Source organism: Pseudoxanthomonas sacheonensis (assembly GCF_010093305.1).
GTDB lineage: Bacteria > Pseudomonadota > Gammaproteobacteria > Xanthomonadales > Xanthomonadaceae > Pseudoxanthomonas_A > Pseudoxanthomonas_A sacheonensis.
This window is the reverse complement of sequence record NZ_PDWS01000001.1, coordinates 288,358-341,969: the sequence shown is the minus strand read 5'-3', so window position 1 is coordinate 341,969 and position 53,612 is coordinate 288,358. Positions and strand designations below refer to the sequence as shown.

At 65.5% G+C, this 53,612-nt stretch carries 63 protein-coding genes and 1 pseudogene; 44 read left to right on the top strand and 20 right to left on the bottom strand.

The features are described from left to right. Window positions 1-77: 77 nt before the first annotated feature. Both CSC73_RS01485 and CSC73_RS01480 read left to right on the top strand, forming a co-directional pair. Window positions 78-1,568 (top strand): M20 family metallopeptidase, encoded by a 1,491-nt coding sequence (locus CSC73_RS01485; RefSeq protein WP_163838686.1) that lies wholly within the window; start codon window positions 78-80, stop codon window positions 1,566-1,568. 62 nt (window positions 1,569-1,630) lie between these two features. Beyond that, window positions 1,631-1,921 carry a GlsB/YeaQ/YmgE family stress response membrane protein gene (locus CSC73_RS01480; RefSeq protein WP_093282101.1) on the top strand — a complete coding sequence of 97 codons (291 nt, stop codon included), beginning with the start codon at window positions 1,631-1,633 and terminating at the stop codon, window positions 1,919-1,921. Between the two features lie 76 nt (window positions 1,922-1,997). On the opposite strand, the gene CSC73_RS01475 is transcribed toward CSC73_RS01480, so the two are convergent. Continuing rightward, window positions 1,998-3,404 (bottom strand): mannose-1-phosphate guanylyltransferase/mannose-6-phosphate isomerase, encoded by a 1,407-nt coding sequence (locus CSC73_RS01475; RefSeq protein ID WP_163838685.1) that lies wholly within the window; start codon window positions 3,402-3,404, stop codon window positions 1,998-2,000. Between the two features lie 75 nt (window positions 3,405-3,479). Between CSC73_RS01475 and CSC73_RS01470 the strand changes: the two genes are divergently transcribed. From CSC73_RS01470 to CSC73_RS01450, 5 genes are all read left to right on the top strand, one after another. Further along, complete coding sequence (locus CSC73_RS01470) at window positions 3,480-4,493, top strand: aminoglycoside phosphotransferase family protein (RefSeq protein ID WP_163838684.1); 1,014 nt, start codon at window positions 3,480-3,482, stop codon at window positions 4,491-4,493. Then, complete coding sequence (murU, locus tag CSC73_RS01465) at window positions 4,490-5,206, top strand: N-acetylmuramate alpha-1-phosphate uridylyltransferase MurU (RefSeq protein WP_163838683.1); 717 nt, start codon at window positions 4,490-4,492, stop codon at window positions 5,204-5,206. Before CSC73_RS01470 ends, murU begins: the two co-directional genes overlap by 4 nt. Window positions 5,207-5,268: 62 nt before the next feature. Then, window positions 5,269-5,811 carry an RNA polymerase sigma factor gene (locus tag CSC73_RS01460; protein ID WP_163838682.1) on the top strand — a complete coding sequence of 181 codons (543 nt, stop codon included), beginning with the start codon at window positions 5,269-5,271 and terminating at the stop codon, window positions 5,809-5,811. After that, window positions 5,804-6,205: a hypothetical protein gene (locus CSC73_RS01455; protein WP_163838681.1), complete on the top strand. Its 402-nt coding sequence runs from the start codon at window positions 5,804-5,806 to the stop codon at window positions 6,203-6,205. The genes CSC73_RS01460 and CSC73_RS01455 overlap by 8 nt, the downstream gene beginning before the upstream one ends. Window positions 6,206-6,222: 17 nt before the next feature. Continuing rightward, entirely contained in the window at window positions 6,223-7,032 is an 810-nt protein-coding gene (locus CSC73_RS01450; protein WP_163838680.1) for a PDZ domain-containing protein, read from the top strand. A 23-nt stretch (window positions 7,033-7,055) separates the two neighbouring features. On the opposite strand, the gene hda is transcribed toward CSC73_RS01450, so the two are convergent. The 3 genes from hda to CSC73_RS01435 are packed head-to-tail and all read right to left on the bottom strand — an operon-like array spanning window position 7,056 to window position 10,037. After that, complete coding sequence (hda, locus tag CSC73_RS01445) at window positions 7,056-7,751, bottom strand: DnaA regulatory inactivator Hda (protein ID WP_163838679.1); 696 nt, start codon at window positions 7,749-7,751, stop codon at window positions 7,056-7,058. Then, a complete protein-coding gene (locus tag CSC73_RS01440; protein WP_163838678.1) occupies window positions 7,748-8,956 on the bottom strand; it encodes an AI-2E family transporter in 1,209 nt (402 codons plus the stop codon). Before CSC73_RS01440 ends, hda begins: the two co-directional genes overlap by 4 nt. Window positions 8,957-8,963: 7 nt before the next feature. Continuing rightward, on the bottom strand, window positions 8,964-10,037 hold the full coding sequence (locus CSC73_RS01435) for a DUF2066 domain-containing protein (RefSeq protein ID WP_163838677.1): 1,074 nt from the start codon (window positions 10,035-10,037) through the stop codon (window positions 8,964-8,966). A 189-nt stretch (window positions 10,038-10,226) separates the two neighbouring features. Between CSC73_RS01435 and purM the strand changes: the two genes are divergently transcribed. From purM to CSC73_RS01410, 5 genes are read left to right on the top strand one after another with little or no spacing between them, the layout of a single operon-like run. After that, the gene (purM, locus tag CSC73_RS01430) at window positions 10,227-11,261 is read left to right on the top strand and encodes a phosphoribosylformylglycinamidine cyclo-ligase (RefSeq protein WP_163838792.1); all 1,035 of its coding nucleotides are present in this window, start codon (window positions 10,227-10,229) and stop codon (window positions 11,259-11,261) included. Between the two features lie 8 nt (window positions 11,262-11,269). Next, a complete protein-coding gene (locus CSC73_RS01425) occupies window positions 11,270-11,899 on the top strand; it encodes a DUF2238 domain-containing protein (protein ID WP_163838676.1) in 630 nt (209 codons plus the stop codon). Next, a complete protein-coding gene (gene purN / locus CSC73_RS01420) occupies window positions 11,896-12,570 on the top strand; it encodes a phosphoribosylglycinamide formyltransferase (protein ID WP_163838675.1) in 675 nt (224 codons plus the stop codon). The genes CSC73_RS01425 and purN overlap by 4 nt, the downstream gene beginning before the upstream one ends. A gap of 20 nt (window positions 12,571-12,590) precedes the next feature. Then, window positions 12,591-13,298 carry a DUF3108 domain-containing protein gene (locus CSC73_RS01415; RefSeq protein ID WP_246197272.1) on the top strand — a complete coding sequence of 236 codons (708 nt, stop codon included), beginning with the start codon at window positions 12,591-12,593 and terminating at the stop codon, window positions 13,296-13,298. Between the two features lie 3 nt (window positions 13,299-13,301). Then, a complete protein-coding gene (locus CSC73_RS01410; RefSeq protein ID WP_163838673.1) occupies window positions 13,302-13,991 on the top strand; it encodes a DUF3108 domain-containing protein in 690 nt (229 codons plus the stop codon). Window positions 13,992-14,096: 105 nt separating this feature from the next. On the opposite strand, the gene CSC73_RS01405 is transcribed toward CSC73_RS01410, so the two are convergent. From CSC73_RS01405 to CSC73_RS01395, 3 genes are all read right to left on the bottom strand, one after another. Next, window positions 14,097-14,423 (bottom strand): EF-hand domain-containing protein, encoded by a 327-nt coding sequence (locus CSC73_RS01405; protein WP_163838672.1) that lies wholly within the window; start codon window positions 14,421-14,423, stop codon window positions 14,097-14,099. A gap of 25 nt (window positions 14,424-14,448) precedes the next feature. Further along, window positions 14,449-15,720, bottom strand: coding sequence for a UDP-N-acetylglucosamine 1-carboxyvinyltransferase (murA, locus tag CSC73_RS01400; RefSeq protein ID WP_163838671.1), 1,272 nt, complete (start codon window positions 15,718-15,720; stop codon window positions 14,449-14,451). 71 nt (window positions 15,721-15,791) lie between these two features. Beyond that, window positions 15,792-16,031 carry a BolA family protein gene (locus CSC73_RS01395; RefSeq protein WP_093282171.1) on the bottom strand — a complete coding sequence of 80 codons (240 nt, stop codon included), beginning with the start codon at window positions 16,029-16,031 and terminating at the stop codon, window positions 15,792-15,794. Window positions 16,032-16,084: 53 nt separating this feature from the next. Here CSC73_RS01395 and CSC73_RS01390 point away from each other — a divergent pair, with 53 nt between their 5' ends. The 18 genes from CSC73_RS01390 (at window position 16,085) to CSC73_RS01305 (ending at window position 30,116) form a co-directional block, all read left to right on the top strand. Next, window positions 16,085-17,089: a KpsF/GutQ family sugar-phosphate isomerase gene (locus tag CSC73_RS01390; protein ID WP_163838670.1), complete on the top strand. Its 1,005-nt coding sequence runs from the start codon at window positions 16,085-16,087 to the stop codon at window positions 17,087-17,089. Window positions 17,090-17,192: 103 nt separating this feature from the next. Further along, a complete protein-coding gene (locus tag CSC73_RS01385) occupies window positions 17,193-17,741 on the top strand; it encodes a KdsC family phosphatase (RefSeq protein WP_163838669.1) in 549 nt (182 codons plus the stop codon). Next, on the top strand, window positions 17,738-18,301 hold the full coding sequence (gene lptC, locus CSC73_RS01380) for an LPS export ABC transporter periplasmic protein LptC (RefSeq protein WP_163838668.1): 564 nt from the start codon (window positions 17,738-17,740) through the stop codon (window positions 18,299-18,301). Before CSC73_RS01385 ends, lptC begins: the two co-directional genes overlap by 4 nt. Next, complete coding sequence (gene lptA / locus CSC73_RS01375) at window positions 18,279-18,800, top strand: lipopolysaccharide transport periplasmic protein LptA (protein WP_163838667.1); 522 nt, start codon at window positions 18,279-18,281, stop codon at window positions 18,798-18,800. Before lptC ends, lptA begins: the two co-directional genes overlap by 23 nt. Next, a complete protein-coding gene (lptB, locus tag CSC73_RS01370) occupies window positions 18,800-19,519 on the top strand; it encodes an LPS export ABC transporter ATP-binding protein (RefSeq protein WP_163838666.1) in 720 nt (239 codons plus the stop codon). The genes lptA and lptB overlap by 1 nt, the downstream gene beginning before the upstream one ends. A gap of 51 nt (window positions 19,520-19,570) precedes the next feature. Further along, window positions 19,571-21,010, top strand: a complete 1,440-nt coding sequence (locus tag CSC73_RS01365) for an RNA polymerase factor sigma-54 (RefSeq protein ID WP_163838665.1) — start codon at window positions 19,571-19,573, stop codon at window positions 21,008-21,010. 168 nt (window positions 21,011-21,178) lie between these two features. Then, window positions 21,179-21,496: a ribosome hibernation-promoting factor, HPF/YfiA family gene (gene hpf, locus CSC73_RS01360; RefSeq protein WP_163838664.1), complete on the top strand. Its 318-nt coding sequence runs from the start codon at window positions 21,179-21,181 to the stop codon at window positions 21,494-21,496. Window positions 21,497-21,650: 154 nt separating this feature from the next. Further along, complete coding sequence (locus tag CSC73_RS01355; RefSeq protein WP_163838663.1) at window positions 21,651-22,115, top strand: PTS sugar transporter subunit IIA; 465 nt, start codon at window positions 21,651-21,653, stop codon at window positions 22,113-22,115. Then, window positions 22,112-23,062, top strand: coding sequence for an HPr(Ser) kinase/phosphatase (hprK, locus tag CSC73_RS01350; protein WP_163838662.1), 951 nt, complete (start codon window positions 22,112-22,114; stop codon window positions 23,060-23,062). Before CSC73_RS01355 ends, hprK begins: the two co-directional genes overlap by 4 nt. Further along, complete coding sequence (gene rapZ, locus CSC73_RS01345; protein ID WP_163838661.1) at window positions 23,059-23,997, top strand: RNase adapter RapZ; 939 nt, start codon at window positions 23,059-23,061, stop codon at window positions 23,995-23,997. The genes hprK and rapZ overlap by 4 nt, the downstream gene beginning before the upstream one ends. 35 nt (window positions 23,998-24,032) lie before the next feature. Continuing rightward, window positions 24,033-24,509: an RDD family protein gene (locus CSC73_RS01340; protein WP_163838660.1), complete on the top strand. Its 477-nt coding sequence runs from the start codon at window positions 24,033-24,035 to the stop codon at window positions 24,507-24,509. A gap of 71 nt (window positions 24,510-24,580) precedes the next feature. Beyond that, on the top strand, window positions 24,581-24,973 hold the full coding sequence (locus tag CSC73_RS01335) for a PTS sugar transporter subunit IIA (protein WP_163838659.1): 393 nt from the start codon (window positions 24,581-24,583) through the stop codon (window positions 24,971-24,973). Next, window positions 24,966-25,235, top strand: coding sequence for an HPr family phosphocarrier protein (locus tag CSC73_RS01330; RefSeq protein WP_163838658.1), 270 nt, complete (start codon window positions 24,966-24,968; stop codon window positions 25,233-25,235). Before CSC73_RS01335 ends, CSC73_RS01330 begins: the two co-directional genes overlap by 8 nt. 3 nt (window positions 25,236-25,238) lie before the next feature. Next, the gene (gene ptsP / locus CSC73_RS01325) at window positions 25,239-26,957 is read left to right on the top strand and encodes a phosphoenolpyruvate--protein phosphotransferase (protein WP_163838657.1); all 1,719 of its coding nucleotides are present in this window, start codon (window positions 25,239-25,241) and stop codon (window positions 26,955-26,957) included. A 192-nt stretch (window positions 26,958-27,149) separates the two neighbouring features. After that, window positions 27,150-28,511, top strand: coding sequence for a magnesium transporter (mgtE, locus tag CSC73_RS01320; RefSeq protein WP_163838656.1), 1,362 nt, complete (start codon window positions 27,150-27,152; stop codon window positions 28,509-28,511). A 116-nt stretch (window positions 28,512-28,627) separates the two neighbouring features. After that, window positions 28,628-28,864 carry a hypothetical protein gene (locus CSC73_RS01315; protein ID WP_163838655.1) on the top strand — a complete coding sequence of 79 codons (237 nt, stop codon included), beginning with the start codon at window positions 28,628-28,630 and terminating at the stop codon, window positions 28,862-28,864. 197 nt (window positions 28,865-29,061) lie between these two features. Next, window positions 29,062-29,823, top strand: a complete 762-nt coding sequence (locus CSC73_RS01310; protein WP_246197258.1) for a carboxylesterase family protein — start codon at window positions 29,062-29,064, stop codon at window positions 29,821-29,823. A 14-nt stretch (window positions 29,824-29,837) separates the two neighbouring features. After that, entirely contained in the window at window positions 29,838-30,116 is a 279-nt protein-coding gene (locus CSC73_RS01305; protein ID WP_163838653.1) for a hypothetical protein, read from the top strand. Between the two features lie 95 nt (window positions 30,117-30,211). Here CSC73_RS01305 and CSC73_RS01300 read toward each other — a convergent pair whose 3' ends face one another. Genes CSC73_RS01300 through CSC73_RS01290 form a run of 3 tightly spaced genes read right to left on the bottom strand, consistent with a single transcriptional unit; the run spans window position 30,212 to window position 32,237 of the window. Next, on the bottom strand, window positions 30,212-31,156 hold the full coding sequence (locus CSC73_RS01300; RefSeq protein ID WP_163838652.1) for an aspartate carbamoyltransferase catalytic subunit: 945 nt from the start codon (window positions 31,154-31,156) through the stop codon (window positions 30,212-30,214). A gap of 57 nt (window positions 31,157-31,213) precedes the next feature. Further along, window positions 31,214-31,660 carry a Holliday junction resolvase RuvX gene (gene ruvX / locus CSC73_RS01295; RefSeq protein ID WP_163838651.1) on the bottom strand — a complete coding sequence of 149 codons (447 nt, stop codon included), beginning with the start codon at window positions 31,658-31,660 and terminating at the stop codon, window positions 31,214-31,216. Between the two features lie 10 nt (window positions 31,661-31,670). Beyond that, window positions 31,671-32,237: a YqgE/AlgH family protein gene (locus CSC73_RS01290; protein WP_163838650.1), complete on the bottom strand. Its 567-nt coding sequence runs from the start codon at window positions 32,235-32,237 to the stop codon at window positions 31,671-31,673. Between the two features lie 46 nt (window positions 32,238-32,283). On the opposite strand from CSC73_RS01290, the gene CSC73_RS01285 reads away from it, so the two are divergent. Next, complete coding sequence (locus CSC73_RS01285) at window positions 32,284-32,823, top strand: DNA-3-methyladenine glycosylase I (protein WP_163838649.1); 540 nt, start codon at window positions 32,284-32,286, stop codon at window positions 32,821-32,823. A gap of 163 nt (window positions 32,824-32,986) precedes the next feature. On the opposite strand, the gene CSC73_RS01280 is transcribed toward CSC73_RS01285, so the two are convergent. From CSC73_RS01280 to CSC73_RS01270, 3 genes are all read right to left on the bottom strand, one after another. Further along, window positions 32,987-33,835 carry an NAD-dependent protein deacetylase gene (locus CSC73_RS01280; RefSeq protein WP_163838648.1) on the bottom strand — a complete coding sequence of 283 codons (849 nt, stop codon included), beginning with the start codon at window positions 33,833-33,835 and terminating at the stop codon, window positions 32,987-32,989. 64 nt (window positions 33,836-33,899) lie between these two features. Next, entirely contained in the window at window positions 33,900-35,030 is a 1,131-nt protein-coding gene (locus CSC73_RS01275; protein ID WP_093282270.1) for a PilT/PilU family type 4a pilus ATPase, read from the bottom strand. A 133-nt stretch (window positions 35,031-35,163) separates the two neighbouring features. Then, window positions 35,164-36,201, bottom strand: a complete 1,038-nt coding sequence (locus CSC73_RS01270) for a type IV pilus twitching motility protein PilT (RefSeq protein WP_093282275.1) — start codon at window positions 36,199-36,201, stop codon at window positions 35,164-35,166. Window positions 36,202-36,297: 96 nt separating this feature from the next. On the opposite strand from CSC73_RS01270, the gene CSC73_RS01265 reads away from it, so the two are divergent. The 3 genes from CSC73_RS01265 (at window position 36,298) to CSC73_RS01255 (ending at window position 38,411) form a co-directional block, all read left to right on the top strand. Then, window positions 36,298-36,975, top strand: coding sequence for a YggS family pyridoxal phosphate-dependent enzyme (locus CSC73_RS01265; protein ID WP_163838647.1), 678 nt, complete (start codon window positions 36,298-36,300; stop codon window positions 36,973-36,975). Between the two features lie 95 nt (window positions 36,976-37,070). Beyond that, the gene (proC, locus tag CSC73_RS01260) at window positions 37,071-37,928 is read left to right on the top strand and encodes a pyrroline-5-carboxylate reductase (protein ID WP_163838646.1); all 858 of its coding nucleotides are present in this window, start codon (window positions 37,071-37,073) and stop codon (window positions 37,926-37,928) included. A 30-nt stretch (window positions 37,929-37,958) separates the two neighbouring features. Then, the gene (locus CSC73_RS01255; protein ID WP_163838645.1) at window positions 37,959-38,411 is read left to right on the top strand and encodes a DUF4426 domain-containing protein; all 453 of its coding nucleotides are present in this window, start codon (window positions 37,959-37,961) and stop codon (window positions 38,409-38,411) included. Window positions 38,412-38,487: 76 nt separating this feature from the next. On the opposite strand, the gene CSC73_RS01250 is transcribed toward CSC73_RS01255, so the two are convergent. Further along, window positions 38,488-39,291 carry an ABC transporter substrate-binding protein gene (locus CSC73_RS01250; RefSeq protein WP_163838644.1) on the bottom strand — a complete coding sequence of 268 codons (804 nt, stop codon included), beginning with the start codon at window positions 39,289-39,291 and terminating at the stop codon, window positions 38,488-38,490. Between the two features lie 124 nt (window positions 39,292-39,415). Then, entirely contained in the window at window positions 39,416-40,018 is a 603-nt protein-coding gene (pdxH, locus tag CSC73_RS01245; protein WP_163838643.1) for a pyridoxamine 5'-phosphate oxidase, read from the bottom strand. Between the two features lie 39 nt (window positions 40,019-40,057). Between pdxH and CSC73_RS01240 the strand changes: the two genes are divergently transcribed. After that, entirely contained in the window at window positions 40,058-40,873 is an 816-nt protein-coding gene (locus CSC73_RS01240) for a kinase (protein WP_211840782.1), read from the top strand. Window positions 40,874-40,920: 47 nt separating this feature from the next. Here CSC73_RS01240 and CSC73_RS01235 read toward each other — a convergent pair whose 3' ends face one another. Then, window positions 40,921-41,124 (bottom strand): dodecin family protein, encoded by a 204-nt coding sequence (locus tag CSC73_RS01235; protein WP_093284507.1) that lies wholly within the window; start codon window positions 41,122-41,124, stop codon window positions 40,921-40,923. 129 nt (window positions 41,125-41,253) lie between these two features. On the opposite strand from CSC73_RS01235, the gene CSC73_RS01230 reads away from it, so the two are divergent. From CSC73_RS01230 to CSC73_RS01210, 5 genes are read left to right on the top strand one after another with little or no spacing between them, the layout of a single operon-like run. Beyond that, window positions 41,254-41,796 (top strand): shikimate kinase, encoded by a 543-nt coding sequence (locus CSC73_RS01230; RefSeq protein ID WP_163838642.1) that lies wholly within the window; start codon window positions 41,254-41,256, stop codon window positions 41,794-41,796. Continuing rightward, a complete protein-coding gene (gene aroB, locus CSC73_RS01225) occupies window positions 41,793-42,899 on the top strand; it encodes a 3-dehydroquinate synthase (RefSeq protein ID WP_163838641.1) in 1,107 nt (368 codons plus the stop codon). The genes CSC73_RS01230 and aroB overlap by 4 nt, the downstream gene beginning before the upstream one ends. Window positions 42,900-42,907: 8 nt before the next feature. Then, entirely contained in the window at window positions 42,908-43,162 is a 255-nt protein-coding gene (locus tag CSC73_RS01220; RefSeq protein WP_163838640.1) for a WGR domain-containing protein, read from the top strand. Between the two features lie 45 nt (window positions 43,163-43,207). Further along, window positions 43,208-44,299 carry a uroporphyrinogen decarboxylase gene (hemE, locus tag CSC73_RS01215; protein ID WP_163838639.1) on the top strand — a complete coding sequence of 364 codons (1,092 nt, stop codon included), beginning with the start codon at window positions 43,208-43,210 and terminating at the stop codon, window positions 44,297-44,299. A gap of 29 nt (window positions 44,300-44,328) precedes the next feature. Further along, the gene (locus tag CSC73_RS01210) at window positions 44,329-44,955 is read left to right on the top strand and encodes a hypothetical protein (protein ID WP_163838638.1); all 627 of its coding nucleotides are present in this window, start codon (window positions 44,329-44,331) and stop codon (window positions 44,953-44,955) included. A 59-nt stretch (window positions 44,956-45,014) separates the two neighbouring features. Here CSC73_RS01210 and CSC73_RS01205 read toward each other — a convergent pair whose 3' ends face one another. The 3 genes from CSC73_RS01205 to CSC73_RS01195 are packed head-to-tail and all read right to left on the bottom strand — an operon-like array spanning window position 45,015 to window position 50,161. Further along, window positions 45,015-45,617 carry an HAD family hydrolase gene (locus CSC73_RS01205; RefSeq protein WP_163838637.1) on the bottom strand — a complete coding sequence of 201 codons (603 nt, stop codon included), beginning with the start codon at window positions 45,615-45,617 and terminating at the stop codon, window positions 45,015-45,017. A gap of 13 nt (window positions 45,618-45,630) precedes the next feature. Then, on the bottom strand, window positions 45,631-46,590 hold the full coding sequence (locus CSC73_RS01200) for a hypothetical protein (RefSeq protein WP_163838636.1): 960 nt from the start codon (window positions 46,588-46,590) through the stop codon (window positions 45,631-45,633). Window positions 46,591-46,630: 40 nt separating this feature from the next. Next, window positions 46,631-50,161, bottom strand: coding sequence for a hybrid sensor histidine kinase/response regulator (locus CSC73_RS01195; protein WP_163838635.1), 3,531 nt, complete (start codon window positions 50,159-50,161; stop codon window positions 46,631-46,633). 144 nt (window positions 50,162-50,305) lie between these two features. Between CSC73_RS01195 and CSC73_RS01190 the strand changes: the two genes are divergently transcribed. From CSC73_RS01190 to CSC73_RS01175, 4 genes and pseudogenes are all read left to right on the top strand, one after another. Continuing rightward, entirely contained in the window at window positions 50,306-50,950 is a 645-nt protein-coding gene (locus CSC73_RS01190; protein ID WP_425502256.1) for a YceI family protein, read from the top strand. Continuing rightward, window positions 50,947-51,489, top strand: a pseudogene (locus CSC73_RS01185) (cytochrome b); the annotation flags it as partial. The gene CSC73_RS01190 and the pseudogene CSC73_RS01185, both read left to right, overlap by 4 nt. 76 nt (window positions 51,490-51,565) lie before the next feature. Then, window positions 51,566-52,141, top strand: coding sequence for a YceI family protein (locus tag CSC73_RS01180; protein WP_163838632.1), 576 nt, complete (start codon window positions 51,566-51,568; stop codon window positions 52,139-52,141). Between the two features lie 6 nt (window positions 52,142-52,147). Then, window positions 52,148-53,092: an alpha/beta hydrolase gene (locus CSC73_RS01175; protein ID WP_163838631.1), complete on the top strand. Its 945-nt coding sequence runs from the start codon at window positions 52,148-52,150 to the stop codon at window positions 53,090-53,092. Here the strand turns inward: CSC73_RS01175 and CSC73_RS01170 are convergent. Continuing rightward, a complete protein-coding gene (locus CSC73_RS01170; protein WP_163838630.1) occupies window positions 53,046-53,603 on the bottom strand; it encodes a hypothetical protein in 558 nt (185 codons plus the stop codon). The genes CSC73_RS01175 and CSC73_RS01170 overlap by 47 nt on opposite strands. Window positions 53,604-53,612 lie beyond the last annotated feature (9 nt).

Genomic DNA, 53,612 nt, shown 5'->3' with positions numbered 1-53,612 from the left:
CCCTGGGTTCCGTTTCAACGGCCGTCCACGCGCGCGGGCGTAGAATTGGCGCTACTTACAAGGGCTCTGGAGAATCCATGGATACCGCCAAGATCGACCGTTTCGTTTCCGGGCTGTGGGACGACGAAATCGTTCCGCAGCTGGTCGAATACATCCGCATCCCCAACAAGTCGCCGATGTTCGACAAGGACTGGGTGGCCCATGGCTACATGGACGATGCGGTCAAGCTGATGGAGTCCTGGGCGCGCAAGCAGCCCATCCCCGGCATGGTCTTGGAAGTGGTGCGGCTGGAAGGCCGTACTCCGCTGATTTTCATCGAGATTCCGGCAAGCGGTCCGGAAACCGGTGCCGATACCGTGCTTCTGTACGGGCACTTGGACAAACAGCCCGAGATGACCGGCTGGGACAGCGGGCTGGGGCCGTGGATTCCGGTGCTCAAGGACGACAAGCTGTTCGGCCGCGGCGGCGCCGACGACGGTTATGCGATCTTCGGGTCGCTGGCCGCGATCCAGGCGCTGCAGGAACAGGGCGTGCCCCATGCGCGCTGCGTGATCCTGATCGAGGCCTGCGAGGAATCCGGCAGCTACGATCTGCCCGCCTACGTGGATCACCTGGCCGGACGCATCGGCAAGCCTTCCCTGGTGGTGTGCCTGGATTCGGGCTGCGGCAACTACGATCAGCTGTGGTGCACCACTTCGCTGCGCGGCATGGCCGGCGGCAATTTCTCGGTCAAAGTGCTGTCCGAGGGCGTGCATTCCGGCGATGCCTCGGGCATCGTGCCGTCCAGCTTCCGCATCCTGCGCGAACTGATCTCGCGCCTTGAGGACGAAGCCACCGGGAAGATAAAACCCGAAGGCCTGTTCGTCGATATTCCCAAAGAGCGCCTGGAGCAAGCCGCCAAGGTCGCCGGCGTGCTGGGCGAGGAGGTCTACAACAAGTTCCCGTTCCTGCCCGGCATGCGGCCGATGTCCGAAGACCTGACCGAACTGGTGCTCAACCGCACCTGGCGTCCCGCCCTGTCCGTCACCGGCGCCGACGGCTTGCCGCCGCTGGATTCGGCCGGCAACGTGCTGCGTCCGCAGACCGCGGTCAAGCTGTCGCTGCGCCTGCCGCCGACATTGGAAGGCAAGCGCGGCGGCGAGATCCTGAAGGAACTGCTGCTGCGCGATCCGCCGTATGGCGCTCAAGTCGAACTGGCGCTCGAAAAAGCATCCAGCGGCTGGAACGCGCCGGCGCTTTCGCCGTGGTTGTCCAACGCCATCGATGCCGCCTCGCAGGCCGCGTTCGGCAAGCCGGCGATGTACATGGGCGAAGGCGGCACCATTCCGTTCATGGGCATGCTGGGCGAAAAATTCCCCGGTGCCCAGTTCATGATCACCGGCGTGCTGGGACCGCACTCCAATGCGCACGGCCCCAACGAGTTCCTGCACATTCCCATGGGCAAGCGGGTCACCGCCTGCGTGGCCAGAGTCATCGCCGACCATCACGGCGCCAGCGTGCGCGGCGAAACCGCTGGCGTGGCCGCGGTGGCCGGCGGCGACCAGCATGGCGAGCACGGCTGCTGCTGAATCTGACAGCGGTGTGGCGGGCTGCTAATCTCCGCCACACCTAACCCAAAGGGGAGTGCGTAATGGAAGGTCTGCTCGGTAGCGGTAGCTGGCTCTACATCATCTTCATCGGCTTGATCGTCGGTCTGCTCGCGCGTTTCCTCAAGCCCGGCAACGACGGCATGGGCATCATCCTGACCATCCTGCTGGGCATCGCCGGTGCGGTGCTCTCCAGCTTCATCGGCCAGCAGATGGGCTGGTATGCGCCCGGACAGGCGGCGGGATTCATCGGCGCGCTGATCGGCGCCATCGTGATCCTGCTTGTCGTCGGCCTGTTCCGCGGCAAGAAGCGCGGCGGCCTGCCTCCGCGCTGACCGTTGCCTCTTCGCAAAAAACAGAACGCCCGCGCAAGCGGGCGTTCTGTTTTGGCGGCCATCTTGTTCTGATCTATCAGTTGCTGCGGCCGTAGATATCGGAATAGCGGACGATATCGTCTTCCCCCAGGTAGGCGCCGGACTGCACTTCGACCAGCTCCAGCCATTCGGTGCCCGGATTCTCCAGCCGATGCTTCGCGCCGATCGGAATGTACGTGGATTGGTTTTCGAAAAGTTCGAACACGTCGTTATCGCGGGTCACTCTTGCGATGCCCTTGACGATGATCCAATGCTCGGCGCGGTGCTTGTGCGACTGCAGCGACAGCTGCGCGCCCGGCTTGACCTTGATCCGCTTGACCTGATGGCGCGTGCCCATGTCCACCGAATCGTAGCTGCCCCAGGGACGGTGCACTTCGCGGTGGAGCACGGCCTGACTGCGCTGCTGTTCTTTCAGCCGGGCGACCACCTGCTTCACCTCCTGCACCTTGTCCTTGCGCGCCACCAGCACCGCATCGTCGGTTTCCACCACAACGATATCGTCCACGCCCACCAGCGCCACCAGGCGCTGCGCGTACGCGTAACTGTTGCGGGTATCGACCGCGATCACATCGCCGTGGTGGGAATTCCCATCGGCATCGTGCTCGGCCACGTCCCACAAGGCCGACCAGCTGCCGACATCGTTCCAGCCGATATCCACCGGCAGCACCATGGCATCGGCGGTCTTCTCCATCACCGCGTAGTCGATGGAATCGGCAGGGCTGGCGGTGAAGGCTTCTTTGTCCAGGCGGATGAAGTCGCCGTCGCGCTGCGCCGAATCGAACGCGCGGGTGACCGCATCCACGATGTCCGGCCGGTACTTGCGCAGTTCCTCCAGATAACGGCTGGCGCGGAACAGGAACATACCGCTGTTCCAGTAGTAGTTGCCCGCAGCCAGATACGACTGCGCCGTGGCCTGGTCCGGCTTCTCGACGAAACGCAGCACTTTCTGCGGACCGGTTCCCTGCTCGGACTGGATGTAGCCGAACCCGGTCTCCGGCGCATCCGGCAGGATGCCGAACGTCACCAGCGCGCCGGCCTCGGCGACCGCGGCGACTTCCGCCACCGCATTGCGGAACGCATCGGGATCGCGCACCACATGATCGGACGGCAGCACCAGCAACAACGGGTCCTGGCCTCCGGCCAGCGCTTGCAAAGCCGCGGCCGCGATCGCCGGCGCGGTGTTGCGCCCCACCGGTTCGAGAATGATGGCGGGCACGGGCGCACCAATCTGGCGCAATTGTTCGGCCACCAGGAACCGGTGCTCCTCATTGGCCACTATGATCGGTGCGGCACTGGCCAAGGGGGCCACCCGGCGCCAGGTGGCCTGCACCATGGTGTCGTCGCCGACCAGCGGCAAGAACTGCTTCGGGTAAGCCTCGCGCGATAATGGCCACAAACGCGTGCCTGAACCGCCAGACAACAAAACCGGCTGCAGAAGAGTCATGCATTTTTCTCGCTAGTCACGTGCGACGCAGTTTACCCTGTGGACCTTAACAGCCTTTTGACTTGGAAAAATCGAATGACGTTCGACTTCCAACATGACGATGAGCGCGAATCGGCACGCCTGGATTGGGCACGACGGGCGCTTGGCGATGCAGGGGCGGAATTGCAACGCGCCTCGATAGACGCGGGATATCGAAGTTATTGGCGCAGCACGGGCGCGGGCCCGGGCCGCATCGTGATGGATTCCCCACCCGGGTTGGAGGATGTGCGGCCGTGGCTGCGCATGCACGATCTTCTGGAGAACGGCGGCGTGCGGGTGCCGCAGATACTGGCGCGCGACGAGCAAGCCGGCTTTCTTTTGCTGGAAGACCTGGGTGGACCTACGCTGGCCCAGGTGTTGGACGCGGCCAATGCGGAAGAGTATTTCGGCGCCGCCATCGGCCAGCTGCTGCGGCTGCAATCGATCGCCCCGCCTGCGGGAATGGGCGAATTCGGCGAGGCGTTGCTGCAACGGGATGCGGGTCTGTTCGAGGAATGGTTCCTGGGCCGTCACCTGGGCCTGGCTTTGGACTGCGAGGACGCGGAAAAACTGCAGCTGGTCCAGCGCCGGCTGATGGACAATGCGCTGGCGCAAGCGCAGGTGTTGACCCACCGCGACTTCATGCCGCGCAATCTGATGCCCACCAAACCGGAGCTCGCGGTGCTGGATTTCCAGGATTGCGTGCGCGGCCCGGTCGCCTACGATCCGGTCAGCCTGTTCAAGGATGCCTTCCTCAGCTGGCCATTGGCGCGCGTGGACGATTGGTTGGCGCAGTACCACCGGCGCGCGCAAGCCGCGGGACTGCCGGTGCCGCCGTGGGCGCAGTTCCAGCGCGATGCCGACTGGCTGGGAGTGCAACGGCACCTCAAGATCCTGGGCATCTTCGCTCGCCTGCACTATCGCGACGGCAAAACGAAGTACCTGCCGGACGTGCCGCGGTTCATCGCTTATCTTGAGGAGATGTTGCCACGGTACCGGGAGCTGCAGCCGCTAGCGGATCTGCTGGAAACGACAATCAAACCGGCCTTGCGCTCGAAGGCTGCCGCATGAAGGCCCTGATCTTCGCCGCAGGCCTGGGCGAACGCATGCGTCCGCTTACCGACAGTACGCCCAAGCCTCTGCTGCAGGCGGGCGGCAAACCGCTGATCGTCTGGCATCTGGAAAAGCTGGCTGCGATGGGCGTGCGGGAAGTGGTGGTCAATACCAGCTGGCTGGCGGAGCAGTTCCCGCAGACGCTGGGCGATGGAGAACGCTGGGGTCTGCGTATCGTCTATTCCTATGAAGGCGAAACGCCTCTGGAAACCGGAGGCGGTCTGCTCCATGCCCTGCCCCTGCTGGGCGATGCGCCGTTCCTGCTGGTCAACGGCGATATCTGGACCGACTGCGACTTCGCGCAGCTGCCGCGCGAACCGGAAGGGCTGGCGCATCTGGTGATGGTGGACCGGCCGGTGCAAGCCGCCCATGGCGACTTCGCCCTCGACCGCGATGGTCACGTCCGCGCCGATGGTCCGCAGCTGCTCACCTATGCGGGGCTTGGCGTCTACCGGCCGCAGCTGCTGCAGGGCTGGCGCGACATCGTCACCGACGCCGGCGCGCAGGACCAGCCGCCGCGCTTCCGGCTGGCGCCGGTGCTGCGCGCGCATATGCCCTCCGGCACGATCAGCGGCCAATACCACCGCGGCCGCTGGACCGACGTGGGCACTCCGCAGCGGCTTGCGGAACTGGAGCGGGAACTGACCGCCGGACCGATCGGCTACGCCTGATCGACCCCGCCCGATCGATCCGGTCTGCAACGCAGACCGCTTCCCGCCCGTATCCTCTTCCGATGCATTCCGCCCCAGAAGCCAACCCTGAAGAAGCCGCGCTGGTACGCAAGGCGCGCTGGGGCGACCACGATGCGTTCGCGCAGCTCTACCGGAACCATGCGAAGGCCATTCACGCATTGGCCTATCGCCTGACCGGCAATGCCGCGGCGGCCGAGGACATCACCCAGGACACCTTCCTGAAAATGCTGGGCTTCCTTTCGGGATTGCGCGAGAACGCGCCCCTGCGTCCCTGGTTGAAAAGAGTGGCGGCCAACGCCGCTATCGACAGGCTGCGCCGCGAGCAACGCTTCGTGGCCGAGGCCGATCACGACGCATGGCCCGACGACAGCGCCGATCCCACCGAAAACACGGAAATCCTGGGCATGCTGCAACGCCTGCCGCCGCTGGTGCGTACCGTGGTTTGGCTGCATGAAATGGAGGGCTGGTCCCACCCGGAGTTGGGAGAGCGTTTCGGCCGCAGCCAGAGCTGGTCGAAGTCGATCGTTTCGCGCGCGCTGGCGAAGCTGCGCGAGGATCTGGAAACAGGAGTTGGCAATGATTGAACCCACTCGAGTGCGCGAACAGCTGCACGCTCTTCCCGAAATTCCATTGCCCGACGCTTTGTGGCGGCGCGTGGACGCCAAACGCAGGCAGAAACTCCAGCGCCGCAAGCTTGGCGCCGGAATCGCCACGCTGGCGCTGGCGGCAGTGATGGCGGCCCCGTTGCTGGCGCCGATGTTCGCCGGCGCCGGCAGGACGCCTGGCGAACGAATCGCCGCACGGCCCTCCATGCAGCACGATGCGCAGGCGGAGTTGCGTGCGCTCGACCACGCCTTGCAGGCCGCCTACGACCGCGGCGCCAGCGATGCCGAAATCGCCCCGATGTGGGTGGCGCGCGATGCGCTGCTTGTCGGCCTTCAGTCCGGCAACTCCGCTTTCCGGCGCAACCGGATCTGATTCGGGAATATACAGCCATGCCATCGCGTACCCTCCTTGCCATCACGCTGCTCAGCGCATGGCTGTCCGCCACCTCCGCGAACGCCGGACAAGCCGCTGAGCCCATCGCGACCGTCGTATTGCAGGCCAGCGCTGCCGCCGCTCAGACGCGCTACGAACTGGGTGCGGTGGTCGACGTACGGCAGGCCAGCGCCAACGGCGTGACCATACTTGCCATCACTCCCGGCGGAGCGGCCGACCGGCTGGGACTGCGAGCGGGCGACAAGTTGCGTGCGGTCAACGGACGCCGCCTGGACGGCACGCCGAAACCTTCGTCGGCGCTTGAAAGCGCGCTGCAGGAAGGCAATGGGGCGCTGCGCGTGGAAGCCGTGCGCAACGGCAAAACGCTCGCGCTCTCGGGCCGCGCGGACGCCGCTAATCCGGCGCTGCGAAAAGGAGCGCAAGCTTGCGGCTATGCCAGCACGCGGGCAGGTGTCGTTCCTCGCAGCAAGGGAATATTCGAAGCCGAAATCACCCAAATCGACGGACGCAGCACACCGCTGCAACCCACGAACCGCCACCGGGTCGACACAGGCAAGCATGTTCTGGTAGTGCGCGAGTTCATCGATCCCACATACTTGAACTCGGCGCAACTCCAGCAGATCGCGAAGATGAAGAAGTTCGCGTTGGCGCGCGCCTACAAATCGCTGGTGATAGATGTGGAGCCCGGCATCGGCTACCGCATCGGCGCGCGCCTGCTGAAGGACAAGCTGGATACGCAAAGCATCCGCGACAACGCCTATTGGGAACCGGTGGTCTGGGAGAAAGTCCCGGAAGCCTGCCGCTAGAGCGAGGGCGCCAAGACCCCGGGCTAGGATGCGTCCATTACCTGGCGCAGGAAAGGCACCGTGATTCTTCGCTGCGCGGCCAGCGATTCCCGATCCAGGCGGTCCAGCAAAGCGACCAGGCTGGCCAGGTTGCGATCGGTACGGGAAAGCATCCAGTCGATGGCCGTTTCCTCCAGAACCAGACCGCGCCGCTGGGCGCGATCGCGCAATACCTCGGCGCGGGACGCGTCGTCGAGCGGATGCAGCAGGATGCGTGCGTTCTGCGACAACCGCGAACGCAAATCGGGCAGCGCCAGGTCCAGCGCGTCGGGCACTTCCCGCGCCGCATAAAGCAGGTTCAATCCGGCGCTGCGCGCGCGGTTATGGAAATCGAACAGCGCGACCTCGTCGTCGCGATGGCCGGCAACGGCTTCCAGCCCATCCAGTGCGACTACGTCGTTGCCTTCCAACGCTTCCAGCGCATCGCGCAACCGCCCGCTCGCCGCCATCAGCGGCAGATAGGCCGAACGGCGACCGGCCTGCTGGGCGGCTGCGCACAGCGCCAGCGCCAGATGGGTCTTGCCGGTGCCGCTGGCGCCCGCCACGTAAAGCCAGTCCGCGCCCTGCGCTTGCGCAAGTTCGCGCAGTTGCGCGACCGCGCCCTGCGGCGCGGCGATGAAACTTTCCAGGCGCTGGTCGGGCGGATAGCGCAACGCCAGCGGCAGTTGCGGGACGCTCACTTCTCGTCGGCGACCTTGGACGGGGCTTCGGCGCTGCTGCCCTTATCCATAACGTCCTTGTCCGCAAGATCCTTGTCCACGACGTCCTTATCCACGTAGGTGTCCAGAATGACCGTGGCGTGTTCGCCGGCATACAGCGTGCTCTGCGTATAGCGCTCATGCGCGTAGCGGAGCAGCACGTTGACTACGGCGGCCATCGGCAACGCCAGCAGCATGCCGAGGAACCCGAAGAGCTGGCCGCCGGCCAGCACCGCGAACACGACCGCGACCGGATGCAGGCCGATGCGGTCGCCCACCAGCTTCGGCGTCAGCCAGTAGCTTTCGATCAGCTGGCCTACGCCGAACACCGCCAGCACGCCGGCGATATGCTTCCAGTCCCCGTACTGCATCAGCGCGGCCAGCACGCCGAGCACCACGCCGCTGGTCGGCCCCAGATAAGGCACGAAGGTCAGCAGACCGGCGATGATGCCGATGAGAATGCCCAGGTCCAGGCCCACCGCCCACAGACCGATGCCGTACATGATTCCTAGGATGATCATCACCAGGAATTGACCGCGCAGGAAACCGCCCAGCACGTCGCTGGATTCGCGCGCCAGCCGGCTCACGGTTTCGATATGGTCGCGCGGCACCATCGAGGCCACCCGGCCCACGATCAGGTCCCAGTCGCGCAGGAAGAAGAAAGTGATGACCGGGATCAGCACCAGGTTGGCCATCCAGCCGATCAACGCGAAGCCCGAGCGCGAGACGTAGCCCAGCACCGTGGCGGCCATGCCGCCGGCGCGTTCCCAGTTGCTGCGCACCAGTTCGATCAGATGATCCAGGTCCAGCCACGTGGCGATCTGGACGCCGAAGCGCCCTTCGATCCAGGGAATGGCCACCCCGGTGAACCAGAGCCGGTAGCGCGGCAGCGATTCGATCAGCGTGGAGATCTGGCCTTCGATCAGCGGCACCAGGATGATCAGCACCAGCGCCAACAGCAGCGCCATCACCGTGAACACCAGGATCACTGCGGTATTGCGCGAGCGGCCCGCCAACTCCAGGCGGTCCACCAGGGGATCGCCCAGCCAACCCAGCAAGGCGGCCACCGCGAACGGCGTCAGGATGGGCGCGAGCAGCCACAGCAACCAGCACGCGCCCACGCCCAAAGCGGCCCACTGCAAGCGACGCAGGAAGCGCGCGATCTCGAATTCGGGAGTTTCGGTCATGCCGGCGTCACCTCAGGTGGTAGACAGGAGGATCGCCCTCGCCGCCTTCCAGCGGACCATCGCCCAGCATGCGCTTGAAGCCCGGCAACCCCGTCAGCAACTCCAGATCCGCTTCCAGCGTGTTGCCGCTGGCGCGCACCGGCGTGATCTTGCGTACCACGCTGATGCCCTGCAATGCGGCCGACAGGCGCAGGTAGTCGTCGGCGCTGTTGATGCCGGTGAAGACCACCCGGTAGGTCCCCGATGCGCCTGCGCTGCCGCGCTTGCCGTAGCGCTTCATCAACGCTTCGGCCGCGCCGTCCGCGCCCGCGGCCATGGCAGCGCGCGCATCGGCGTTCTTGCTGGTCCATTTCGACAGGATCTTGCCGTTGTCCACGAAGACCCAGTCGGCCATCCAGCCACCGGCCTTGGCGCGGTAAAGCTTGCCCAACAGCTGCATGGGCGGACTGTATTTGGCCGAAGCGCGCGCCACGGCGGCGCTGTCCTGGCGCCAGATGGCGCCGACCAGGGCCTGCTCGGCGGCATTGCCGGCGGGCAGGCCGAGCTTGTAGCCGCGTTCGACCGCGCGATTCAACAAGGGCCGGGCCGCATTGGCCTGCGGCAGCCCCACCAGCCGCGGACCGCTGCCATCGTCGATGGCCAGCCAGACCACCGGCTTGGGCCGTGGCTGCGGCCATACCGGCAGGCCCAATGCGCTCATCAGCGAATCGACTTCGGCCGGTGTGAAACGCACCACCAGCGTACTGCGGAAGGTGGGAGCGCCGCTGGGCGAAGTGCCCTGGTCCTGGCGGTAGTCGTAGCTGGCGACGTAGTTCTTGGCATTGCGCAGTTCCGCGCCTACGCCCGGACGGCCCGCCGCGCCGCGATCGCCGCTCAGCTTGCCCAGCACCACGCTCAGCGCGCGGGCGAAAGCGCTGTTGCGCTCGGCTTCGCCCTGGCCGTTTACAGGCACTTCGGCGTCGTACACGCCTTGCGCGCCGGCGCGGTCGCCTTCGGTGCGCAACCCGCTCTGCGCCCAGGCCGTGGAGGCCAGTAGCAAGGAAAGAACCGCGACCCACGCAAATCCAGAAATCCGGCGCATCTAGAGAGCATCCTTGTAGCCAGCGATTGCCTGGCGAACAGGGTGAATTGTTGCCCGAATGCGCCCCGTGCGCCAATCTGGGCCGTTCAGGACGGACGATTGGCATGCATATTCCCTTAAAATCAACGGCTCTCCCGCCCTCGCCATGGTTCTTCCGTGACCCAGTCCGCTCCGCCCGCCCCCACCCCGATGACTTACCGCGATGCCGGGGTCGATATCGATGCGGGCAATGAAGTCGTAGAACGCATCAAGCCGGCCATCCGGCGCACCCTGCGCCCGGAAGTGCTTGGCGGCGGGATCGGCGGCTTCGGCGGGCTGTTCGATCTGTCCGGAAAATACAGGGAGCCGGTGCTGGTTTCGGGCACCGACGGCGTGGGCACAAAACTGATCCTGGCCAAACAGCTGAACCGGCACGGCACCATCGGCATCGATCTGGTCGCCATGTGCGTCAACGACGTGCTGGTGCAAGGCGCCGAACCGCTGTTCTTTCTCGATTATTTCGCCACCGGCAAGCTGGATGTGGGAACCACGGTCGATGTGGTGGGCGGCATCGCCAAGGGCTGCGAAATCGCCGGTTGCGCACTGATCGGCGGCGAAACGGCGGAAATGCCCGACATGTACCCGCCAGGCGAATACGATCTGGCCGGCTTCACCGTCGGTGCGGTGGAAAAAGCCAGACTGATCGACGGCAGCCGCGTGCGCGAAGGCGACGTGCTGGTCGGCATCGCTTCCAGCGGCCCGCACTCCAACGGCTATTCGCTGATCCGCAGGGTCCTGGCGCGCGTCGGCGCCACTCCCGACAACGGCGGCCTGGATCTCGACGTCGGCGGCGTGAAGCTGGCCGATGCCCTGATGGAGCCCACGTGCATTTACGTGAAGCCGGTGCTGGAACTGCTGGCCAGGCACGATATCCACGCCATGGCGCACGTCACCGGCGGCGCGCTGGTGGAAAAAATCATCCGCGTGGTGCCCAAGGCGCTGGGCCTGGAAATCGACCCCAGCGCGTGGCCGTTGCCGCCGGTGTTCGAGTGGCTGCAGCGCGAAGGCGCGGTGGCCGATGCCGAGATGTGGCGCACCTTCAACTGCGGCATCGGTTTCGTACTGATCGTCGCGCAGGATCAAGCCCCTTCGCTGGAGGCCGATATCCAACACCTGGGCCTGGCCCACTGGCGGATCGGCGAAGTGGTGAAAGCCAACGGCGACGAACGCTTGAAGATCGGCTGAGGCCTTCCATGTTGGCCGGAAAGAAAGTCGCGTTGGCGCTGACGCTTGCCGTATTCGCTGCGAGCTGGATCGCGCCGCTGTGGCCCATGGAACAGGCTCTGCACAGCAGCCTCACGGTGGTCGGACTGGTCTGGCTTTGGCGGCACGACCGCCGCTGGCCCATGCTCACCTGGCAATTCGTGTTGATCTGCGCCTTCATCTGCGTGCACAGCGTCGCCGCGCGCTGGCTGTACTCCAACGTGCCGTACGACCAGTGGATACAGACGCTGACCGGATGGTCGCCGCAAAACGCATTCGGCTGGAAACGGAACAACATGGATCGCCTGATCCACCTTCTCTACGGCATCTGCTTCGCTCCCGCGGTCGTGCATTACCTGCGCCAGCGCTGGCCTCTCACCGCGCGCCAGGCGTTCGTGCTCGCGGTCATGGCGATCATGTGCAGCAGCCTGCTGTACGAATGGCTGGAATGGGCCATCGCCCTGACGCTCTCGCCAGAGGCAGCGGAGTCTTACAACGGCCAGCAGGGCGATATGTGGGATGCGCATGCCGATATGTTGCTGGCGACGCTGGGCGCATTCAGCGCATGGCCGCGCAGCGATGCGGCCGCGATTCGAACCCCGCAAGCCGCAACGCCATGAGCGGGCGCATCGCCGTTCTGGTCTCCGGCCGCGGCAGCAATCTGCAGGCGCTGCTGGATGAGATCGCCGCCGGCCGATTGAACGCGGAAATCGTCGGCGTGTTCTCGGACAAACCGCAGGCACCGGCATTGGAACGCGTTCCGGAAGCCCTGCGCTGGGCAGCCGATGCGCGTTCGTTTCCGGATCGCACTTCTTTCGACCGGGCAATGGGCGAAGCGGTCGCCGCCTGCCGGCCCGACTGGGTGGTATGCGCGGGTTACATGCGCATCCTGGGCGACGATTTCATCGCGCGCTTCCGCGGGCGGCTGCTCAACATCCATCCGTCGCTGCTGCCGAAATACCGCGGCCTGCATACCCATGCGCGTGCGCTGGAGGCCGGCGACGACCGCCATGGCGGCAGCGTGCACTTCGTCATACCTGAACTGGATGCCGGCAGCGTGATCGCCCAGGCCAGCATTCCCGTACTCCCCGGGGATACGGCGCAAACACTGGCCCAGCGGCTGCTTCCGCGGGAACATGCGCTGCTGGCGGCGGTCCTGCGCCTGGCCAGCGACGGCAGGCTCGCTGAACGCGACGGCATGGCGTTCTGCGATGGTCAGCCCATATTTAGACCCCTGAGTCTAGATTCTGCCGGTAATCTGACGCCTCCGGACGCCGCATCCTCCCCATGACTTCCTTGTTCTCCCGCGGAATGTTCTCCCGCGCTTTGCTGACCGGTGCGCTGGCCCTGGCCAGCTTGCCGGCGTTTGCGCTTGAGCCTTTCGTGGCCACTTACCAGGCCTATAACGAAGGCAAGCTCGCCGGCAGCGCCAAGATGCAGGTGGTGCAGAACGACGGCAACCGCTGGCGCGTGGACCTGGGCATTCGCGGCACCCGTGGGTTCGCGCATCTGGTGGGCTTGAACATCGAACAAAGCACGCTGTTCGACACGGTGGGCGATACCTACCGCCCGCTCAGCCAGGCTACGGTCAAACATGCCCTGTTCACTGGCAAGAAGATTTCCGGCACCTACGACTGGAAGGCGCTGAGCGCGCGCTGGCAGGGCGACGTCAAGAAGTCCCGTTCCGCGCCTGTGCCGCTGCACGAGGGCGACATGAGTTCGCTGCTGATGAATCTTGCGGTGATCCGCGACGCCCAGCCCGGCAAGGCGCTCAACTATCGCGTGGTCGACGACGGCCGCATCCGCGACTACCAGTATGCTGTCGCCGAACAGACCGAGATCGTCGCCGTGGACGACCTGAGCTACGACGCCATGCGCGTGGCCCGCACCAACGGCGGCAACGACGAAACCATCTTCTGGGTCGCCAATGGCGTCCCTACCCCGGTCCGGATCCTGCGCCGCGAAAACGGCCAGGACACCATCGACCTGCGCCTGGTCGAATACCAAGGAGTGCAATAAGCCATGAAAATCAGGATCACTGTCGCTGCCACTGCCGTTGTCGCCGCCGGCCTGCTGGCGGCGGCGAGTCTGCCGGCCGCTGCCGTCGAAGCGTTTTCGGCCCAATACCAGGCCAGCGCGATGGGCATGCAGGGCGATGGGCAGATGTCGATCACCTCGCAGGGCGGCAACCGCTGGCAGTACAGCCTCACCATCAAGAACCAGCTGGTGGACTTGAGCCAGAAGACGGTGTTCGACGAACAGAAAGGCTGGTTGCGTCCGCTCTCCAGCGCCGACCTGTCGCGGGTGCTGGTGAAGAAGAAAGCGGTCAATGCGAACTTCGACTGGAGCAAGAGCCAGGCGACATGGACCGGCGACGTCAAGCCGGAGCGCGCCGGACCGGTCGCCCTGAAGCCCGGCGACATGGATGCGCTGCTGGTCAATCTGGCCCTGGTGCGCGACGTCGCCGCCGGCAAGCCGCTGAGCTACCGCATGGTCGAGAACGGCAACGCCAAGACCATGAGCTACCAGGTGGCCGGCAAGGAAAAGATCACCATCGGCGGACAAGCGCGCGACGCCACCAAGGTCGTGCGCACCGCGGGCAACAAGCAGACCATCGTATGGGTAGTGCCCAACATGCCGGTCCCCGCGCGCATCCTGCAACGCGAAGACGGGCAGGACTCCATCGATCTGCAGCTCAAGGCCTGGCAGTAACGGATAATGGCCCAGGCAATCTTGTAGAGCCTGCCCGGTACTATGGCTGGCGGGCAGTGCCCGTCCTACGCTCTGCAGAAAAAGCCCGGCATCGCCGGGCTTTTTTTATTTCTTCTCCGGCTCAGCCGCCATGGTGGTGCGGCAATCGACGCGGATACCGCGCTTGTCTTCGCGCCAGTAGTACTCGCTGCATTCGCGCCGTCCTTCGCGGGTCTTGGTTACGCCGACCGCATAGAACGCCTGCATGATTTCCGTCTGGGTAACCGTGCCATCTGCGTTCCAGTCCATGTCCTTGGTGGGAATGCCGCTGATGCCGGCGGCGCCGACGTACTGCAGCCAGCCGATCACGCCCAGGGCGATCACCACCAGGCCCAGCAAGGCCTTGCGGCGGGTCGAGAAACGGCTGCGCGGTTTGGAGAGTTTTGCGTTCATATCGGCCTGCCCAGGGTCATCGAGCTCAGGAGATCCGGCGGATCTTGGCGCCCAGCGCGCTGAGCTTTTCCTCGATGTTCTCGTAACCGCGATCGAGGTGGTAGATACGGTCGATGGTGGTGTCTCCGTCCGCCACCAGGCCGGCCAGGATCAGCGAAGCCGAAGCGCGCAGGTCGGTGGCCATCACCGGCGCGCCGCTCAGCTTGTCGGCGCCGCGCACGATCGCAGTATGCCCTTCCACGCGTATGTCCGCGCCCAGGCGCAGCAGTTCGTTGACGTGCATGAAACGGTTCTCGAAGATGGTCTCGTTGATCACGCCAACACCGTCGGCGATGCAATTCATGGCCATGAATTGCGCCTGCATGTCGGTGGGGAACGCCGGGTACGGCGCGGTGGTCAGGCTGACCGCGCGCGGACGCTTGCCGTGCATGTCCAGGGTGATGGTGTCGGCGGTGGTTTCGATGGAGGCGCCGGCCTCGGTCAGCTTGTCCAGCACCGCGTCCAGCGTGTCGCCGCGCGCGCGGCGGGCGACGATCCTGCCCCCGGTCATCGCCGCGGCCACCAGGAAGGTGCCGGTTTCGATACGGTCCGGCAGCACCGCATGGCGGCCGCCGGAAAGACGCTCCACACCGCGCACGACGATGCGTGAAGTGCCCGCGCCTTCGATATCCGCGCCCAATGCGATGAGGCAGTCGGCCAGGTCGGTGATCTCGGGCTCCATCGCGGCGTTCTCGAGCACGGTGGTGCCTTCGGCCAGCGTGGCGGCCATCAGCACGTTCTCGGTGCCGGTGACAGTGACCATGTCGAATACGTAACGCCCGCCTTTCAGGCGATTGGCCTTTGCCTTGACGAAACCGTTCTCGACGGTGATTTCCGCCCCCAGCGCTTGCAGGCCCTTGATGTGCTGGTCGACGGGGCGCGAACCGATGGCGCAGCCGCCGGGCAGCGAAACTTCCGCCGCGCCGTACTTGGCCAGCAACGGCCCCAGCACCAGGATCGAAGCGCGCATGGTCTTGACCAGCTCGTAGGGAGCCACATGCTGGTTGACGCTGCGCGGATCCACCGTGATCGCGCTGCCCTTGGACAGGGTGCCCTCGTCGATGCTGATGCCGGCGCCCAGCTCACCGAGCAGCTTCACGGTAGTCACCACATCGTGCAGATGCGGCACGTTGGTGATTTCCACCGGCGCATCGGCCAGCAGGGTGGCGCACAGGATGGGCAGCACCGCGTTCTTGGCGCCTGAGATGGTGACTTCACCGTTGAGCGGGTTGCCGCCGGTCACTACGATTTTCTGCATGGGTCGTGTTGGCTCTGGAATGGGGTTGTTGGAATGGAGCTGGGGAAGAGCGCAGCTCTTCCGGAGGAGTGTCAGCGGGATTGCCCGGCTTCTTCGGGCGTCACGGTCTTCAAAGCCAGGGCATGGATCGCACCGCCCATCAGCTCGCCCAAGGTGGCGTAGACCAGCCGGTGGCGGGCCAGCGGCAGCTTGCCGCGGAACGCCTCGGACACCACGCTGGCCTCGAAATGCACGCCGTCGTCGCCCTGCACCTGTACTTCAGCCCCGGGCAGGCCGGTTTCTATCAGTTTACGGATGGTTTCGGCGTCCAACGTGCCTTTCCTTATAAAATGAACGGTCATTCTAACCTCCGCCCGGCGCCCGCATGCCCGAGTTGCTGCCCCAGACCGCCCAACCGACCGACGCCAGCCTGGCCGCCAGCGGCCGCCGTGTGGTCGAAATCGAGGCCCGTGCGCTGGAACATCTGGCGACCCGGATCGATGGAGGATTCTCGGCGGCTTGCCAGCTGATCCTCGCCTGCCGGGGCCGCGTGGTCGCCACTGGGATGGGCAAGTCCGGACATATCGCGCGCAAGATCGCCGCTACCCTGGCCTCCACCGGCACCCCGGCTTTCTATGTGCATCCGGGCGAAGCCGGCCACGGCGACCTGGGCATGATCACCGATGCGGACGTGGTGCTGGCCTTGTCCTATTCGGGCGAATCCGACGAAGTCCTGACCCTGTTGCCGGTGCTCAAGCGCCAGGGCAATGCGGTCATCGCGATGACCGGTAGGCCGCAATCGACGCTGGCGCGCGAGTCCGACGTGCACCTGGATGTCAGCGTGCCCGCCGAAGCCTGCCCGCTGGACCTGGCGCCCACCTCCAGCACCACCGCCACCCTGGCCATGGGCGACGCGCTGGCCGTGGCGTTGCTGGAAGCGCGCGGCTTCACCGCCGACGACTTCGCCCGCTCGCATCCGGCCGGCAGCCTGGGCCGCCGCCTGCTGCTGCACATCACCGACGTGATGCATGCCGGCGATGACGTGCCGCGGGTCGGCCTGGACGCCACGCTCAGCGAAGCGCTGGTGGAAATGAGCCGCAAGCGCCTTGGCATGACCGCCGTGGTCGACGACTCGGGCAAGTTGGTCGGGCTGTTCACCGATGGCGATCTGCGCCGCACCCTGGACGATGCCACGCTCGACGTGCGCACGGCGATGATCGCCGATGTGATGACGCGCGGCCCAAAAACCATAGCCGCCGACCAACTGGCGGTGGAAGCGGCGCGCCTGATGGAAACCCACAAGATCAGCGGCCTGATCGTGGTGGACGAAGCCGGCCGCGCCGTGGGCGCGCTCAATATTCACGACCTGTTGCGCGCGCGCGTGGTCTAAAGGCCGGGAATGGAGAATAGGGAATGGGGAATCGCAGCAGCGAAGAAACCTTTCCCGCTCAGCTTCCGAACTTCCCATTCCCTATCTTCCATTCCCCATTCCCATGACCGCCTCTCCCCTCACCGACATCAACGCCGAACTGCTTGCCCGCGCCGCCAGAATCAAGCTGGCCTGTTTCGACGTGGATGGCACGCTGACCGATGGACGTCTCTATTACGACGACGAGGGCGGCGAGTCGAAGGCGTTCCACATCCTCGACGGACAAGGGCTGGTGCTGCTGAAGAAAGCGGGCATTGCGGTAGCCCTGATCACCGCGCGCAACAGCAAGGCCGCCGAGAGGCGCGCCGCCGAACTCGGCATCGAAGTATTCACCGGCGCCAAGGACAAACTGGGCCAGGTGCGGGCGCTGTGCGAGCGCCAGGGAATAGGTTTGGACGAAGTGGCTTTCATGGGCGACGACCTTCCCGATCTGGCGCCGCTGCGCGCCGTGGGGCTGGCCGTGGCGCCCGGCAACGCGCATCGCTGGATCGCCGGACGCGTGCATTGGGTCACCTCCGCGCACGGCGGCCAGGGCGCCGCACGCGAGCTGTGCGATCTGCTGCTGGACGCGCAAGGCCGCACCGAAGCGCTGCTGGCGGAGTGGACGCGATGAACTGGCGCATGGTGCTGGGCCTGGTGTTGCTGGCGGCCGCGATCCTTAGCGGCTGGTCGGCCTGGAAGCAGCGCGATGTCGCCGAACCGGACGCCCCGTCTTCCGAGCGCCCCGACTACCTCATGCGGAACTTCGAGGTGATCAGCCTGGACGATCAGGGCCAGGAGTCGATCACCCTGCGTGCGCCCGAAATGCAGCGCAATCCCAAGGACCAGACCTTCACCATCGCCACGCCGCTGTTCCTGCTTCCCGACAGCCAGGGGCACCATTGGGAAATGCGTTCCCGGACCGCCTGGGTCAGCGCCAGGGGCGATGAAATGCGGCTGTCCGGGGACGTCAAAGGCACCAGTCCAAAGGATGCGGCCGTGCCCACGACCTTCGATACCCAGCGACTGAACGTATTCCCCCGCAAAAACCTCGCTTCCACCGACGATGCGGTCACCATCACCCGTCCGGGTTCTATACTCAGCGGTGTAGGTTTTGAAACCAACACCAAAACCAAACAATACACCTTCAAGTCCCAGGTAAAGACCCGATATGAACCCACGTCTGCGCGCTAGCCTCATTGCCATAATCGCCCTGTCGATACCGGCGCTGGCGTGGGCGAAGTCGTCCGATCGCAACCAGCCCATCTACCTGGATTCCAATAACCAGGAAGGCGTAATGGATGGCAACAGCACCAACGTCTGGACCGGCAACGTAACGCTCAAGCAGGGAACCTTGGACATAGCCGCTCAGCGCGCGGAACTCACCCAGCGTGACGGCGACCCGTCCAAGGCGGTTTTTACGGGTAGCCCGGTGAAGCTGAGGCAGCAACAGGACGACGGCACATGGATGGATGCCACGGCCAATCGTATCGAGTACGACATGACCACCGAAACCATCACCCTGATTGGGAACTACACGGTGAAGTCCCCTCGCGGTTCGAATAGCGGCCAGCGCATGGTCTACAACACCAAGACCGGCAATATGCAGAGCGGCGGAGACGGCACGCGCGTGAAGACTGTGATCCAGCCGAAATCGGCCGGCGCCGCGAAAAAACCCGAGGACACCAAGTAATGCTTTCCGCCCAGGGCCTGCGCAAGCACTACAGACAGCGCGAAGTCGTGGCCGATTTCGGCCTGACCCTGGACGCGGGCGAAGTGGTCGGCCTGCTGGGCCCCAACGGCGCCGGCAAGACCACCTGTTTCTACATGATCGTCGGCCTGGTGGCCGCCGACGCCGGCAAGATCGAGCTGGACGGCCGCGACATAACCGCCGAGCCCATGTACAAGCGCGCCAAGCTGGGCGTGGGCTATCTGCCGCAGGAGCCCTCGGTGTTCCGCAAGCTCACCGTGTCGGACAACATCCGCCTGGTGCTGGAGCTGCGCGAAGACCTGGATTCGGCCGGCGTGGACAAGGAACTGGCCGCGCTGCTGGATGAACTGCAGATCAGCCACGTGGCCGACCAGCTGGGCGCCAGCCTCTCCGGCGGCGAACGCCGGCGCTGCGAGATCGCCCGCGCCCTGGCCGCCAAACCCAGACTGATGTTGCTGGACGAGCCTTTCGCCGGCGTCGACCCCATCTCGGTCGGCGAGATCCAGCGGATCGTGAAGCACCTCAAGAATCGCGGCATCGGCGTGCTGATTACCGACCACAACGTGCGCGAGACCTTGGGAATCTGCGACCGGGCGTATATTCTCAACGAAGGTAGCGTACTGGCGCAGGGGGCACCGGACACGCTGCTGGCAAATCCGGACGTGCGTCGCGTGTACCTTGGGGAAACTTTCCGCCTCTGATGCGCGTCGCGCGGCCTGATGCCGCGCACACTCGTATTTCGGATTGCGGAAATGAAGCCACGCCTCCAGACATCGCTGGGTCAGCAACTGGTCATGACGCCGCAACTGCGTCAGGCCATCCGCTTGCTGCAGATGTCCGCGGCCGAACTCGAGATCGAGATCACCGAGGCGGTGGAAACCAACCCCCTGCTGGACTGGGACGACAGCGCCCCCAGCGGCGACGATACGGCGCCCGCCGACACCCCGCCCGAGGATCCCCGCGAAACCCCCAGCGACAGCGAAAGCGACGACTGGTCGCCCGACGAAGCGCCCTGGTCCATGGATGGCGTCAGCCACGGTAGCGGCGGTTTCTTCGACGACGACGACGATCAGGGCACGGCGGCCGAACGCGTCGCCGAAACCGAGACCCTGCAAGACCATCTGCTCTGGCAGCTCCACCTTTCGCACCTGTCGCCGCGCGACCGCAGGATCGGCGCCGCGCTGATCGACGCGCTGGAGGACGACGGCTACCTGCGCGAACCGCTGTCGGGCATCGCCGAGACGCTGCTTCCCGAAACGACCGCCGGCGAAGACGAAATCCTCACCGTATTGCACCAGCTGCAGCGCTTCGATCCGGTCGGCGTGGCCGCCCGTACCCTGGGCGAATGCCTGCACCTGCAACTGGCGGTGTTGAGCGAGGACACTCCCGGCAAGGCGCTGGCCCTGCAGATCGTCGACGGCGCGTCGCTGGAGCGCCTGCCGAAAAGCGGCATCGCGGGACTGGCGGCCGAACTCAAGCGGCCGGTGGAGGAAGTGGAGGAAGCAGTACACCTGTTGCGCTCGCTCGACCCCAAGCCGGGCGCGCAGATCGGCGAGCTGACCCACGACACCTACGTGGTCCCCGATTGCGTGGTCTGGCGCCAGCGCGGCATCTGGCGCGCGGCATTGGCCGGCAACAACCTGCCCCGCATCACCATCCACAGCGGCTACGAGCAGATGATCCGCAAATGCGGGGAGAACGACGCCGGCTACCTGCGCGGCCACCTGCAGGAAGCCCGCTGGCTGCTGAAGAGCCTGGAAGCCCGCGGCGACACCCTGCTCAAGGTCACCCGCTGCCTGTTGCGGCAGCAGGCCGGCTTCCTGGAATTCGGCGAGCAGGCCTTGCGGCCGCTGACCCTGCGGGAAGTGGCGACCGAAGTCGGCCTTCACGAATCCACGGTTTCACGCGCCATCGCCCGCAAGTACGTGCGCACCCCGCGTGGAACCTTGCCGTTGCGCGCGTTCTTCGCCTCCGGCGTCAGCACCGAGGGCGGCGGCGAAGCGTCCAGCATCGCCATCCAGTCGATGATCCGCCGCCTGATCGAAGGCGAGAATCCACGCAAGCCGCTGTCCGACGCCAAGCTGGCCGACCTGCTCAAGAGTTCCGGCGTACCGGTGGCGCGCCGCACCGTGGCGAAGTATCGTGAGGCCATGGAGATACTTTCCTCGCATGAGCGCGTGCGCATCGGTTGATAACGCTCCCATAAGGAGCCATGGTTCATGATGAACCGGAACGCTGAATTCCTTTCAGCGCCATTACGAATCCTCAAGGAGGCCGAACTTCATCCATCACCCGAGGTCACAAGCAAGGCAGTGTCACCCGCGAACAACGCGGCCCATCGAACCGTAAGGAGGCAAGCGATGCGTATCGAGACCCATGGCCAGCAGATCGAAGTCACCCCCGCGATGCGGGAGTACGTTGAAAGCAAGTTCAAGCGCCTTGAACGGCATTTCGACCAGCCATTGGAAGTCCGGGCCCAACTGGGCATACGCAAACCCGACTACCTCGCCGAAGCCACGCTCAGCCTGGCCGGCCGCACCCTGCATGCCGACGCTGGCGCGGAAACCATGTACGCCGCCATCGACATCCTGGCCGACAAACTGGACCGGCTGCTGTTGAAGCACAAGCAGAAGAAGATCGACAAAGAACGCGGGCCGCGCGGCGAAAATGCCGATTGACAGCGCTCCGACTGACAGCGCGCCGAGCGACAGCATGTCGGTCGATGGCACGCCGGTTGGCGGCACGCGGATGCAAAGCGTGGAGGAGGCAGCGGCCATCGCCGCCGCCTCTTTGCCGTCTTCGGTTGTTTCCCGTATTTCCTGACCTCCCCGCATGCCCCTTGCCGACCAGTTGGCGGACGTTCGCGCCTCTCTATTGAACGTGGCCGACCGCGAGGCGGTGCTGGAAGTGGCCGCCGGCCTGCTGGCCTGCCGCCAGGCCGGCGCCGACGATCTTCGCGCCAGCCTGCAGGCGCGCGAAAAACTGGGGAGTACCGGCATCGGCCATGGCATCGCCATCCCGCACGGCCGCTCGCCTACGCTGGAAGCGCCCCGCGGGGTTCTGCTGCGGCTGCAACCGGCGGTCGATTTCCACGCAGCCGACGGCCAGGACGTCGATCTGGTGTTTGCGATGGCCGTGCCCGATCATTACACCCAGCAGCACCTCATACTGCTGTCGGAGCTGGCCGAGCGCTTTTCCGACGCGCGCTTCCGCACCGCACTGCGCGACGCACCCGATGCGCAATCGATGCGTAAGCTGTTGCTGGACGAACCCCACTCATCCGAAGCCTCCGTATGACCACCAGCATCACCGCCCGCGAATTGTTCGACCAGCAGAAAGACAAGCTCGCCTTGCGCTGGCTGGCCGGGGTCGCCGGCGAGCGGCGCATGCTGGAAGCGGTGGACACCATCGCCCGCCGGCCTTCGCTGGCCGGCTACCTCAACGCCATCTATCCCAACAAAGTGCAGATCCTGGGCAGCGAGGAACTGGCCTGGCTGGATTCGCTGGATTCGCGGCAACGCTGGGAAACCATCGAGAAGATCGTGCAGTACCGCCCATTGGCGCTGGTGATCAGCAAGAACCAGTCCTGCCCCGAAGACCTGCGCGCGGCGGCCGAAGAATCGGAAACGCCCTTGTGGGTTTCGCCCAAGCGCGGCCACGAACTGCTCAACCACCTTTCGTACCACATGGCCCGCACGCTGGCGCCGCGGGTGACGCTGCACGGCGTGTTCATGGAAATCTATTCGATCGGCGTGCTGATCACCGGCGAGGCAGGGTCGGGCAAAAGCGAACTGGCGCTGGAACTGCTCAGCCGCGGCCACCGCCTGGTGGCCGACGATGCGCCCGAATTCACCCAGATCGCTCCCGACGTGCTCGACGGCACCTGCCCTGAGCTGCTGCAGGACCTGCTGGAGGTCCGCGGCCTGGGCGTGCTGAACGTGCGCGACATGTTCGGCGACACCGCCGTGAAGAAGAACAAGTACCTGCGCCTGATCGTCCATCTGACCCGGCCCATGACCGAACCCAATCCGCACGGCTACGAACGCCTGACCGGCGACAGCGGCAGCCGCCACGTGCTGGACCTGGACGTGCCGCTGATCACCCTGCCGGTGATGCCCGGCCGCAACCTGGCCGTGCTCACCGAGGCGGCCACCCGCCTGCACATCCTGCGCACCAAAGGCATCGACCCGGCGGCGATGTTCATCGCCCGGCACAGCAACCTGCTGGAACGCACCACCCCATGAGCGGCGGACCCGCCGAGGCCGAATCGCGCCAGCTGCGCGAAGAGGACCCTGCCGAGCCCCGGCCCACCGGTCCGGCGCCGACCGTGGTCATCGTCAGCGGACTGTCCGGCTCGGGCAAGTCGGTCGCGCTGAAGACTTTCGAGGATCTGGACTACTACTGCGTCGACAACCTGCCGGTGGAACTGCTGCCCTCGTTCGTGCGCAGCCTGATGCGCGACAACGCGCTGCCGCAGAAGATCGCCGTGGGCATCGACGTGCGCAACCGCCACAGCGACTTGTCGAAATTGGCCCAATGGCGGGCCGGTGTAGCCGAACTGGGGCTGCACGGCACACTGCTGTTCTTCGACGCCAGCGATGAAGTGCTGCTGCGCCGTTATTCCGACACCCGCCGCAAGCATCCGCTGGCGCACTTCGGCCTGTCGTTGCCGGAATCCATTTCCCGCGAGCGCGAGATCACCGCGCCTCTGCGCAGCGAAGCGGACGTGATCATCGACACCACCGCGCTCAACGTGCACCAGCTGCGGCGCAGGATCATCGCCGAGTTCGCGCTGAACAACGGCTCCTCGCTGTCGCTGCTGTTCGAGTCCTTCGCCTACAAGCGCGGGGTGCCGGCGGACGCCGATTTCGTGTTCGATGCGCGCGTACTGCCCAACCCGCACTGGAATCCGCTGCTGCGTCCGCTGTCCGGGCGCGATGCCGGCGTGCGCGACTACCTGGATGCGCAACCGGAAGTCAGCGAATACGTCGGCCAGGTCAACGCCTTCCTGGACACCTGGCTGCCGCGCCTGCGCGGGGAAACGCGCAGCTACGTGACCATCGCCTTCGGCTGCACCGGCGGCAAGCACCGCTCCGTGTACCTGGCCGAACGCCTGGCCGCGCATGCGCGCGAACAAGGCTGGGAAGAGGTGGCCACTTTCCACCGGGAACTGGACTGACTACGCTGTTCGTCCAATCCGCCGATGGACGCGTCATGGAAGACCGCAACCCTTATCAAGCCCCGCATTCGCCGCTCTACGGCGGCGTGTCCCGCCCGCGGCTCAGTCTGGACCCGGCAGGGAAATGGCGGCGCTTCTTCAACTGGTTACTGGATTCGGCCGCTTACTACTTCCTCGCCGCGGCCGTAGGCTTCGCGGCAGTGCTCATCGGCGGCGACCCTGCTGCCGCCTGGATCGAGAGCCTGGGCTTCTGGGGCGAACAGGCGCTAGGCATGGCCATCATGCTGGCGTACTACATCCCGCAGGAAGCGGCCTTCGGCTTCACCCTGGGAAAACTCATCACCGGCACCCGGGTAGTGAATGAAAACGGCGAGAAGCCGACCTTCGTGCAGGCCGTCTTGCGCACCATCTGCAGGTTCATCCCTTTCGAAGCGTTCTCGGTATTGCTCACCGATCCTGCCCGCGGCTGGCACGACTCGCTGGCCAAGACCTACGTGGTCCGCAAGGCGTGACCACGCTGTGGGACGGGTTGTCCCATCGCTCCCGCTTCCAGCCCGTCATCTCCCTCTGCTAACGTTCCCGCATGGCCTGTGGCATTCTCCTGGTAACCCATCCCGGTATTGGCGCGTCGCTGCTGGCAGTCGCCACCGGTCTGTTACGGCAATTACCGCTGAAGACGGAGGCCTTCGAAGTTCCCTTCGATGCCGATTTCGAAGCCTTGCTGCCGCACGCTTCCTCTGCCTTGAGGCGCGTGGACAGCGGCGAAGGCGTGCTGGTGCTGACCGATCTCTACGGCGCCAGCCCCAGCAACCTGGCCGGCGAACTGGCCCGGTTGGGCACGCCGGTCAGGCGCGTTTCCGCGCTGAGCTTGCCGATGTTGCTGCGGGTGATGAATTATGCGGAACAGGGATTGGATCAACTGCCGGCGACAGCCGCCGCCGGCACACGCAATGGAGCCATAGTCGACGATGCTTGAACGCGAACTCACCGTTTCCAACCGCCTGGGGCTGCATGCCCGCGCCACCGCCAAGCTGGTGCAGGTGCTGTCGGCCTATCGCTGCAGCGCCACGCTGTCGGCCAAAGGGCGCGAGGTCAACGCCAAGAGCATCATGGGCGTGATGTTGCTGGCCGCCGGCCAGGGCACGCCGGTGACCGTGCGCGTGGATGGCGAGGGCGAGGCCGACGCCCTGGAAGCCGTCGCGGCGCTGTTCGAGCGACGATTCGACGAGGAAGCCTGACCGGTGCGCCTGCAGCTCCCCGGTCATGGCGCATCGCGCGGCAGCGCGCTGGGACGTGCCCGGGTGAGGTTGCCGCATGCGCTGGAAGTGGTCGAGCAGCGCATCGCCGCCAACGCGGTGGAGAAAGAACTGCAACGCCTGCATGACGCGGTGGATTCCACCCGCGGCGAAATGCACACCCTGCGCGAACGCCTCCACGGCGCGCTGGTCAAGGAAGTCGGGGAGTTCCTCGATCTGCATGCGTTGCTGCTGGACGATCCGGAACTGCTGCACGGCCTGGACGAGTTGATCCGCGCCGGCCGCTACACCGCCGATTACGCCTTGCGCCTGCAACGCGACCGCCTGGCCGCTGTTTTCGACGGCATGGACGACCTCTATCTGAAGAGCCGCATGGACGATCTGGACCATGTGATCGGCCGCATCCACGCGCATTTGCACAAGCGCGCCGGCGGGCCGAAGGGCGTGGCCGGCGACATCCTGATCAGCGACAACGTGGCGCCGTCGGAACTGGCGCAGCTGCAGGCGCAGGGCGTGGTCGCGATAGTCACTGCGGCCGGCAGCACGCTTTCGCACAGCGCCATCCTGGCGCGCAGCCTGCACATGCCGCTGGTGGTGGGTGCGACCAAGGCCCTGCAGAAGATCAACGACGGCGATGTGCTGATCGTCGACGGCGCCAGCGGCACTATCGTGATCGAACCCGGCCCCGACGATCTGCGCGCCTACCGCCAGCGCCGCCGCGATCTGGCCAAGGAACAGCGCGAACTCGGACGCCTGCGCTCCAAGCCCACGCGCACCAGGGACGGCGTGGACATCGTCCTGCTGGCCAACGCCGAATCGGGCGAGGACGTGGCGCAGGCGCATTCTCTGGGCGCCTCCGGGCTGGGGCTGTACCGCACCGAATTCCTGTTCCTGCAACGCAACGAATTGCCGGACGAAGAAGAACAGTTCCGCGTCTACCGCGACGTGGTGCTGGGAATGAGCGGCCGGCCGGTGACCATCCGCACGCTGGATCTGGGCGCCGACAAGGCCGACCGCACCGGACTGACCCTGGACAACGAGGACAACCCGGCGCTGGGCCTGCGCGGCGTACGACTGTCGCTGAGCCACGGCGAACTGTTCGACACCCAGCTGCGCGCCATCGTGCGCGCCTCCGGTTACGGGCCCGTGCGCGTGCTGGTGCCGATGGTCAGCAACCGCGAAGAGATGCTGGCCGTGCGCAAACGCCTGAAGCGCGTCGCCGACAAGCTGCGCAAGCAGGGCGCGGAAGTGGCCGACGACATCCCGCTGGGCGCGATGATCGAAGTGCCCGCCGCGGCGATCGCGCTGCACGCTTTCGTGGACATCGTGGATTTCCTTTCCGTCGGCACCAACGATCTGGTGCAGTATCTGCTGGCGGCCGATCGCAACAACGATGCGCTGGGCGAACTGTATTCGCCGCTGAACCCCGGTGTGGTGCGGTTGCTCAAGCACATCATCAATACCGCCAACGAACACGGCACGCCGGTGGCCGTCTGCGGCGAAATCGCCGGCGACGCGGCTCTGGCCCCCATGCTGCTGGCGCTCGGCTTGACCGAGTTCAGCCTGCATCCGGCCACGCTGCTGGAAGTACGCAAGGCGATCCGCGCCAGCGACCTGTCCGCGCTGAAGGCGCGCGCCGACAAACTGCTGCAGGCGCGCGACCGCGCCGGCATCGAAGCCTGGCTGAAATCCGCCTCCCTGTAGGAGCGGGCCCTGCTCGCGACGCTTTTTGCGCAGCATCCCTAAAAAAGCGTCGCGGGCAGGGCCCGTTCCTACAACCGATGCCGGGGCATTGCAGGCTGTCTATCTCCGCATCGACGGGGGATAATGCGCGCATGAACACCTGACCTGCCGCCTCCCTCACGGAAGTGGCTTCACCGCTACCGGGAGTCGCGCATGGCTGAAGCCGTCCGCCACGACAAGACCGCGCGCCAACTGCGCTTGCTGTCCGACGCACTGGACAGCGGCCGGCTGGGCCCTGTGCGGCGCCTGATCAACACCCTGGCCCCTGCGGAGATCGGCAACCTGCTGGAGTCGCTGCCGCCCGGCAAGCGCGAGGTGGTGTGGGGACTGGTGGACGCCGAGGACGACGGCGAGGTGCTGGTGCACGTCGGCGACGAAGTGCGCGAAAGCCTGCTGGCCGACATGGACCCGGACGAAATCATCGCCGCGGTCGAAGACCTGGACATCGACGATCTGGCCGATCTGGTGGAAGACCTGCCGGACACGGTCATCGACGAAGTGCTCAAGTCGATGGACCGCGAGAACCGCGAACGGCTCGAGCAGGTCCTGTCCTACCCGGAAGACACCGCCGGCCGCTTGATGAATCCCGACGTGGTCACCGTGCGCGCCGACGTCAACGTGGACGTGGTGCTGCGTTACCTGCGCCTGCGCGGCGAACTGCCCGACCATACCGACCATCTGTTCGTGGTCAGCCGCCGCCACCAGTACCTGGGGCGCCTGTCGCTGGCCTCGCTGGTCACCCACGACGACAGCACGCCGATCAACCGCCTGATCGACGACGAGCAGCCGGCCATCGCGGTGGAGGATTCCGCCGATGCGGTGGCGCGCCAGTTCACCGACCACGACTGGATCTCCGCCCCGGTGGTGGACGACAACAACATCCTGCTGGGCCGCATCACCATCGACGACGTGGTCGACATCATCCGCGAACAGGCCGAGCACCAGGCACTGGGCGCCGCGGGTCTGGACGAAGATGAAGACCTTTTCAGCCCGGTCTCGCGCGCATTCCGCCGCCGCCTGACCTGGCTGGGCATCAACCTGGGCACCGCGTTCCTGGCCTCGTCGGTGGTCGGCCGTTTCGAAGGCACTATCGAGAAGATCGTCGCGTTGGCGGTATTGATGCCCATAGTGGCCGGCATGGGCGGCAACGCCGGCACCCAGGTGCTGGCGCTGATGGTGCGCGGCCTTGCCCTTGGGCAGGTAGGCGCGTCCAACGTGCGCGTCTTGCTGTGGAAGGAGTTGCGGGTGGCGCTGATGAACGGCCTGAGCCTGGGCCTGGTGCTGGGCGTCATCGTGTTCCTGTGGTTCCAGGACCTTCCGCTTTCGCTGGTGATCGGCAGTGCGCTGACCATCAACCTGCTGTCGGCCGCGACCGCCGGCGTGCTGGTGCCGTTGACGCTCAAGCGCCTGGGTTTCGACCCGGCCCTGGCAGGCGGGGTGATCCTGACCACGGTTACGGACGTGATGGGTTTCCTGAGCTTCCTGGGGCTGGCGACGGCGGTGCTGCTGCACTGACCCCCTCCACGCCGCGAGCGCTGGCGATGCTGCGCCAGCACAATCCGCCATCGCCCCAGCCACTGGCTAGAATGTCCCCGCCTTCATCCGAAGGTTATTACTTGGGGAGTTCGAGCATGTTCTGGATTGGCGCACTGCTCTGCATCGTCGGTGGCTTGTGGATCGTCGTTAATGCGTTCAAGGAAAGCATCTGGTGGGGCCTGGGCAGCTTGCTCATTCCTCTGGTCGGGTTGATTTTCGCCATCATGAATTTCGCCGAGAACAAGATTCCGCTGTTGTTGTACGCGATCGGCTTCGTGCTGTTGTTCGTGGGCGGCGCATTCTCCGGCCAGGCGCCGGTGGTCGCGCCCTGATCTGCGGTGCAACGCCCGCGGTCCGGTCCGTGGTCGCGGGCGTTGACGCCGGACATCAGCCGGAATATCCCATCCGGGATTACCGCCGGTTCATGCGCCGATCCGCTGCTGGCGCAAACTACCGCTTCTGCATGATCGCCACGAAGGACCTCTGCATGCCCGTTCTGCGCAATCGTTTCCTGACAGGATCAATACTGATGCTGGCCCTCTTATTCCTCGCAGGTTGCACAACCGTCCCCAAGCCCGCGGTCGGCGCACGATTTGTCGAACGCGAGGTCGTCAGTGACGGCGTGCGGCATCGCTATCAGGTGTTCGTGCCTGCGGCGAGCAAAACCGGAAAGCTCCCGGTAATCCTGTTTCTGCACGGCTCCGGCGAGCGCGGCTCGGACAACAAGATACAGCTCGACGCCGGCCTGGGGCCGTATGTGCGTCGGCATATGGAGGATTTCCCCGCCCTGGTCGTTTTCCCCCAGGTCGAAGAGAACGGCGAATGGATGGGCGCCAACGTCGACATGGCGTTGGCCGCCATGGAAGCGGCGACCAGGGAATTCAACGGCGATCCCCAGCGCACCTATCTCACAGGCTTGTCGATGGGCGGCTACGGCACCTGGGAAACGGCGCTCAAGGCGCCGAACCGGTTCGCGGCGCTGGTGCCGATCTGCGGCGCTGTCCTGGCGCCCGCTGGCGGACGGGCGCTCTATGTCACCGAAGTGGCCGACGCGCCCGACCCCTATGCCGCTCTGGCTTCCAGGCTGAAGCATGTGCCGGTCTGGATTTTCCACGGCGCCAAGGACGACGTGGTGCTGCCGTACGACGACCGCAAAACCTTCGCCGCGCTCAAGGCGGCCGGCGCCGACGCGCAATACACCGAATTCCCGGACGAAAACCACAACTCCTGGGACGCCACCTACCGCCACGACGCCATGTGGAAGTGGCTGTTCGCGCAGCGCAAGGATTGAGGCGGCACCCGGCCATGGCGGAAATCGTCCGCAACTACTTCACCCCGGGCTGGCGGACCGACCGCATCGCCTGCGTATGCGGATGGGACGGCGATCCCAGCAAGATGCAGATGGAGCTGCACGAGGAAGTGACGGACTACGCCTGCCCGGCATGCGAGAGCACTTTGCTGATCGTGTCGCATCCGGACATCGATCAAGTCCGACAAGCGGCTGCCGACGGCAATGCGGAAGCGCAGCAGCAGCTGGCGCTGGTGGAAGAAGCGCTGGCCTTGCACGGCAAGGGCGATCGCTGACGTTTCCCAGGGGCCGGCGTAGGAGCGACGTGAGTCGCGAAACCGCAGACATTCCGGTCCGATATTCGCGACTCACGTCGCTCCTACGCCGGCATTTAGGCGAGCAACGATTCCAGCACGGCCATGCGGATAGCGACGCCGTTGCTCACTTGACGCAGTACCAACGATTGCGGTCCGTCGGCGACCTCGTCCGTGATTTCCACGCCCCGGTTGATCGGCCCGGGATGCAGAACGACCGCATCCGCAGCCGCACGACGCAGCCGCGCGGCGGTCAGACCGTAACGGGCGTGGTAATCGTCCAGCGACGCCACCAGCCCTTCTTCCATGCGTTCGCGCTGCAGGCGCAGCATCATCACCGCATCTACGCCTTCGAGCATGGCGTCGAAATCCTCGCCCTGGGTGCAGCCTGCCAACGCGCTGTCGTCAGGCAGCAGCGAGGACGGCCCGCACACGCGGATCTCGCCCATGCCCAGCGTGCGCAATGCATGCAGGTCCGACCGCGCCACCCGCGAGTGCTTCACGTCGCCGACGATGAGCACCTTGAGTTTCGAGAAATCGGCGCCCTTGGCCTGGCGCAGGGTCAGCGCATCCAGCAGGCCCTGGGTGGGATGCGCGCTGCGTCCGTCGCCGGCGTTGATGATGGTGGTGCCTTCGCCCGCCTGCGCCGCCAACGCCTCGGCCGCGCCGTCTTCGGGATGGCGCACGACGAAGCCGCGCACGCCCATCGCCTCCAGGTTCTTGAGCGTATCCAACGCGGTCTCGCCCTTGCGCGCGGAAGAAGTCGACGCGTCGAAGTTGATCACGTCAGCGCTCAGCCGCTGAGCCGCGATCTGGAAAGAGCTGCGCGTGCGCGTGGAGGGTTCGAAGAACAGCGTGCAGATGGTGGTGCCGAGCAGCGAATTGCGTTTCTGCGTGCGCCCCAGCGCGGCATCGCGGATCTGGCCGGCGCGATCGAGCAGCCGGCACAGGGTTTCTTTCGGCAATCCTTCCAGTGTCAACAGGTGGAGCAGGCGTCCGTCCGAATCGAGTTGTTGGGTCATGCATCAGTTCCAGGTCGTGAAGCCGTTTGTTCCTTCTCCCTCTGGGAGAAGGAACGCCTAAATCCGTGTCGCATCGTGCGGAGCCGCCAGCCAGCGTTCGATGATCACCGCAGCGGCCACCGCGTCCAACGCCGCGGCGTCGCGGCGGCGCTTGCGGCCTTCGGCGCGGTCCAGCGCGAAACGCTGCGCGGCTTCCACCGAGCTGGAGCGTTCGTCCACCAGCACCACCGGCAATTGGTAGCGCGCTTGCAGTTCGCGCGCGAAAGCGTGGGCGCGCAAGCGGATGGGCTGGTCGCCGCCCTCCATCGTCATCGGATCGCCCACCACCAACCCGTCCGGGCGCCATTCCGCACGAAGCTTGTCGATCGCCTGCCAGTCCGGACCGCTGCCGTGCACATCGATCACCGCCAGCGCACGCGCGCCGCTGCCGAAAGCGCTGCCCACCGCCACGCCGATGCGTTTGGCGCCGACGTCGAATCCCAGCACCGTGCCGTCCAGCTTCATGGCCGTCCGCTCATGCGTGCCCGCTGTAGTCGGTCACGCGGGTGATGTCGACGCCGATGCGTCCGCCCGCGGCCTGCCAGCGTTGCTCCAGAGGCAGCGCGAACAGCAATTCGTAGTCGGCCGGCGCGGTAAGCCAGCTGTTCTCACCCAGCTCGTACTCCAGCTGCCCGGCGCCCCAGCCGGCGCAGCCCAGCGCGACCACGACATGCTCCGGGCCGGCGCCTTCGGCCATCGCCTCCAGGATGTCGCGCGAAGTGGTCAGCGCCAATCCATCGCCGATCGCCAGGGTGGAATCCCACTGGCGGCCGCCGTCGTGCAGAACGAAGCCCCGTTCCGGATGCACCGGGCCGCCGTTGAGCACGATCTGGTTGCCAAGCGCGGGATCCCGCACTTCCAGGTTCATCTGCGCCAGCACGTCGCCCAGGGTGTACTCCGAAGCGCGGTTGACCACCACGCCCATCGCGCCCTCTTCGTCGTGCTGGCAGATCAGGGCCACGCTGCGCGCGAAATGCGGGTCGTTCAGCGCCGGCAGCGCGATCAGCAGCTGGTTGGAGAACTTGGCGGAAATCGCGGACATGGGCCCATTCTAGAGCCTCGTATCGCTTCCGGGTTAACCTGTGGCCATGACGACTTATTGCGATTTCGCGCCCGGCCACCCGGTCCACGGTCCGTACCACGACCGGGAATACGGCTTCCCGCAAACCGGGGAATCGGACCTGTTCGAACGCCTGATCCTGGAGATCAACCAGGCCGGCCTCAGCTGGGAAACCATCCTGAAGAAACGCCAGGGTTTCCAAACCGCCTACAGCGGCTTCGACGTGGACAAAGTGGCCCGCTACGGCGAAAAGGACCGCGCCCGCCTGCTCGCCGACGCCGGCATCATCCGCAACCGGCTGAAAGTCGATGCCGCCATCCACAACGCGCAGGTCGTCCGCGGCCTGCGCAAATCCCACGGCGGATTCTCGCAATGGCTGGAGGCGCACCACCCGCTGACCAAGGCCGAATGGGTGAAGCTGTTCAAGAAGACGTTCCGCTTCACCGGCGGGGAGATCACCGGGGAGTTCCTGATGAGCCTGGGCTACCTGCCCGGCGCGCACCGGGAGGATTGCCCGGCGTTCAAGCGCGCGGCCAAGCACAAGCCTGCCTGGATGCGCAAAACGTAGGGTGGGCCTTGGCCCACCATTGCCATGCATCAACCCGCAATGGCAATCATCGAAAACGGCTCCACCACCGCACACGGTATTGGCATAGGCCAACCCCTCCCTACGGAGCTTCGATCTTTGTCGTCGCAAGAGTACGCAGGGCAATGGTGGGCCAAGGCCCACCCTACGGCGCTGGCGAAATTAGCGCGCTCTGCAACGTCGCCGCACAATCCGCTTCGATCTTCAGCGACGCCAAATCGTCCGCGCGCGTGCGGCCCTGATTGAGAAGGGCGATGGGCTGCCCCGCCTCATGCGCCATCCGCGCAAAGCGAAATCCTGAATAGACCATCAGCGACGACCCCACCACCAGCAGCGCGTCGGACGCTTGCAGCGCAAGGCGCGCTTGCTCGTAGCGGGCGCGTGGCACGTTCTCGCCGAAAAACACTACATCCGGCTTCAACATGCCCCCGCAGGCCTCGCACGCGGGCACGCGGAACCCGCTGAAGTCGCGACCTTCCAGGTCGGCATCGCCGTCGGGCGCGGCCCCGGCGCTAAGTCCGGCCCATTGCGGATTTTCCCGCGCCAGCCGCTGCTGTACCTGCGTGCGTGGGTAGCGAGTGGCGCAATGCAGGCACACGACCTCGTCGATGCGTCCGTGCAGGTCGATGACACCGCTGCTGCCGGCGCGCTCATGCAGGCCGTCCACGTTCTGGGTGACCAGGCGCGAGATCCAGCCGGCGGACTGCGCCCCTGCCAGCGCGCGGTGCGCCGCATTGGGCTCGGCACGCGACACGATCGGCCAACCGATGAAACTGCGCGCCCAATAGCGCGCGTTGACCGCGGGGTCTTCGACGAAATCGCGATAGTTCACCGGCGGCGTGCGCTTCCATCCGCCCAATGCGTCGCGGTAATCGGGAATGCCCGAGCCGGTGCTGCAGCCGGCGCCGGTCAGCACGAACACGTGCCGGTAGCCATCCAGCCAGCGCCGCAGTTTCGCGGCCGCCTCGCCGCTGTCGGGATGCAGATCGATCATGCACCGATTGTCCATGAAAAAAGGGCGGTCGCCCGCCCTTCGTTCGCAATTCCGAAGCGGCGGATCAGCGCGCCTCGGCGATCTCCACCCCGTCCAGCCCCTGCGCCAGCGTGCGCGCGTCGCCGCCCTGGGCCAGCTTGATGCGCAGGCGCACTTCGTTCTGGGAATCGGCGAAGCGCAATGCGTCCTCGTAGCTGATCTCGCCGGCCTGGTAGAGCTCGAACAGGCTCTGGTCGAAGGTCTTCATGCCCAGGTTGGTCGATTCCTTCATCACTTCCTTGAGCTTGTGGATTTCGCCCTCGCGGATGTAATCCTGGATCAGCGGCGTGCCCAGCATGATCTCCATCGCCACGCGGCGGGCCTTGCCGTCCGGGGTCGGGATGAGCTGCTGGGCGACCACGCCCTTCAGGTTCAGCGAAAGATCCATCAGCAGTTGGCCGCGGCGGTCTTCGGGGAAGAAGTTGATCACGCGGTCCATGGCCTGGTTGGCGTTGTTGGCGTGCAGGGTGCACAGCACCAGGTGGCCGGTTTCGGCGAAGGCGATGGCGTGGTCCATGCCCTCGCGGGTGCGCACTTCGCCGATCATGATCACGTCCGGCGCCTGGCGCAGGGTGTTCTTCAGCGCGTTGTCCCAGCTGTCGGTGTCTATGCCCACTTCGCGCTGGGTGATGATGCAACCCTCGTGCTTGTGCACGAATTCGATCGGGTCTTCGATGGTGATGATGTGGCCGGTGGAATTCTGGTTGCGGTAACCGATCATCGCCGCCAGCGAAGTGGATTTACCGGTGCCGGTGGCGCCGACGAAGATGATGATGCCGCGCTTGGTCATGGCCAGCGTCTTGATGATCGGCGGCAGGTTCAGTTCTTCCACGGTGGGAATGCGCGCCTCGATGCGGCGCAGCACCATGCCCACCTGGTTGCGCTGGTAGAAGCAGCTGACGCGGAAGCGGCCCACGCCGGCCACGCCGATGGCGAAGTTGCACTCGTGGGTCTTTTCGAATTCCTCGCGCTGCGCCGGCGTCATCACGTTCAGCACCAGGTCGCGGCTCTGCTGCGAGGTCAGCGGCGTCTGCGTGATCGGCGAGATCTTGCCGTTCACCTTGATCGACGGCGGCATGCCGGAAGTGATGAACAGGTCCGAGGCCTTCTGGTGGGCCATCAGCTTGAGGAACGAGGTGAAATCGATGGTGCTCATGGTGTGCTCCTGCGGAGCTGGGAATGGGGAATCGAGAATCGGGAATCGTCAAAGCCGGATTTCGGGTGGGGTTGGAACACGGCAGTCGCTGTTGCTTTTACCATTCCCTATTCCCCGTTCCCGATTCCCGGCCTCATTCGAACAGGCGCTTGTCCTTGGCGTATTCCTTGGCCTGGTGGCGCGTGATCAGCGAGCGCTTCACCAGATCCTGCAAATGCTGGTCCAGGGTCATCATGCCGCTCTGCTGACCGGTCTGGATGGCCGAATACATCTGCGCCACCTTGTCCTCGCGGATCAGGTTGCGGATGGCCGGCGTGCCCACCATGATTTCCCATGCCGCGGTACGGCCGCCGCCGACCTTCTTCAACAGCGCCTGCGAAATCACCGCGCGCAGCGATTCGGACAGCATCGAGCGCACCATCGGCTTTTCGCCGGCCGGGAACACGTCGATGATGCGGTCGATGGTCTTGGCCGCCGAGCTGGTGTGCAGGGTGGCGAACACCAGGTGTCCGGTTTCCGCGGCGGTCAGCGCCAGGCGGATGGTTTCCAGATCGCGCAACTCGCCTACCAGGATGATGTCGGGGTCTTCGCGCAACGCCGAGCGCAGCGCCTCGTTGAAGCCGTGCGTGTCGCGGTGCACTTCGCGCTGGTTGATCAGGCACTTCTGCGAGGTGTGCACGAATTCGATCGGATCCTCGACACTGAGGATATGGCCGTACTCGTTCTTGTTGATGTGGTCGATCATCGCGGCGAGCGTGGTCGACTTGCCCGAGCCGGTCGGACCGGTGACCAGGATCAGGCCCTGCGGCTGTTCGATCAGCTGCTTGAACAACGGCGGGCAGCCCAGGTCTTCCAGGGTCAGCACTTCCGAAGGAATGGTGCGGAACACGGCGCCGGCGCCGCGGTTCTGGTTGAACGCGTTGACGCGGAAGCGCGCCAGGCTGGGAATCTCGAAGGAGAAGTCGACCTCGAGGAATTCCTCGTAGTCGCGGCGCTGCTTGTCCGACATGATGTCGTAGACCAGCGAATGCACCTGCTTGTGGTCAAGCGCCGGAATGTTGATGCGGCGCACATCGCCGTCCACCCGGATCATCGGCGGCAGGCCGGCCGACAGATGCAGGTCGGAGGCTTTGTTCTTGACCGAGAACGCCAGAAGTTCGGCGATATCCATACGCTGCTTTCCCCAAAATTGCTGCGACAGCTGGAACGATACATCCCCGAGAGGCAGTATACCCACCTTGCCGCGATATCCAACGGTTGAAGGATTATGCTCGCACAACGCCTCAGCGCGATACTCCAAAGCCTTGAAAACGCGGCGATTGCGAGCGATCGGCCACCGCCGCGCTTACTGGCGGTTTCCAAGACCCAAACTGCGACGGCGGTCGCGGCTCTGGCCGCCGCCGGACAGCGCGCTTTCGGGGAAAATTACGTTCAGGAAGCTCAAGCCAAGATCGGCGCGTTGGCGCAGGCGGGATTGGAGTGGCATCTGATCGGCCATCTGCAATCCAACAAGGCCGAAACGGCCGCGAACCTCTTCGACTGGGTGCAGACCGTGGACCGGTTGAAACTGGTCGCCGCGCTCGCCCGCTTCCGTCCGCCGCATCGCCCGCCGCTGAACGTGCTGGTGCAGGTCAACATCGACGACGAGGCCAGCAAACACGGTTGCGCCCCGGAACAGGTCGCAGAACTGGCCGAGGCCATCGAGCGGGAACCGCGCCTGACCCTGCGCGGACTGATGGCGATCCCGACACCGCATGCCGACCTGGAAGCGCGCCGCCCCGCCTATCGCAGCATGGCGGCTCTGTTCGATGCATTGGCCGCCCGGCACAGCTCGGTGGACACGCTTTCCATGGGCATGAGCGACGATTTTCCGCTGGCCATCGCCGAAGGTGCGACGATGGTGCGTATCGGCACCGCCCTGTTCGGCCCGAGAAGCCGGGAATAGGGAATGGAGAATGGGGAATCGGTAAAGGCCCCAGTTCCCACATCACGACTCATTAGCGAACACCGTGGATCACCTTCCAAAGGCATCAAGACCGAATGACAAGCCCTTCCCCCGTTCCCCATTCCCCATTCCCTATTGCCGGCTCCATCGCCTTCATCGGCGGCGGCAACATGGCGCGCAGTCTGATCGGCGGCCTGATCGCACGCGGTGCGAGCGCCGCAAGCATCCGGGTTGCCGAACCCGTCGAGGTCGTCCGCGAATCCCTGGCGAGGGATTTCGGCGTGCCGGTATTCGCCACTGCGCAGGAAGCCGTTGCCGGCGCCAGCCTGTGGCTGTTGGCGGTGAAGCCGCAGGTCATGCGCACGGTATGCCAAGGCCTGTCGGCCCAGGCGCAGGAGCACGGCGCGCTGGTGGTGTCCATCGCCGCCGGCATCACTGCCGGGCAGATGCAGCGATGGCTGGGCGACGGCGTCGCCGTGGTTCGCGCCATGCCCAATACCCCTGCTCTGCTGGGCGCGGGCGTGACCGGATTGTTCGCCACCCCGCAGGTCGATGCGAGCGGACGCGAGCGAACCGAAGCCCTGCTCTCGAGTGCGGGCAAGACGGTCTGGATCGACGATGAAGCCAAGATGGACGCGGTGACCGCGGTTTCGGGCAGCGGACCGGCGTATGTGTTCCTGCTTGCCGAAGCGATGGAGGCGGCGGCGAAGCAGGAAGGCCTGAACGACGATGCCGCGCGTACGCTGGTGCTGCAGACCATTCTGGGTGCTGCGCGCATGCTGACCGAATCGGACGAAGAACCGGCCGAACTGCGCAAGCGGGTGACCTCGCCCAACGGCACCACCCAGGCGGCGATCGAGGCGTTTCAGGAAGGTGGCTTCGCCAAACTGGTCGGCAAGGCGATCCATGCAGCCAGCGAACGCGGAAAGGAATTGTCGGCGGCGAACGACTGAATCGGCATGAAGACTCACGAGGCCTCTCCAATGAAATATCTTTCGCTTTGTCTGCCGCTCCTTCTTTTCACCGCCTGTTCGGCGGCCGAAAAGCCGCGCGCCGCCGAATTCGTCCCGCCCGCCGTATCCTCCGCCGATTTCGGCGACTTGCGCGTGCACTACAACGCCCTGCCCACCCTGAGCCTCAACGACGCCGTGGCGCGGGAGTACGGCGTGACCAAGGATGCCGGCTCGGCGATGCTGGTGGTCGCGGTGAGGCGCCTGGAGAACGGCGAGGAAACCAGTGCCGAGGCCGAGGTTTCGGCGGAGGCTTTCGACCTGCAGGGCGCGCGGCAGCACATCGAATTCTCGGCGGTGAAGACCGGCCAATACACCGATCACATCGGCGTCTTCACGATCCATGCGCGGGACAGCTATCGCTTCGAGGTCACCATCAAGGCCGATGGCCGCGCAGAGAAAGTGAAGTTCCAGCGCAATTTCTGAACCCGTAGGAGCGGGCCCTGCCCGCGACGCTCTTGCCATTTGATTTGAGAAAAAGCGTCGCGGGCAGGGCCCGCTCCTACAGTGGGTGCTGACGGAGCGACCAGGCCTGGATGATCTTTGCGATCTCGCGCACGCCGTCGGTCAGGGCGGCCGGTCCGGGCTGCAGGATGAGCGGCGACTTGATTTCGTGCAGTTCGCCGTCGCGCACCGCGGGTATCGCCTGCCAACCCGGGCGCGCGGCGACTTTCTCCGGCCGGAATTTCTTGCCGCACCACGAACCCAGGATGATGTCGGGCGCGCGGCGCACCACTTCGCCGGCGTCGGCCAGGATGCGGTGTTTGGCCAGCGATTCCACCGAACGTTCGGGGAACACGTCGTCGCCGCCCGCGATGCGGATCAGCTCGGCGACCCAGCGGATGCCGGTGATGGGCGGCTCGTCCCATTCTTCGAAGTACACCCGCGGCCGCCGCGCCAACGTCGCGGAGTCGCGTTCGATCCGCTCCAAACCATGCTGTAGCTCATCGGCATAGGCGTTGGCCTTGTCGCCTGCGCCGACCAGCGCGCCCAGGCGACGGATGTAATCGAGGATTCCTTCGACGCTGCGGTGATTGGATATCCACACTTCGACGCCCTGCTTGATCAGCTCGGCGGCGATCTCGGACTGGATATCGGAAAAGCCGATCACGAAATCGGGCTCGAGCCCGAGTATTTCGCCGATCCTGGCGCTGGTGAACGCGCTGACTTTCGGTTTTTCCTTGCGCGCGATGGCCGGACGCACGGTGAAGCCGCTGATGCCGACGATGCGGTGCTGTTCGCCCAGCGCGTACAGCGTTTCGGTGGGCTCTTCGGTGAGGCAGACGATGCGTTGGGGCCCCGTCACCGCTTGCCCCGTCGTAGGAGCGACGTGAGTCGCGAAACCAATTTTTCCGAGTGCCCGCTTTCGCGACTCGCGTCGCTCCTACGGCCATTCCAACGGTCGCTCCCAGGCATGCCGGCCGTCCGGGTCACGGATAAAGCATCCGCTTCGACCATTCGCCAGCGGCGTCGCATTCGTAGCGCCAGCGCTCGTGCAGGCGGAACTCGGCGCCGTACCAGAACTCGAAAGCCTGCGGCACGACGCGGAATCCGCTCCAGCCTTCCGGCCTGAGAATCTCGCGCCCTTCGAATTCCGCTTCCACCTGAGCGATGCGGTCATCGAAATCCTCGCGCGATTCCAGTGTCTCCGATTGAGCCGAAGCCCATGCGCCCACCTGGCTGGGGCGCGGACGCGAAGCGAAATACGCATCGGCTTCGGCCTCGTCGACTATCTCCACCACGCCTTCGATCCGCACCTGGATGCCCGCCGCCCGCAGGCTGCGCCACAGGAACAGCAACGCGGCGCGCGGATTTTCCTCCAGCTCGCGGCCCTTGTGACTGTGCAGGTGGGTATAGAACACGAAGCCGTGCTCATCGAATGCTTTGAGCAACACCGTCCGTGCCGAAGGCCGCCCGTCGGCGGTGGCGGTCGCCAAGGTCATGGCGTTGGGCTCTATTTCGCCGCTGCTGGCCTTGGCCTCGGCGAACAATGCCGTGAAAGTAGCGAGCGCTTCTGCGTACAGGTCTGTCATTCGATGCTTCTTGTCGGGGCCTTGCGCTATTGTCGCCCCATGACCGCCGACACGCACGCATCCGGCAAAGGATTCGGGGAATCCCTGGTTTCCACAGCGCTGGATGCCGCGCTCTCGCTTCCCCGGCCCACGCCTGTGTTCGCCATCGCAGGCCTGCAGGGCAGCGGAAAGTCCACACTGGCCGCACAGGTGGCCGGACTTGCGGAAAAGCGCGGACTTCGCGTCGCGGTGCTTTCCATAGACGATTTCTACCTGGGCCGGGACCAGCGCCAACGGCTGGCGCGCGAGGTGCATCCCCTGCTCGCCACGCGCGGGCCGCCCGGCACCCACGACCTCGGCCTGGCGCTGGAAACCATGGAAAGCCTGCGCGCGGGCCGCGCAGCGCGGTTGCCGCGCTTCGACAAGCTCGCCGACGACCGCTTGCCGGTCGCGCAGTGGCCGACGGCGGAGCAACGTTGCGATTTCGTGCTGCTGGAGGGCTGGTTCCTGAAAACGCCGCCCCAGAACTCCGATGAACTGATGACGCCGGTCAACGCGCTGGAACGCGACGAGGACCCCGACGGAAGCTGGCGCAGGTGGTGCAACGCGGCCCTGGCCGACGACTATCCCCGGCTGTGGCGGACTATCGATGCGCTGTGGTTCTTGCAGGGACCGGGCTTCGAAGTGGTGCCGGAATGGCGCTGGCAGCAGGAGCAGACGCTGCGCGCCGCCGATCCGGGCCGCGCGGCGATGACGCGCGCGGAAGTCCGACGCTTCGTGCAGTTCTTCGAACGGGTAAGCCGGCAGGCCCTGCGTACCCTGCCGGCGATCGCGGACAAAACCGTTTCCGTCGACGAACAACGGCGGCCTTTGTAGAGCCTGCCCCGTACTGGATACGGGGGCGGGCAGTGCCCGCCCTGCCTTTACTGCACCACGAAGGTGATGCGCAGGTTGACGCGCCATTCGGTGACGTTGCCGTTGTCGTCCGTGACGACCTTGATTTCGTTGACCCAGGCGCCCTTGATGCCCTTGACGGTTTCCGAGGTCTTCTTGAGGCCGTTCTTGACGGCGTCTTCCATGCTGGTCTTGGAGGCGGCGTTGACTTCGATGATCTTGGCGATCGACATGGCTTGATCCTTCGGTTTGGCGGATTGCGCCGGACTCACGAAGGTAGCCCCGTTGCCGTTAACGCGGCGCCAGCGATGCGGGCGGCCAGCGATGTCGGCGGCGTGAGCCGGTGATAGCATCTGTTCGACATGAATCCCGCCCCCAATCTGATCCTGGTAGGCCCCATGGGGGCCGGCAAGACCTCCATCGGCCGGCGCCTGGCCGAGCGTTTCGGCCTGGAGTTCGCCGATGTGGACCAGGCGGTGGTCGAGCGCTGCGGCGCCACCATCAACACCATCTTCGAACACGTGGGCGAAGCGGGTTTCCGCGAGCGCGAAAAGGCCGCTCTGGCGCAACTGCTGGCCCAGGAAGGGAAAATGGTCTCCACCGGCGGGGGCGCGGTACTGGACCGCGACAATCGGTCGTTGATGCAGCGGCGCGGATTCGTGGTCTATTTGCGCGTCGGGGTCGAAGCGCAGCTCAAGCGCCTGGGACGCGACCGCGCCCGGCCCTTGCTGCAGCGCGGAGACCGCGAGCAGGTATTGCGCGATCTGACCGCCGTTCGCGAGCCTTTTTATATGGAAGTGGCCGACCTGATGCTGGATACCGATGACCTGTCGCCAGGCGGGGCGACCTCCACCCTGGCGCAATTGCTTGCCGCCCAATGGCAGCGCAGCGAGCGTGCGGCATGAATGGCGTTTCGCGCACCGTCGAAGTGGGCGGCCAATTCCCCTACCGGATCGTGATCGGTCCTGGCGCGCTGGCCGACGGAGCCGCCCTGGCCGGGCATGTCCGCGGCCGGCACGTATTGCTGGTGAGCGATTCGACGGTGGCGCCGCTGTATGTCGCCACGGTGCGCGAAGCTCTGCACGAGGCGCGCCCCGATCTGCTGGTGGGCACCTTCGTATTGCCTGCGGGCGAGGCCTCCAAGACGCTGGCCAATTTCGGCGCGGCTATCGAAGCCCTGGCCGTACTGGGAGCGACCCGCGATGCCTGCATCTTCGCGCTGGGCGGCGGCGTGGTGGGCGATCTGGCCGGTTTCGCCGCGGCCTGCTGGATGCGCGGCGTGGATTGCGTGCAGCTTCCCACCACTTTGCTGTCGATGGTGGACTCCTCGGTCGGCGGCAAGACCGCTGTCGATATCGCCCAGGGCAAGAATCTGGTCGGCGCCTTCCACCCGCCGCGCGCGGTGTTCGCCGACACCTCCACCCTGCGCACCCTGCCGGCGCGCGAGTTGCGGGCGGGGCTGGCCGAAGTCATCAAATACGGTGCCATCCGCGATCCGCTGTTCCTGGAATGGCTGGAAACCGAGCGCGAAGCGCTGCTGGCCAGCGACGACGCGGCCCTGGCCATGGCCATCGCGCGCAGCTGCGAGCACAAAGCCGAGATCGTGGAACGCGATCCGCTGGAACGCGGCGAACGCGCCTTGCTCAACCTGGGCCACACCTTCGGCCACGCCATCGAGACCGAGCAGGGCTACGGCAGCCCGCACAACGACAACCTCAACCACGGCGAGGCGGTCGCGGTCGGCATGGTGCTGGCCGCACGCCTGTCGGCGATGCTGGGCTTGGCGGAAAACGCCGACACCGACCGGCTGATCGCCTTGCTGCGGGCCTACGGCCTGCCCACCTCGATCCCGCCTGGCCTGGCGCCCGAAGCGCTGCTGGCGCGCATGCGCCTGGACAAGAAAAACCTGGCCGGCCGCCTGCGGTTGGTGCTGTGGCGCGGGATCGGACGCGCCGAAGTGGTGCCCGATGTGGACGAAAACCGCGTGCTGGCGGTGCTCTCCGGCTAAAATGGGCCATGCGCCTGTTCCTCCAGCAACGCCCGACCGCGGGCGAATCGCCCCGCTACGTGCAGCTGACCCTGCAGCCCGATCTGTTCGGCGGCTGGGAACTGCTGCGCGAAACCGGCCAGCTGGGCGGCCGCGCCCAGCTCAAGCGCGAGCAATACCTGCTGCAGGACGAGGCCACCGCCGCTTTCGAGAAAGCGCGCGACGGCCATATCAAACGCGGCTATCAGGTCACCTTCGTGCGCGGCGCCGACGCGCCCAAATGAGCGCACCCGCGACCTGATCCCCCTTTTTCTTTTCCCGGATCCCTCATGACCGCTCTGAAGAACGACCGCCTGCTGCGCGCGCTCAAGCGCCAACCCGTGGACTGCACTCCTGTCTGGCTGATGCGCCAGGCCGGGCGTTACCTGCCCGAATACCGCGCCACGCGCGCCAAGGCCGGCAGCTTTCTGGCCATGGCCAAGAATCCGGAGATCGCCTGCGAAGTCACCCTGCAACCGCTGGCGCGTTTCGATCTGGATGCGGCGATCCTGTTCTCCGACATCCTCACCATTCCCGATGCGATGGGCCTGGAGCTTTATTTCGTCGATGGCGAAGGCCCCAAATTCCGCAATACGGTGCGCAGTGCGGCCGACCTGGCCAAGCTCAGCGTGCCGGACATGGAAACAGAACTGCGCTACGTGATGGACGCGGTGCGGGTGATCCGCCGCGAACTGGACGGCAAGGTGCCGCTGATCGGTTTCTCGGGCAGCCCGTGGACGCTGGCCTGCTACATGGTCGAGGGCGGCGGCAGCAAGGATTTCGCGCGCATCAAGGCGATGGCGCTGAACGACCCGGCCACCCTGCATGGATTGCTGTCGGTCAACACCGACGCGGTGATCGCCTACCTGTCCGCGCAGCGCGCGGCAGGCGCGCAGGCGTTGCAGGTATTCGATACCTGGGGCGGCGTGCTCAGTCCCGCGATGTACCGCGAATTCTCCCTGCCCTACCTGACGCGCATCGCTCGCGAACTGGAGCGTGGCAGCAATGTCCTTCGACAGACTCAGGATGATCGGGATGATTTCACTCCGCTGATCCTGTTCGGCAAGGGCAACGCCGCGCACTTGGAAGCGTTGGCCGAAAGCGGCACCGATGCGGTGGGCGTGGATTGGCTGGTGGAACTATCCGAAGCGCGCCGCCGCACCGGCGGCAAGGTCGCCTTGCAGGGCAACCTGGATCCCGCAGTGCTGTACGGCTCGCCCGAGGCGATCCGCGCGCAAGTGGGCAACGTGCTGGCCAGCTACGGCCAAGGCTCGGGACATGTATTCAACCTGGGCCACGGCATGTCGCCGGACATGGATCCCGAGCACGTGGCCGTGCTGGTGGATGCCGTGCATGCGCTGTCGGCGCGCAACCCGGCTTGAGCCTTGCCGGGATCGCCCTGGAGCACCGCATGCAATGCCGCCGCCTCGCCCTTGCCGCGCTTTTCAGCCTGTCAGCGCTGGCATGGCCCTGCCTGGCGGCAACGCCCGCGCCCGTGCTGCAATTGTCGGGGGGCGATTTTCCCGATTTGATCGTCCATCAACCCAGGTTCGACGATGCGGGAAACCAATTGCCGATGGCCTGCGATCAGATTCGCGCCAAGCGCATCGACGAACTGGACCCGCTGTGGAAACGCAGCGTGGATCGCATCCATCTGGAGTGCGAGGACCTGAAAGCCGATGAAGCGGGTTTCGACATGGTGGCTACCGTCATCACCGGCTTTCTGAAGGAAGGCACGGCGCAATTCGCCGGGCAGCCCTTGGCCGAGGTGAGGCTGATGGACTCGGACTTGTGGAGCGACCACCAGTACATCCTGCAGCGGCCTTACCCGGAAACGCGCGAGGCGCTGAAGCGTTTCATCGAATCGCGTTGCCGCGCGCAGCAGGACAACCCGGCCGCGCTGGTGGACAGCCACTGCGCGCTGACCGATAGCGAGGAAGGCCTGTACCTGGAAGCCAGCGAGCTCGGCGGCATCTGGGTGCATGCCGAAGAAGGCTACCCGGACCGCACGGTCTACGCCGAAGCCTGGTCCGACTGAGGCGAGCGATCGCGCGGTCGGTTGCTTTGCATGCCCGCCTTCCTGTCGATGCGAACCGGTCAAGGCACGGCGGTCATCGCCCGCCAACGGAAATAACCATGGTCGGCCATGGCCAGCATCTCATCGTCTTCATGGGTATCGCCGTAGGCGTACACCGCAGCGTATTCGTCCAGGTCGTAGCGCTCGCGTATCCGCCTGGCCTTTTCCTTGCCCACACACTGCATGCCCAAGTAGCGGCCGTTCAGTACGCCGCTGGTCGCCGCGAGCCGAGAACAGAGCAACTCCAGGCCATGTTGCTTGCACCAGGGAGCAAGGTAAGCCTCCAATGACCCCGATACGACGACGACCCGATCTCCCTTCGTCTGGTGCCAGCGGATTTTTTCCATTGCATTGGCTCGCAATGCCCCGGCAATGATGTCCGACGCGAACGCCTCGCCGGCACGCCGAATGTCTTCCACCGGCACGCCGCGGAAACCGAAAGCCACGATGGCGGCCCTCACCGCATTGCCGGGAACCATGCCCAGCCGGTAGCCGGCCACGAGCGGCGCAAGCAGAACCTTCCCGCATGCCAGCCTGCGCGGCGTTACCGCAAAGCGCATGAAATCGGGAAACATTTCGCGGGTGGTGATGGTGCCGTCGAAATCGAACAGGGCCAGGTTCAATGCGTTTCCTTACTCAAGAGACACCGGTCGCGCGCGTTCTCAGCGGCACGGATTGATTGCCCTTCTCGCCCGAAGGCGCGCCGAATTCAAGGCGGATTTCGCGCATGTCCTTGGGCACTTCTGGATTCATGTCTTCGGCAGGACCGCAGCCCGGAACCAGGCGGCCGCTCATCGGCATGGAAAGGAATTGCATGACGATGGCCTCCGAAGATTTCGCGTCCAGCGCCTCGATCCGGTCCGCGTAGGCGACGGCCGACAGCACGCCGTCCTTGTCCGTTGCCGCCAACTGACCCGGCGCGTCCTTGATCAGCGCCGCCTTCTCCACGATGGGCGGCGGCATCCAGCAATCGCCGGTACTGCGCAGCGTCGATTCGCGCACCACCGCAGCCATGAACTTCTCCAGCTGCTTTTGCGTTCCGCGCCGCGACAGCGATTTCTCTTCGACGCTGAACCTGCCTTTGATGAAATACAGATCGCTGACCAGCATCACCATCGCCGAATGGTAAGTCTGGCCTTCGCGCACCAGCCGCATCGACGTGGAGTAGGCGGTGATTTTCTGCTTCTGCGCACCGCTGCCCTGGGTGAACACGACCGGCGCGATCGGATCGATGTCGGCAGCGCTGTAGCCAGCGGAAAGGCGCAGCCCTTCCAGCGTGCTTTCCATCGCTTCGCCCAACTGTTCGTTGGTCAGGATCCCCGCAGGATAGAAATACAGATCCATCCAGCGATCCTTCTGGAGGCCGTGCACGTAGCGCACCGAGGCCCCCAGTTCCCGCTGCTCGTAGAGATGCTCGCCTTGGGCCTGCCAATCGCCGATCCGCAGCGGATAGATCACGCGCGTTTCCTTCAGGAATCCGCCCAGGAACGGCGTCTGGACGCTACCGGCATCAGGCGCTATCGGCGCCTGGGCCATGGCCAGCGGTGCGGCCAGCGCCAGCAGCGATAGGGCGAATCGTTTGCACGGGAAACTCATGCGGGCGCCTTCTGATTCGGCACGTGCGGTCGTGAACGGCTCAAGCGCGGTTGCGGGGTCGCATCATCGCCCGCTCGATGGCCGCGGCCAACAGATCGCCGGTCACCGGTTTGCGCAGGAAACCATCGAAACCCGCCGCCTGCGCCAGCGGTTCGGCTTCCGCGTCGGCGCGTGCGGTGACTGCGATCAACGGCGCCTCGAACGATTGGGCGCGCAACTGGCGGGCGAGAGCCAGCCCGTCCAGGCCCGGCAGATCCAGGTCCAGCAGCGCGATGTCGAACGCCTGCGCCGCTGTTTGCGTCAGCGCCGCCAGACCGTGCGCGGCATGGCTGACCTGGTGGCCGCGCGCGCGCAGCAGGCCGGCGATCACTTCGGCCACGGTGGCATCGTCCTCGACCAGCAGGATGCGCAGCGACGGCAAGGGCGCCGAGGGATCGGCACGAGGTTGTCGAGGCAGTTCGGCGGCCGTGGCCAGCGGCAATTCCACGATGAAGCAGGTGCCCTGTCCCGGTGTGCTTTCCACGCTGATGCGCCCGCCCATGGCTACGGCGAGCTCCTGGCAGATCGCCAGGCCCAGGCCGCTGCCGCCGTAGCGCGCCGCGGTGCGCGCGCCCTCGGCCTGCTCGAAACGCTGGAACAGGCGGGTTTGCTGTTCCTCGCTGATGCCGGGTCCGGTATCGCCGATCGCGAAGCGTATCCCTTGCGGCAGGCAAGGCGAAACGCGCAAGGTCACCCCGCCTTTCTCGGTGAATTTGATCGCGTTGCCCAGCAGGTTCAGCAGGATCTGCCGTACCCGCATCGGATCGCCCTGCAGCGCCGCCGGCACGCTGGCCGATACTTCGTCGGAAAAGCTGAGGCCGTGTTGCTCGGCCAGCGGCGCGGTCAATCCCGCCACTTCGTCCACCAGCGCGCGCACGTCGAAATCCTGTTGCTGCAACTCCAGCTTGCCGGCCTCGATGCGCGCGATATCCAGCGCGTCGTTGACCAGGCGCAGCAGATGCGTGCCGGCGTTCTGGATGGCATGGGTGTAGCCGCGCTGTTTCTGGTCCAGCGGCGTGGCCAGCAGCAGTTCGCTCATGCCCAGCACGCCGGTCATCGGCGTGCGCACCTCGTGGCCCAGCGTGGCCAGGAAACGGGTCTTGGCCAGCGAAGCCTGTTCGGCCAGGTCGCGCTTGTGTTCGGCCAGCTGCCAGGCGTTGCGGCGGCGCAAGCGACGCCGGTACAGAGCGCCGGCGACGCCCAGCAACAACAGGCCCAGCACTACGAACGACGCGATTCCCCATTTGCTGCGCCACCAGGGCGGCGACACCTGGAAGCGCAGCACGCGCTCGGCCGAAGCGTTACCCGCATCGTCGAAAGCCTGCATGCGCAACACATAATCGCCCGGCGACAGAGTGGAGAACGCGCGCTCGCCGCTGGCGCCCTGGTCCACCCAATCCTTGTCGAAGCCTTCCAGCAGCGAGCGATAGCGGTTGACCAGCGGGTCGTCGAAGGAAAGCAGCCGCGCGCTGATCTGCAATTCGTGATCGCCCGGCCGCAAAGCGAAGCCGCCCGTGACCGGCAGCGCGACGATTCCGTCGTCGCGGCTGACCTGCAACGCATCCAGCACCAGATGCGGCGTGACCGGCGCCGGGTCGGGCAGGCGCGTATCCAGCAGCATCACCGAACCGTCGGCCGCGCTTCCCGCCAACACGCCGTCGCGGGTGATCAACAGGGCGCGGTCGTTGAATTCCTGGCTCAGCAAGCCATCGCGCGCGCCGTAATTGCGCACCTGGCCGGTCCGTGGATCGAAACGGAAAAGCCCTCGCCGCGTGGCCAGCCACAGTCGTTTCTGCGCGTCGATCTGCAAACCGGTAGATTCCAGCGCCGGCAGACCATCCGCGCTGGCGATGCGCCTTGCCAGCGTCCAACCGCCGGAAGCGCCGCGATGCCAGGCCTCCAGCCCGGACAAACGGTGCAGCCAGAGACGGTCCGGACTCTCGAACACGAAACCGAACACGCGCTGCTCGCCGAACGCAGGCAGGGCGACGAACCTGCGTTGCGCCGATTGCCAGCGCCGCAAACCCTTCGCACCTGCCAGCCACACTGCGTTATCGGGCGCTAGCGCCATCGCTTCCACGTCCGACAGCGGCGAACCGTCCGCATTCACCGGCAGGGTATCCAGCACCTTGCCGGTATCCAGGTCGCGACGCTGCACGCTGCCCATCTGGGTGGACAGCCACAATCCATCGGGCGCTTCCACCAGCCAGTCCACCGTGCTTTCGTCGGGATGGGGGTCGTGCGGGGCGTCGGTCTCCCAACTGCGCATTTCTTGGGTCGTCAGGTCGATCCGCATCAATCCCTTGCGGTAGCCCAGCCACAGGCGGCCCTTGCTGTCTTCCAGCGCCGAAATGAGCCGGATGTCCTTCAATTGCTCTTCGTACAGCCCCAATGGCGTGATTTCGCCGGTGCGGGTGTTGAGGCGTTCCACTTTGCCGATCGTACTGACCAGCCAGATATGGTCCGCTCCTGAGGCGGAGAGACCACGGTAAACGCCCCCGCCAAGCCCCTGTGCGCGCGAGAACGCGGCAATACGCCGCCAATCCGAACGCAAATAAGCCAGGCCCTTGGTCGGCACGGGCACCCACATGCCTCCGTCGGGTTGCAGCAGCGCGGTCTGCACCACGCGTCCGATGCCTGCGCCCAGATCGTCGTGGACGACCGGCGAGGGAGCGCCGTTGCCTTCGGTGCGCCACAGGCCGCCCTGGCTGGCCAGCCAGTATTCGCCGCTGCCGTCGCTCAGTATCGTCATCACCGCATTGGGTCGGGCGAACATCGGCGACCACTCCGGCGTCTGCCAGCGGCCGTCTGCGCGCCACTGGAAAACGCCTTCGGAGGTGCCGACCCATTGCGTGTCGCCGATGCGGGTAACCGAATAGACGATCAGGTCTTCGCCGGCCGGCGTCGCGACCCGGCGCACGGTCTTGCCGTCGAAACGGGCCAGCCCGCCCATGGTGCCTATCCACAAGCCTCCTTTCTGGTCGAAGGAAAGCGACAGCACCGTGTCGGATGGCAGCCCGTCGGGCGTCTTCTCGTCGGCGCGAAAGCTGCGGATGCTTCCTTGCGGCGACAACCGGTGCAGGCCGCCGCCGAAAGTGCCGAACCACACCTCCTTGCCCCGGCTGGCGATGGTGAACACATCGTCGCTGCCCATTTCCGGATGGTCGGCCATGCGGTAGTGGCGGAAACCCTTGCGGTCGGCTCCCATCACGCTCAGGCCGCCGTTTTCGGTAGCCACCCAGATGCGGTCGTCGCCGTCGATGTGCAGCGCCTGTACGACGTTGCCGGGCAGCGAAGCGGGATCGTCGGGATCGTGGCGCCAGGTTTGAAAACCCACCCCGTCGTAACGCGCCAGGCCGTCCCAGGTGGCGATCCACAGATAGCCTTCGCGGTCCCGCGCCAGCGCCGGGATGGTGGTGGCGGGCAGGCCGTCGGCGGAGCTCAGCAACCGGAAACGCGGAATTTCGGGCACGGCCGCCTGCGCGCCGGCGCACAGCATGACCAGTCCCAGCAACCAGACGCACCGCCTCATTCCCTACCCCACTTGATCCGCTTCCCTGTCCGGGCAGCATCGCAACGGACCGTTGCATGTGCAAGCGGCGTATCTTCAGCGGCACCCACCTAGAATCCCGGGCCTATGAATCCATGCCTTCCCCTTGGCGTCGCGCTTTTGCTGATGCCGCTGTCCGCCATGCCGGCGCGGGCGGCGAGTGCGGCGTACGAACTGGACCCGGTGCATACCCGGGTCATGATCGCGGTCGAACACGCCGGTTTTTCCAAGGCCATCGGTACGGTGTCCGGCAGCAGCGGCCATCTGCAATTCGACCCGGAGGACTGGACCACGGCCAAGCTTGAAGTCAGCGTTCCCTTGCAGCGGCTGGACCTGGGCGATGAGAAGTGGAACCAGGCCGTGCTGGCGCGCAACCTGCTGGACGCGGAGCAATTCCCGACCGCAAGCTTCGTTTCGACCCGCATCGAACCCATCGACCCCCAGCACGCCTCTGTATATGGCACGCTGACCCTGCACGGAGTCGCCAAGGAAGTGAAGCTGGAAGTGACCTTCAATGCGCTCAAACGCCATCCGCTGCCGCCGTTCCGGCGCACGGCGGGATTTTCAGCCACCGCCACGCTCAGTCGCGCGGAATTCGGCATCGATGCCTGGAAGTCGGTCATCGGCGACAGCGTGGAATTGCGCCTGGAAGTAGAGGCCACGCGCACGCGCAAGGATGCTGACGACAACGACCAGCACGATGAAGAACACGACGAAGGGCAGCCGCCCGCCGCCACGCCCACCCCGACCACGGAGCCAGCCAAGCCATGACCTTGAAAAACACCGCCGACCGCTGGGGCCCGGTAAGTCAGGCCTTCCACTGGCTGATCGTGCTGCTGATCCTGTGCCTGGCCATCGTCGGTCTGACCATGGGCGAACTGCCGAAGACGCCGAAGTATTTCTGGGTCTACACAGCGCACAAGTCGACGGGCATCACCGTGCTGGCGCTGGTGTTGGCGCGCTTGGCGTGGCGCCTTTACGCGGGCAAGCCCGACCCGGTGCCGGGCACTCCGACCTGGCAGGAGCGCATCGCCAACGTGACCCACTGGCTGCTGTACGCGCTGATCCTGGCCATGCCGATTTCGGGCTGGCTGTACGACTCGGCCAGCGGTCTGCGCCCGTTCCGCTGGTTCGGCCTGTTCGACATGCCCAAGCTGAGTCCGCCGGACGAAACGCTGCGCAATCTTTCCCACGAAGTGCACGAACTTGGGTTCTGGGTGCTGGTGGCGCTGGTCGCCGCGCACGCCGGAGCAGCCTTCTATCACCACTATTTCCAGCGCGACGCCACCCTGCTGCGCATGTTGCCGCGGCGTTCACCCCGCATGGTCGATAACACACCCGCCGCTCCCGCCATTCCCGTCGTCAATCTCCCCGAGGAACCCCCGCATGTCCCGTAATTTCAGTACTCCCGCGCTGACCGCCGCCGCGCTGGTAGCCACGATGGTCGCCGCCCCCGCCGCGTTCGCCGCCGATTACGTGCAGGCGCCCGGCTCGACCCTGGTGTTCGCCAGCAAGTACGACGGCGAAGTGTTCACCGGCAAGTTCGCCAGCTTCACCACCACGCTGAGTTTCGACCCGGCCAAGCTGGCGACCTCGAAACTGGACGTGGTGATTCCGCTGGCCGGCGCCAGCACCGGCAATGGCGACCGCGATTCCACGCTGTCCGGCGCCGATTTCTTCAATGTCGCCAAGTTCGCGCAGGCCCGCTACACGGCCACCAAATTCCGCTCGCTGGGCGGCAACCAGTACGCAGCCGACGGCAACCTGAGCCTGCGCGGCGTCAGCAAGCCGGTCACGCTGACCTTCACCTGGACCCCGGGCGCGCAACCGGTGTTGAGCGGCAAGGCCACGGTCAAGCGCCTGGACTTCGGCGTGGGCGGCGGCGACGACTGGGCCGATACCAAGACCATTCCGAACGAAGTGGCGGTGAGTACGAAGGTCGTGTTCAAACCCGCCAAGTAAGACTCCGTGAATATTCACAAGCGCAATGCCGTCCTCAAAGGGGCGGCATTGTTTTTTGTTTTGCTTGGATTGTCCGGACTTGCCTTCAGCTACTGGGTGGGTGGCCAGTTGGTGGCTCCGCGCCCTGCGACCGTCGGCCCACCCCCTGTGGACTTGCACGCCGAACCCGTGCTGATCGATGGCAAGCCAAGGCCGATACATGGCTGGTGGATCGCAGGCGATGCCGATAAAGGGTCGGTTTTGTTATTGCATGGTATTCGCGCCAATCGCACCGCGATGATCGGGCGCGCGAGGATGCTCGCCAAGCATGGCTACTCAGTGCTGTTGATCGATCTGCAGGCGCATGGAGAGAGCTCCGGCGACGCGATAACCCTGGGTTTGCGCGAATCGGCAGGTGTGCAATCGGCACGCGAATGGATAGGCGGCAGGCGTCCGGGCGAACCCATCGCCGCCATCGGCGTATCGCTTGGCGGCGCATCGATCTTGCTGGGCCCTTCCCCGAGCGGATTCGATGCGGTCGTGCTGGAAGCCGTCTATCCGGATGCGCGACAGGCACTGCGGAACCGCATGGCAATGCGTTTCGGGCCTGGCGCTCCGTTGCTGAGCAAATTGCTGGAGGTACAAGTCAAACCGCGATTGGGAATTTCGGTGGATCGGCTGCGGCCCATAGACCACATCGCCGTGATCGGCGCGCCTGTAATGATCATCGCCGGCGGCAGGGACCAGCACACCACACCCAACGAATCGGCGGCGCTATTCGCCAGCGCCCGATATCCCAAGGAATACTGGCTGCTTCCGCAGGCCGCGCATGAGGATTTCCAGAACCTCGATCCTGCAGGCTACGAAGCCCGCGTGCTCGGATTCCTGCATCGCCACCTCGCCGGCCGCGCAACATCCACCGGGATCACCGCCGCTCATCCTCCAGTTGCGCCGGCTCAAGCCGGTAACTGAGCGCACCCAGCAACTCGCCCGCCTGCTTGCCGCGATGGCAGTCCAGGCACTGGGAACGGGCGCGGATAGGCCCGATCACGCGCAGTCCTCCGCTTTCAGGGGTGAATACGATTTCTTCGCCGCTGGCCAAAGCAAGCAACGCCTGCGCTTCTCCCGCATTCGTTTCGCGCGCGGACTTGTCGACAAGCTCCGGACCGTTTTCGCCATGCTCGAACCCCTTGAACACCGAGCTGTAGACCACCGGCGGATCGTGCCTGGCGATACCTATCAACTGCACATCGCCGATCCTCAGCTTGCTGTCGCCAACAGGATCGTAACTCCAGCGCAACCGCATCATCGGCGTCAGCCGACTTTCTCCGAAACCCTCGCTTACCACGAACGCTTCCACATAGTCGGCATGCATGTGCTGCAGCGCCGATCGCAGATCCACGGGTGCGGGAGAAGGCGCCTGCGCCGACAACGGCAGTGCGACGAGGGCCGTCAATCCGAGTCCCATGGCCAGTCTTTTCATCCCGCTTTC

Coding starts and splice junctions, on each gene's coding strand:
- aroB (WP_163838641.1), top strand. CDS start 41,793: ATGAATGGCGTTTCGCGCACCGTCGAAGTGGGCGGCCAATTCCCCTAC.
- CSC73_RS01300 (WP_163838652.1), bottom strand. CDS start 31,156: ATGACCCAACAACTCGATTCGGACGGACGCCTGCTCCACCTGTTGACA.
- CSC73_RS01190 (WP_425502256.1), top strand. CDS start 50,306: ATGCCGCTGTCCGCCATGCCGGCGCGGGCGGCGAGTGCGGCGTACGAA.
- CSC73_RS01255 (WP_163838645.1), top strand. CDS start 37,959: ATGAAATATCTTTCGCTTTGTCTGCCGCTCCTTCTTTTCACCGCCTGT.
- hemE (WP_163838639.1), top strand. CDS start 43,208: ATGACCGCTCTGAAGAACGACCGCCTGCTGCGCGCGCTCAAGCGCCAA.
- CSC73_RS01230 (WP_163838642.1), top strand. CDS start 41,254: ATGAATCCCGCCCCCAATCTGATCCTGGTAGGCCCCATGGGGGCCGGC.
- lptA (WP_163838667.1), top strand. CDS start 18,279: ATGAACCCACGTCTGCGCGCTAGCCTCATTGCCATAATCGCCCTGTCG.
- murU (WP_163838683.1), top strand. CDS start 4,490: ATGAAGGCCCTGATCTTCGCCGCAGGCCTGGGCGAACGCATGCGTCCG.
- CSC73_RS01275 (WP_093282270.1), bottom strand. CDS start 35,030: ATGAGCACCATCGATTTCACCTCGTTCCTCAAGCTGATGGCCCACCAG.
- CSC73_RS01405 (WP_163838672.1), bottom strand. CDS start 14,423: ATGAACGCAAAACTCTCCAAACCGCGCAGCCGTTTCTCGACCCGCCGC.
- CSC73_RS01450 (WP_163838680.1), top strand. CDS start 6,223: ATGCCATCGCGTACCCTCCTTGCCATCACGCTGCTCAGCGCATGGCTG.
- proC (WP_163838646.1), top strand. CDS start 37,071: ATGACAAGCCCTTCCCCCGTTCCCCATTCCCCATTCCCTATTGCCGGC.
- lptB (WP_163838666.1), top strand. CDS start 18,800: ATGCTTTCCGCCCAGGGCCTGCGCAAGCACTACAGACAGCGCGAAGTC.
- hpf (WP_163838664.1), top strand. CDS start 21,179: ATGCGTATCGAGACCCATGGCCAGCAGATCGAAGTCACCCCCGCGATG.
- purM (WP_163838792.1), top strand. CDS start 10,227: ATGACTTACCGCGATGCCGGGGTCGATATCGATGCGGGCAATGAAGTC.
- CSC73_RS01180 (WP_163838632.1), top strand. CDS start 51,566: ATGTCCCGTAATTTCAGTACTCCCGCGCTGACCGCCGCCGCGCTGGTA.
- CSC73_RS01460 (WP_163838682.1), top strand. CDS start 5,269: ATGCATTCCGCCCCAGAAGCCAACCCTGAAGAAGCCGCGCTGGTACGC.
- CSC73_RS01335 (WP_163838659.1), top strand. CDS start 24,581: ATGGCCTGTGGCATTCTCCTGGTAACCCATCCCGGTATTGGCGCGTCG.
- CSC73_RS01265 (WP_163838647.1), top strand. CDS start 36,298: ATGCTCGCACAACGCCTCAGCGCGATACTCCAAAGCCTTGAAAACGCG.
- CSC73_RS01305 (WP_163838653.1), top strand. CDS start 29,838: ATGGCGGAAATCGTCCGCAACTACTTCACCCCGGGCTGGCGGACCGAC.
- CSC73_RS01235 (WP_093284507.1), bottom strand. CDS start 41,124: ATGTCGATCGCCAAGATCATCGAAGTCAACGCCGCCTCCAAGACCAGC.
- CSC73_RS01240 (WP_211840782.1), top strand. CDS start 40,058: ATGACCGCCGACACGCACGCATCCGGCAAAGGATTCGGGGAATCCCTG.
- CSC73_RS01470 (WP_163838684.1), top strand. CDS start 3,480: ATGACGTTCGACTTCCAACATGACGATGAGCGCGAATCGGCACGCCTG.
- CSC73_RS01200 (WP_163838636.1), bottom strand. CDS start 46,590: ATGAGTTTCCCGTGCAAACGATTCGCCCTATCGCTGCTGGCGCTGGCC.
- CSC73_RS01290 (WP_163838650.1), bottom strand. CDS start 32,237: ATGTCCGCGATTTCCGCCAAGTTCTCCAACCAGCTGCTGATCGCGCTG.
- CSC73_RS01210 (WP_163838638.1), top strand. CDS start 44,329: ATGCAATGCCGCCGCCTCGCCCTTGCCGCGCTTTTCAGCCTGTCAGCG.
- CSC73_RS01170 (WP_163838630.1), bottom strand. CDS start 53,603: ATGAAAAGACTGGCCATGGGACTCGGATTGACGGCCCTCGTCGCACTG.
- murA (WP_163838671.1), bottom strand. CDS start 15,720: ATGCAGAAAATCGTAGTGACCGGCGGCAACCCGCTCAACGGTGAAGTC.
- CSC73_RS01315 (WP_163838655.1), top strand. CDS start 28,628: ATGTTCTGGATTGGCGCACTGCTCTGCATCGTCGGTGGCTTGTGGATC.
- hprK (WP_163838662.1), top strand. CDS start 22,112: ATGACCACCAGCATCACCGCCCGCGAATTGTTCGACCAGCAGAAAGAC.
- CSC73_RS01485 (WP_163838686.1), top strand. CDS start 78: ATGGATACCGCCAAGATCGACCGTTTCGTTTCCGGGCTGTGGGACGAC.
- CSC73_RS01475 (WP_163838685.1), bottom strand. CDS start 3,404: ATGACTCTTCTGCAGCCGGTTTTGTTGTCTGGCGGTTCAGGCACGCGT.
- CSC73_RS01330 (WP_163838658.1), top strand. CDS start 24,966: ATGCTTGAACGCGAACTCACCGTTTCCAACCGCCTGGGGCTGCATGCC.
- CSC73_RS01340 (WP_163838660.1), top strand. CDS start 24,033: ATGGAAGACCGCAACCCTTATCAAGCCCCGCATTCGCCGCTCTACGGC.
- CSC73_RS01355 (WP_163838663.1), top strand. CDS start 21,651: ATGCCCCTTGCCGACCAGTTGGCGGACGTTCGCGCCTCTCTATTGAAC.
- mgtE (WP_163838656.1), top strand. CDS start 27,150: ATGGCTGAAGCCGTCCGCCACGACAAGACCGCGCGCCAACTGCGCTTG.
- CSC73_RS01390 (WP_163838670.1), top strand. CDS start 16,085: ATGCCCGAGTTGCTGCCCCAGACCGCCCAACCGACCGACGCCAGCCTG.
- CSC73_RS01385 (WP_163838669.1), top strand. CDS start 17,193: ATGACCGCCTCTCCCCTCACCGACATCAACGCCGAACTGCTTGCCCGC.
- CSC73_RS01480 (WP_093282101.1), top strand. CDS start 1,631: ATGGAAGGTCTGCTCGGTAGCGGTAGCTGGCTCTACATCATCTTCATC.
- CSC73_RS01285 (WP_163838649.1), top strand. CDS start 32,284: ATGACGACTTATTGCGATTTCGCGCCCGGCCACCCGGTCCACGGTCCG.
- CSC73_RS01425 (WP_163838676.1), top strand. CDS start 11,270: ATGTTGGCCGGAAAGAAAGTCGCGTTGGCGCTGACGCTTGCCGTATTC.
- CSC73_RS01280 (WP_163838648.1), bottom strand. CDS start 33,835: ATGATCGATCTGCATCCCGACAGCGGCGAGGCGGCCGCGAAACTGCGG.
- CSC73_RS01220 (WP_163838640.1), top strand. CDS start 42,908: ATGCGCCTGTTCCTCCAGCAACGCCCGACCGCGGGCGAATCGCCCCGC.
- ruvX (WP_163838651.1), bottom strand. CDS start 31,660: ATGAAGCTGGACGGCACGGTGCTGGGATTCGACGTCGGCGCCAAACGC.
- CSC73_RS01195 (WP_163838635.1), bottom strand. CDS start 50,161: ATGAGGCGGTGCGTCTGGTTGCTGGGACTGGTCATGCTGTGCGCCGGC.
- CSC73_RS01440 (WP_163838678.1), bottom strand. CDS start 8,956: ATGACCGAAACTCCCGAATTCGAGATCGCGCGCTTCCTGCGTCGCTTG.
- purN (WP_163838675.1), top strand. CDS start 11,896: ATGAGCGGGCGCATCGCCGTTCTGGTCTCCGGCCGCGGCAGCAATCTG.
- pdxH (WP_163838643.1), bottom strand. CDS start 40,018: ATGACAGACCTGTACGCAGAAGCGCTCGCTACTTTCACGGCATTGTTC.
- CSC73_RS01310 (WP_246197258.1), top strand. CDS start 29,062: ATGCTGGCCCTCTTATTCCTCGCAGGTTGCACAACCGTCCCCAAGCCC.
- lptC (WP_163838668.1), top strand. CDS start 17,738: ATGAACTGGCGCATGGTGCTGGGCCTGGTGTTGCTGGCGGCCGCGATC.
- CSC73_RS01270 (WP_093282275.1), bottom strand. CDS start 36,201: ATGGATATCGCCGAACTTCTGGCGTTCTCGGTCAAGAACAAAGCCTCC.
- CSC73_RS01455 (WP_163838681.1), top strand. CDS start 5,804: ATGATTGAACCCACTCGAGTGCGCGAACAGCTGCACGCTCTTCCCGAA.
- CSC73_RS01410 (WP_163838673.1), top strand. CDS start 13,302: ATGAAAATCAGGATCACTGTCGCTGCCACTGCCGTTGTCGCCGCCGGC.
- rapZ (WP_163838661.1), top strand. CDS start 23,059: ATGAGCGGCGGACCCGCCGAGGCCGAATCGCGCCAGCTGCGCGAAGAG.
- CSC73_RS01435 (WP_163838677.1), bottom strand. CDS start 10,037: ATGCGCCGGATTTCTGGATTTGCGTGGGTCGCGGTTCTTTCCTTGCTA.
- CSC73_RS01365 (WP_163838665.1), top strand. CDS start 19,571: ATGAAGCCACGCCTCCAGACATCGCTGGGTCAGCAACTGGTCATGACG.
- CSC73_RS01415 (WP_246197272.1), top strand. CDS start 12,591: ATGTTCTCCCGCGCTTTGCTGACCGGTGCGCTGGCCCTGGCCAGCTTG.